Source organism: Bacillus sp. E214 (genome assembly GCF_008087365.1).
GTDB lineage: Bacteria > Bacillota > Bacilli > Bacillales > Pradoshiaceae > Pradoshia.
In genome coordinates this window covers 57,672-115,342 of sequence record NZ_VENN01000002.1, presented here as the reverse complement: position 1 = coordinate 115,342, position 57,671 = coordinate 57,672, and the positions used below count along the sequence as shown (strand labels likewise).

Here is a 57,671-nt window from a genome sequence, read left to right as displayed (position 1 = left end):
CTAGTTCCGTTTTACCTAAAATCGGAAAATCTACATAACCATACGTTTGGGAAAGAAAGGGAACACCGAACAGAAATGAACCGACACCCGTAAGAATTGCAATCAGTACACCGATCGCTGCCACTGTTTTAAAATCCACAGGAATAATCTTATTGACCGCTTCCGTCCCAAGCGTCAAATACATGAGTACAAGTGCACTGGCAATTCCCAACCCTCCGATAAATCCTCCTCCAGGGTTGTGATGCCCCGAGAAGAACAAATCAATGGAAAAGGTGAGGATAATCAATACTGCAACTTTTGTTACGGCCGTCAATAAAATATCATTAGGCTTCATTTTTTATCCCTCCCTGTAACATTGACCTTGATTAATGTAAAGACAGCCAATCCCGCAATACACAGGACCGCCACTTCGACCATCGTATCAAGTCCCCTGAAGTCAACCAAGGTCGCGTTCACTATATTTTTAGCTCCGGCAAGCGTATAGGAATCTTCGAAATACCCAGAAATCGTTTCAAACAAACGGGTTCCATTGGCGGAAAGGGCCAATAGTGTTACCGTCAACCCCACTCCAACTGAAATCAACATATTGGTGAATTTGAAACGAACTTTACTTACTTCTTTTCGAAACTCTGGCAAATGATAGAAGCACAGCAGGAATAAAGCGACTGTCACTGTTTCCACAACCAATTGCGTCAGCGCCAGATCCGGTGCCTGAAAAATAACGAAAAGAATAGACACTAGATATCCAAGGGCACCAACAGCAATAATCGATGTCAGTCGATACTGGGAAAACAGTGCGATTAAAGCGGTCACCACCATACCAATGACCATCACAGCTTCATAAATGCTCACCGGTGAATCCTTAGACATATCGAAAGCAAAACCGTTGAACAGCCACAGAGAACCACCAACAATGAAAATAAAAAACGCAAAAATATAAACTAGATAATCACGTGTATATCCAGTCATGTACTTCTTCGTTGCATAAGCAGATATCGATTCCATAAGCAGCAAAGACTCATTGTATATATTGTTAAACGTCAGGCTTTGCGGATACCAGCTGAATACCCTGATCCACTTAGGCAGCAGCTTGTATAGCAATAGGCCAACTAATACGACACCGATTGTCATCAATAATTCTGTATTAAAACCATGCCAAGCACTAATCTCCTTACCCAACCCTCCTGCTGCCTCATAATCCGGCAAGATTGATATAAGGGCAGGATCTAAAATGTATTTTGCCAAAATGTTGGGGAAGAAGAATATCAGGACTACAAACATCGCCAATATAGCAGGCGGAATCAGCATACCGACGGGCGGTTCATGAGCAGCCTTTGACAGCATCTCAGGTTTATGTTCTCCAGTGAACGTCTTAAAGACCATAATCATACAGTAGACGAACGTTAGGATACTTGCTATCCAAGCAACAACAGGGAATATCATGCCGAACTTTTCCATCCCGAAAATATCCATCCCTGAAGCATTCACCACGCCGGTAAAAAACATTTCTTTACTCAAAAAGCCATTGAATGGCGGTAATCCTGCCATAGAGAAACTTCCAATCATAGTGATCGTGAAAGAAATCGGCATGAGGCTCATTAACCCACCCAGCCTTTGCAGATTCCGGGTTCCTGTCTCATGGTCAATGATTCCGACAACCATGAACAGACTTCCCTTAAAGGTTGAATGGTTAACCAAATGGAATACAGCCGCCATAATAGCGATTGCATATACTTTCGATTCATCGCCATAGCCAAAATAAATGGCAGCAGACCCCAATCCTAGTAGACTCATGATCAAACCGAGCTGACTAATTGTCGAATAAGCGAGCAAGGCCTTTAGATCTTTCTGACGAACTGCATTCCAGGATCCGTATAATAAAGTTACAATTCCGACCAAGGATACCGTCCAGAACCAAACTGCATCACCGCCAAACAAAGGGGTTAACCTAGCCACCAAATAGATGCCGGCTTTGACCATTGTAGCCGAATGGAGGTAAGCACTGATTGGTGTCGGTGCCTCCATCGCATCAGGTAGCCAAAGACTAAACGGAAACTGAGCTGATTTAGTGAAAGCTCCCAGTAAAATTAAAATCATCGCAGGTAAAAAGAGGACATTCTCCGGCAATGATTTAGCTTGGAAGATCATTTCACGGATGCTATATGTATCGGTAATGATGGAAAGGAGCAACAACCCGGCCAACATAGATAATCCACCGAAAATGGTGATTAGCATCGACTTCCGTGCTCCTTCTCTCGATTTTTTCCGTTGGTACCAATAAGCAATCAACAAGAAAGATGAAATACTGGTCAGTTCCCAGAACACGTAAAGGACGACAACATTATCCGAGAAAACGACTCCAAGCATGGCCCCCATAAACAACATCAGATATACATAAAAGTTATGCAGCTCCTCCCGAGCCCTGGACATATAGAAAATCGAGTACAAAATGACAAGCGATCCGACACCTGTGATTAACAAACCGAATAAGAGGGACAATCCGTCGACATAAGCTGTGAAATTAATCCCGAATGATGGCAGCCATTTAAATTCACTGGTCAATGTATTCCCAGTCGTTGTAATTGGGATATACTGTAATAAGGAGATAAAGATGATGACCGGCAAAAAAAGAACAAACCAGCCTATATGTAATTTTTTATTGAACATACTATAGAGGAAAGGTATCAGAACCGCAAAGAAAAACGGTAATAAAATCATTAAATTAATCATGTCCTCGCGCTCCCTTCATCATAGAATACTGTACGCACACACAAAAGTGACGATATATCCAACGGACCCTTTTTATATTAGAAATATTTACTCTATTTTGTGTAATAATAATTGACTGAAAATCTGGCATGGGCTATATTCGTAATAGTCCAATGAACTACCATCTATTTAGAGGTGAACTTTTAATGAAAAAATGCAAAAGCCGAATGGACGAAAGCATCCTTGTGTGTGTCTATTACGGCCCCAATGGTGATCGCTTGATCCAGCGTGGCAGTAAAATCGCCAACATGTTGGATTGTCCCCTATATATCTTGACAGTGGACCCAAGTCCTTTTGATGAACTAGACGCTGAGAAATCCGAAAGTATTGAGAGATGGCGTCAGCTCGCCGAGGAATTGGAAGCAGAGGAATTCATTTTGAAAGATAATGAGAAACGACCGTTTGCAAAAGTAATAGCGGATGTCGCACGTGAAAAACAAATTTCACAGATCATCCTTGGTCAAACAGCACAAAGCCGTTGGGAACAGATTGCTAAAGGTTCGATTATAAATACTTTGTTGCGAGATATTCCATTTGTTGACATTCATATAATATCCGTCGCCCGGGCATTGAGAGATGATCCAGACGGCCTTTACGAAAAAGGCGTACGTGCCTATCTCGAAAAAGAAGACAATCATTATCGGCTGAGCTTTGAACATACAAAGAAAAGTGAATTTGAGGGTATCTTCTTTAAAGAAATCGGTACTGATTTCAATACTGGTATCTTTAAATTTATGAAAAACCAAAAAACACTGCAAGTAACCGTGACTGATAACTATGTCAAAGAAACTTTATGATGTGACACCTCCACAAAAAAATGTGGGGGTTTTTTCTTTTCTAAGGAAACTGGAGTCTGTTATACCTATAGATTCACATCAACTTTGACAGGAAGTTTTTCATTTTTGTCGATTCCCAAATACCGTAATGTTTCACCAGGACTATGATGATGATAAATGTTCATCAGGATTGAAATAGCAATCCCTTTTCGATAGGCATGATAACCGAATGTCTTCCGTAACGTATGGGTTCCGATTTTTCCCGGTATCCCCACTTCCTTAGCCGCACAATTAATAATCCTGTATGCCTGTTGCCTTGAGATAGGCTGCTGATTTTTTTTGGATTTGAATAAATAATCATCCGTAGAGAAATCAAAGGTTTCTAAATAATGTTTCGCAGCTTCTCTCACATTTTGATTGAGGTAAAAAGCCCTCTCTTCCGAAGTCTTTGCATCTTTTATATAAAGGAACTCCTTGAACTTCCCGCCTTCCCAGATATCACCCACCCGTAAAGAGAGCAGTTCACTGACACGGAGACCAGTATTAATTCCAAAAACAAATAATAGTAGATCACGCAAGGATTGCTTTTTAAGAATCCTTTTTATTGCGGTAATCTTGCGGATATCCTTTATGGGATCAACGTATTCCAAGGAAATACCCCCTAACTATAATGTTACTTAATTATGATATTATCAAAAATTAAGTAACATTACAAATATAGTGACTTGTTTGATTTTTTAATCTAAAACGCTTTATAAAGAGGCTTTATTAAAGTAAGGCAGCTCCATTTACTCCCTTTTCGCGGTTCTGGCAGTGGCCTGCAGGAGCACTCCCTGGATTTCATTAGCAATGTTATGTAGTAATATCCATCTTTTAGAATACAGGCTAACGAGGAAGTATTTAATTGCTACTTAGGAATAAAAAGAGTAAAAAAAGCGCCCCAAAATTGGGACGCACTTAAATTGCTTAGTTTTGATATTCCTTTATTAATTCATCCAGCGATAGGTAAGATGTATTGCTGTATAGGAGATCCGCTTTAGCCAGTTGTTCTTTAGAGCCTATTCCGACCGCAAACATGCCAGCACTCTTAATGGCTTCAACTCCTGCTTCTGCGTCCTCAATCCCAATGCATTCATCAGCAGGGACACCAAGCTTTTCAGCGGCTTTTAAGAAAATTTCCGGATCCGGTTTACCCCTCTTAATTGTACGCGCATCAACCATATAATCAAACTGGTCACTGAGCTGTAAGGAGTTCATCACAGCCGGCGCGTTTTTGCTAACAGAAGCAAGACCCAGCTTATAGCCGGCAGCTTTTATATCAAGCAATAGCTGTTTAATGCCAGGTAAACTATCATTTGGTGTAATTTGCTTGATTAGCTCCATATAATGCTCATTTTTCTGCGCAGCCAGTTTTTCTTTTTCTTCAACCGTATAGGAAGATTGCTTATTCCCAATTTCCAGAATGATTTCAAGGGATTCCATTCGAGAAATTCCCTTTAATCTTTCATTATCCGCTCTGGTAAACTCAATTCCCAATTCACTGGCAAGCTGTTTCCAGGCAAGATAATGATATTCTGCTGTATCCGTAATAACACCATCCAAATCAAAGATAAACGCTTTTAATTCCTTACTCACGCGACCGTGTCCTCCTTCATTAGCGGTATTTTTACAACACCATCAGCAGGCAACTCAAATTCACTGTCGTAAACCTTGAGTTTCATTACCGGGCCAGTTTGTGAAATACTCACTTCGTTTTTATTCACTTCAATAGTTAAATGATGATCTCTATAATTGATATTAAAGCTATAACGGTCCCATGCTGCCGGAATAAATGGTGCAAACGACAGCTCCTCATTAAATGTTTTCATGCCAGCAAAACCTTGTACAATCCCTAACCAGGAGCCTGTCATACTTGTAATATGAAGGCCATCCTCCGTGTCATTGTTATAGTTATCCAGATCCAGCCTTGCTGTTCTGGTATACATCTCATATGCTTTATCTTCCAGTCCAAGTTCAGCAGCAAGTATCGCATGAATGCATGGAGACAGAGAGGATTCATGTACGGTCATTGGCTCATAGAATTCAAAGTTTCGGCGTTTTTCCTCACGTGTATATTCATTATTCAGGAAATAAATCCCTTGCAGGACATCCGCCTGCTTGATAAAGCAGCTGCGCAGAATTTTATCCCAGGACCATTTTTGATTTAGCGGGCGGTCTTCTGGCTTTAATTGCGAAGCAGGCATTAAATCCTTATCCATAAATGTATCATGCTGAATAAACACTTGATTCTCCTCATCAAATGGATAGTACATTTTATCAATGATATCCTGCCATTTATTTAATTCATCGTCTGTCATATATAAATCTGAAAATCTCGCTTCATGCCCGTTCTCTTTTAAATATCCAATAACTTCAAGGGTGTAACGTAAAGTCCAGGCTGCCATTGTATTCGTATACCAGTTATTATTGACGTTATTTTCGTATTCATTTGGACCGGTTACTCCATGAATCATATATTGATCTTTCATTTTATTATAATGGACGCGGTCTGCCCAAAAGCGCGAAATCCCGACCAGCACATCTATGCCATATTCGTTAAGGTAACTCTTATCTCCTGTATAATTCACATAATTATAAATAGCATAGGCAATAGCTGCATTACGGTGGATTTCTTCAAAGGTAATTTCCCACTCATTATGGCACTCCACTCCTGTGAAAGTGACCATTGGATATAATGCTCCTTTTAATCCTTGTCTCTCAGCATTGAGATAGGCTCCTTCGAGCTGGTTATGACGATAGATTAAGAGATTGCGAGCCACTTCAGGCTGAGCTGCTGCCAAATATAATGGAATCGCATATGCTTCAGTATCCCAATACGTTGCACCACCATATTTCTCGCCTGTGAATCCCTTAGGTCCGATGTTTAATCGGGCATCTTCTCCATAATAGGTTGAAAACAGCTGAAATAAATTAAAACGGATTCCCTGTTGTGCTTCAATATCTCCATCAATTTGGACGTCTGCTAACTCCCAGCGCTCTGCCCATCGATCGCAATGTGCCTTTAAGCAAGCTTCATAGCCTTGTTGCATAGCTGTATTAACAATTTCCAGACCCTTTTCACTTAAAAATTCTGAAGCATGATCACGGTCTGTTGTAATGCCCACATATTTAGTTAACGTAACAGTCTTACCTTCTTCAGTTGGAATTTCAATTTTATTATCTACATATTCTTCGTGTTGGAACGGTTTGATATCGGCCGTGTTGCCATTGATTTCAAGACCCATCGTCGCAGAGACTGTAAATCTGTCTGTTCCGAAAGGGTTTTCATTTGTTTGCATAACCAAATTACCCATGAGCTCAGATGAGCTGGAGGAAATATAATTCCAGAAGTCTTCTTCATAGTTGGAATCTTCATTGCGAACTTCACCATCTAAATAAGGAATAAAGGTAATCACACTATCATGGTTAATTGGTGTAACCGCATACTTGATCACCGCTAGTTGCTTCTCTGCAATTGATAAATAGCGTACTACCTCAACAGCTGTTTCTTTACCAGCTTGTGAGACCGTAAAGCTTCTCGTAAGAACACCATTTTTCATATCGAGTTCACGGCGGTAATTACTCATTTCCACTTTATTAAGGTCAATTTCCTCCTCACCAATAAAAACACGAATTCCGATAAAATTAATGGTATTGATCACTTTACCAAAGTAATCGGGATAACCGTTTTTCCACCATCCAACCCTGGTTTTATCCGGAAACCAAACGCCTGCCACATATGTCCCTCTATGACTATCACCTGTATAGGTTTCTTCAAAATTACCTCTTAACCCCATATGCCCGTTTCCAAGACTTGTCATACTTTCAGCAAGTCTAAAATCCTCTTTATGTAACTCTTCTTCAATAATTTTCCACGGATCTATTGAGAACAGTCTTTTCATATAATACCCCTTTCCATCTTCCCTCAATTATTTATTTAATAGAATATATATAGGCTTCTACTGTTTGTGCAATCGGTTGCATAAAAGTACATTCTCATTATAACCGATTCATTAACTTATGAAAGCATAAAATTAAAAATTCTAAAATTTATCTAAAATTTATTACATCTACGTGAATTTGAATAGTAGGATAAAAAGCCTTTTTTAATGCCCTACTATCCTTTCTTCTATAATTACTCAAAAATAAAAATACCTCTAAAGAATTCTATTCCTTAGAGGTTATTCATGCTTTATTATTCGTTAGATTCAGTCCCAGGACTGTTTTCATGCGGCGGCTTACCAGGGTGGGTACCTCCAAAAGGATGTGGAGGAATATATCCGTTTGCCTGTATTCTTTCAAATCTTTTATCCATATGATTCTTTAACATATCAGCATTCTGCTTAGACATCACACCGAATTCAACATACTTTTCAACAATAGCCTTTTCCTTTTCCATCACTTCTTTATGCATCGCAGCAAGCTCTGCTTTCTGTTGTTCCGTTAAAGTTGGCCTTGTTTGCTTTGTTTGATTATCGCCATTTTCTGCCGCATGTACGACGGTATTGGATATACCAATTGAGGTAAAGCTCAAAACACATGCCATTATCAACAAGAGAGACATTTTTTTCATTAGTATTTTCACTCCTTCTTTATTTTCTGCCCCTAGTTTTTACCAACTTTAATTATTTATGCATGCTGTTTTCCTATAATAAAAAAGGCTGAACTCTAATTAGAGCCAGCCCATTTCATTCTTTATTTTTTATACCTTTTAGGATTCGGTTTCTTCTTTATAGACTTTGAATTTTGATTATATACAGGTCTCTGATCTACAATTTTACCTTTAAACAGTTCCTTTTTCTGAACTTCAATATGCAGTTCCCGAGCGTATTTCTTTAATTCACGTTCTTCACGAGCCGTTACAATTGAAATAACCGTTCCACTTTCTCCCTGGCGTCCAGTCCTACCTGAACGATGCACATATTGAGCAATCGTTTCAGGGAAATCCACATGGATTACAAATGGCAGCCCTTTAATGTCCAAGCCCCTTGCTGCCACATCTGTAGCAAGTAATATAGTTGACTCCTGCCTACGAAACTCACGTATAGCCGCTTCTCTTTCTATTTTCTTGGAATCGCCATGAATAACTCCTAAATCTACTCCCTTGAAACGAAGCTTTGAAGCCATCACATCCAAATTTCCGATGTCCTTTCCAAAAACCAATGCACGCATTTCAGGCATTTTAACTAATTTTTCAAGAATATTTATTTTATCACGCGCCTCAGTGACAAAATAAATATGATCCACCTTTGATTGAACGGTATCTTCCTTTTTAACCCGTACTTTAACAGGGTCATTCATCCATTGCTCGGCTTCTTCCTCTAACCCAGCCGGCAAAGTAGCTGAAAACAAAACTATCTGACGGTCTCTCATAGTACTTTTAATAATTGTCCCAATAGTTGGCAAATGCTCAGGGATCATTAGTTGGTCCCCTTCATCCAGCACAATTGTTTTCACTTCATGCATCTTTAGCTTTTTCTGCTTAATCAGTTCTTCTAGTCTGCCTGGTGTTCCGATGACAACATGCGGATGCTTTTTCAGCTTTTCCAATTGACGCTTCGGATTAGCACCGCCGATAAACGAAGCAGCCGTAATACCTGTTTCTTTTGACCATGCTTGTACAACTTCAAAAATTTGCATAACAAGCTCTCTTGAAGGAGCAAGAATAACAGCCTGTACTTTTTGTTCGTCTGCTTTTATTTTATTTAAGATTGGCAGGACATAAGCAAGTGTCTTTCCTGTTCCTGTCGGCGATTCTGCCAAAACATCTTTTCCTTCATATATAGGACCAAAGGTCTCCTTCTGAACTGTAGTTGCTTCTTTGAATCCGGATAATTCCCATTGTTTTTTTAATCCATTTATTAACTCATTGACTATTGAATCATTTGTATTCATTAATTTCTCCTAACTAAACACATACTTGTATGATTCTTATTATACATATGCCAAACGATGATTATCAATAAAGGAGAGGTTCCTCCCATAATAAAGAGGTCTCTCCGTGTAAAGCCATTTTTTATTTAATGGAATATATACCTACACACCAGGCTCCACTGGTGCCGGTGGTGTAGTCATTACCGTGCCTGCAAGGTGTCTATTTTGGCCGGTAGCCCGATTGTTTAGGAATTGTCAACTTTATTCCAACTGCCGTTAAAGATGTTGCCACATAAACAATAAGTAAAATGAATTATTATAGTCCGGATGACTTGTTCCGGGCTATATTTTTAAGCATTATGATGTATTGGCAGGAGGAAATACAGTTATACTACATATAAACAATAAAATTACTATATTAGAAGAACGCACAAATAGTGAAATGTAATTATTTTTAGGCTTCTTGCGACATGTGATTATTTCCATTAGAATGAAACTACTAGTTTATGCGAAAGAGGTTGAAGATGGTGGAGCACAATACGTCAAATTTTATTCGTAACATCGTTATTGATGATATAAAATCAGGTAAAACAGATCAAATTATTACTCGTTTCCCTCCTGAACCAAATGGTTATTTGCATATTGGACATGCAAAATCTATCGTTTTAAATTTTGAACTTGCTGATGAATTTAAAGGAAAAACAAATCTACGTTTTGATGATACAAATCCGTTAAAAGAAGATACGGAGTATGTTGAATCTATTAAAGAAGATGTCAAATGGCTTGGATTTGATTGGGACAACCTCTTCTTTGCCTCTGATTACTTTGAAGAAATGTATAATCGCGCCATCTTGTTAATTGAAAAAGGATTGGCTTATGTTGACGATTTAAGCGCAGACGAAATCCGTGAATATCGCGGTTCATTAACTGAACCAGGTAAAGAGAGTCCCTACCGTAACCGCTCTGTAGAAGAGAATTTAGAGCTATTTAAACGTATGCGTAATGGTGAATTCGGCAATGGCGAAAAGGTACTTCGTGCCAAAATTGATATGAGTTCACCAAACATCAATTTGCGCGACCCGGTTATTTACCGAATCGCTCATGCAACTCACCATAACACTGGTGATAAATGGTGTATCTATCCTATGTATGCTTTCGCCCATCCAATTGAGGATGCTATTGAGGGCGTCACTCACTCCATTTGTACGTTGGAGTTTGAAGACCAGCGTCCGCTTTACGACTGGGTTATTAAAGAATGTGAGATGGAAAGCACACCAAGACAGTATGAGTTTGGCCGTTTAAATTTAACAAATACCGTTATGAGTAAACGTAAGCTAAAACAATTGGTTGAGGAAGGCCTTGTAGATGGCTGGGACGACCCAAGAATGCCTACTATTTCCGGTCTGCGAAGAAGAGGCTATACTCCAGAAGCAATTCGTAATTTCTGCCGAGAAATTGGTGTCGCTAAAACAAGCGGAATTGTGGATGAGAAAATGCTCGAGCACTTCGTAAGAGAAGATTTGAAATTAAAAGCACCAAGAACAATGGGAATCTTAAAACCATTAAAGGTGGTTATCACCAACTATCCGGAAGGACAAGTTGAAATGCTTGATGCAGAAATCAATCCAGAAAATCCTGAGATGGGAACTCGCCAAATTCCATTCTCAAGAGAAATCTATATTGAGCAAGAGGACTTTATGGAGAATCCTCCAAAAAAATATTTCCGACTATTCCCTGGAAATGAAGTGCGTCTGAAGCATGCTTACTTCATCAAATGTGAAGAAGTTATTAAAGATGAGGAAGGCAATGTGATAGAGCTTCGTTGTACCTATGACCCTGAAACAAAGAGTGGAACTGGTTTCACTGGACGTAAAGTAAAGGGAACTATTCACTGGGTTGAAGCTACACAAGCTATTCCAGCTGAATTCCGCTTATATGAACCGCTTATTCTTGATGAAGAAGCAGAGGAAGACGGAAGCTTCCTTGATCATGTAAACCCTAACTCATTAATTATTGAAAACGGCTTTGTTGAGCCAAATATGAAAGATGTTCAACCTAATGAGAAATTCCAATTCTTCCGTCATGGGTACTTTAATGTTGACCCTAAGGATACAACAGCTGAACATTTAACCTTCAACTTAATTGTATCTCTGAAGAGTTCCTTTAAAATCTAAGGCTATAAACACTGAAGGACCGTGGTCATACACGGTCCTTTGTCATGTTGATTTGAAATGGAATCGGTTTTTATTCATAATTACTTGCTTTTAAATACTCCCTCGGTGACAGCCCAAACTCCTTTTTAAAGGCCCTTACAAAGGTTGAATAATCATTAAAACCTGCACTTTGGGAAATATGTGTCATGGATTCCCCCTTCGAGAGCATCGATTTTGCTAGATATAATCTCTTCTGCAAGATATACTGATGCAGCGTGTACCCTGTATAGGATTTAAACTTTCTCATTAAATGATACTTACTCAAAAAACATTTTGATGCTAATACCTGTATGGAAAGATCCTCATTTAAATGTTGATTAATATACGTTAAGACTTCTGTTATATTTTTATCAAAAAGGATATCCTGTGAATGCGCTGCTGCTTCATCATGAATAAAAATACGATTAATAATAATCAGCAATTGCATTAACAGAGCCGATTTTAAAATATCATCTCCAAAAGCAGCCTCCCGTTCAGTCTCTATTAATTCCTGAACAATGCTTTTGATTTTTTCAAGTGGCTTATCTGTAATCCGTATTAGATTAATTTCACGACGGGCAGCCAAATCAAAACACATCAATAAATTGCTATTTTCTCTGCTATGTTTGGAAACCATAGCTGGGTCGAACCAAATGATAAAACGCTCATATTCTTCCGTTGGGTCAATAATAGGCTTATGGATTTGTCCATGCCCTATGATGAGCAAATCCCACGGTTTCAGTTTATAAGCCTTTCCTTCTATCATATAAGTGACGTTTCCTTTAATAAAGATGATGATTTTATTAAAATCATGATAATGATATTCGAATTCATTCACAATTTGGTCTTTAATGTGAAAGACTTTTATTTCCTGATTTAGGATTCCCCTTCTCTCTGATTGCCATCTATTGAATTCATGCATGATATTCCTCCTGTTTAAGAGCACTTTTTACCATGTTTTAAGCAATATTTTCATAGAATGTGGTAAAATAGTCAAGTATGCTTATAGTACTAATTATTGAGAGGCAGTGAAAATAGTGAAACAAATCTTTTTAAATTATAAAGGTTCCATCATCTTACTGCTGGCGATCGCGATTGGTGGGGTAGCCGGTTATCTGATCGGTCCCGATATAGCAGTTATTAAGCCATTCGGGGATTTATTTCTGAACTTATTATTCATGATTATCGTTCCGCTTGTATTTTTCAGTATCACTTCCGCTATTGCAAATATGAGTGAAATGAAGCGTCTCGGAAAAATCATGGGCAGTATTGTCATCGTGTTCTTCACAACCGCTCTTATTGCGGCGGTACTCGGCTTTATCGGTACAACTTTTATGAATCCAATTGGGGATTCCGATGTATCATCCATTAAAGAATTAATGTCAAACACTGAAGTGGTTGAAACAGAAGAAATTTCTTTCCTGGGCCAGTTAGTTAACACTTTTACAGTAAGTGATTTCTCAGAGCTCTTATCCAAAAATCATATATTACAATTAATCGTATTTTCCGTATTAGTTGGATTGGCTACAGCTATGGCTGGGGAAAAAGGTCGGCCTGTTGCACAATTGATGAGCTCAGCAACTGAAGTATTAATGAAGGTTGTCAAAATTATCATGTACTATGCCCCTATCGGATTGGGCTGTTATTTTGCCACAATTATTGGGGAGCTTGGGCCGCAAATTCTTGAAGGATATGCCCGTTCATTTGCTCTGTATATGATTTTAAGTATCATCTACTTCTTTGGTTTCTTTACTTTATATGCTTATATTGCAGCAGGCAAAAATGGTATCAATGTATTTTGGAAGAATGCCCTTCCTCCATCCATAACTGCTATAGCAACATGCTCAAGCGCTGCTTGTATACCTATCAACCTGGAAGCTACCAAAAGAATCGGAGTTCCAGACGATATTGCTGAGACGGTTATTCCTCTTGGTGCCAATACACATAAAGATGGATCTGTCTTTGGAGGGGTATTGAAGATTGTCTTTCTATTCAGCCTCTTCGGCAAAGACATGACAAGCGTATCAAGCATTTTAAGTATTCTCGCTGTTTCCTTCCTTGTCGGAGCTGTCATGGGAGCGATTCCTGGCGGCGGTATGATTGGAGAAATGCTCATTCTTTCTGTATTTGGTTTCTCACCAGAGGTACTGCCAATTATCGCTGTAATCAGCACAATTATTGATATTCCTGCAACCTTATTGAACTCAACCGGAAACACAGTATGTGCAATGCTTGTAGCTCGCCTGGTTGAGGGTAAAAATTGGCTGCAAAACTCACTTAGTAAAACAGCTAAAGCATAGAACATATTATTCGTTTTTTTCCCTATAAGGATCAATTCAGACTGCAGATAAAATTCCGTTTGGAATTTTGTCTGCAGTTTTTTGTATAATAAGGCTACTATCTGCTGCTTTCTGATTGATAAGCAATGTCATATACGACTTTTAAGGAATATGGTTCTGTAGGTCACTGTTGGTTACTAAAAAGGAAAAGAATCGTTGAAATTTCGTGAGACTACTACAGGAGAAGCCAGCACAGCAAGGACAAGCGAGGAATAAAACAAGGAAATATGACCGGTTGCCTGTAGAAAAAATGGGCTGGGGCCATAAGTAACATTGTTTTTATGAAGCTTTAAATATAGATTTCATACAGCCTATAACATTTACTTTTAATACTATACATATATAAAAGCAAAAAAATGACGAAAAAGAGGTTTGAACTATAAACATTAGGGAATATATGCCGATAATAGATATAGATAGGTATCCGCTTGGGGTAGGAGGAATTAGATGCTTACAATCATCTTGACTGGAATTATTGTTACCATTTTCTTTGGCATCCTGTTAAAATATTTTTTCACGAAACGTAAACAACATAATATTTTCTATAAGGAAATTTTTTCAACTGTTTATTCACCTATTATCATTAAGGCCCAGCATATAAAAAAAACATATGGTTTCTTTGAAAATCAACCCTATGTAATAAGGGAACATCGTATAAAGCAATCAAATAAAGTGACAGATTCCATTTGCCTAGCCGATGAAATAATGAAACAGTTAGAGGGAAATGAACAGTATATGTCAAAGAAGATGCTGGAACTATATTTTGGTATACATAGTAAAAATAAAGAATATCACGAATTGGAAACCTCAAATTTGAACGCAAGCCACAAGGATTTTTTACTGGCTAAACTTGAATATGAAATCAATACCCAAAAGTTAATTTTGATGAACGCCTTTTTTAAAGAGATGGAGCAAACTGCTGAGAACGCGGATCTTCTTTACCCAGAGCTAAAGGATATGTTACAATTCTATTCCCATTTTACAAACCATATTTTGCTGAATGAATTAATCTTGGCTCTTCCAACATCCACATCTAAAAAAGGTGTTTCCATACATAACTAAAATGTGAGGCTGCTGATGAATCTTGCAGCCTCACAATAATGGTTAGTATTATCATTCGTAAGTTATTAGTTTATCGAATATATCCAGAGTTGTCCCTGGATAAACACCTCTTCTTGGTATCTCCAACATATTATCACCTGGAGAAGCCATGCCATCTTTTATAGTGAAGGCCATATCAGTATCCAGTTCTTTCAGGATTTCTAAAGTGGATTTGTTATATTCCCCATATGGGTAAGCAAATGCACTAGAATCGCCGATGGTTTCATAGCCAGACTGAATGTCAGCCTTTACATCTTCATATTCCTTTGAAATCAAATATGATACCCCATTGTCATCGAGTTTATGGAATTCATCGGCGTGCCCGTGATAACTAAAAACATCTAAGCTTTTATTAATATCTTTAACGCTTAAAAATTGCGCGTCAGCAGGATCATAATCACGAGGATTTCGGTCTATTCCTCCTGTGATCAGGAAGATTGATGCGTTGAAATTATGTTTCTTTAAGACAGGATACGCATTAATATAATTATCCTTAAAGCCATCATCAAAAGTAATCAGGACACTTTTAGTTGGTATCGCAATGTCTTCTTTCATATAGGCCTGGAATTCGGGCAATGTCAGCGTTTTGAATCCCTTATCTTTCAAATATTGCATTTGCGCTTCGAAATCATATAAAGTGACGATTGTACCATGAAGATTTCCATCTTCATCATAGTGATTTTTAACAAGATCCTTATTATCGATGACTCTGTGGTACATCAAGACAGTAATTTTTTCTGCCTTATCGTTTTCTTTAACTTTAAAATCCCTTACATTAACGGTGTTTTCAATATCTAATGGTCTATCCACCCTTAAACTGAATTTAGCATGGGCAATTGTATCGAAATTATTTGTAAAATAGCCGGCTAATAATGTGAAGTGCCCTATAAAAACAATTAGGAATATAAGATTTACATTTTTCTTCAAAACTGAAACAATCCTCCTCAGCCCGCACTCTTTTTATGTTCATTCAGATCAATTACTTTTCCGTTATCCTGTATATCTTCATCATAGGTTTGATGTTGGCCGCCTACCCGCTTCACCTTATTCCAACTGTTCTTGTTTATAAAATAACCGACAGTACCAAAAGTATTGAATAAAACGCCTAAAAAACGGTATGTGACAATTTCGAATGGAACAAAGAATACAATCCGTATTTTGTCAATCCTTGAGAATGCATATCCAAATCGATTGGTAATAATCATGGCCACTAAACTTTGGAAAACCCCGAGGCTGAAAGAAAAAGCAAATAACATAAGCGCTAATATAGCCCCCTCACCCATAATCAGCATTACGAAAGGAATAATTAAGGTCGGGAATGCTGTTAATGTTCCAAGCATTAATGCATCCACAATCAAAAACAGTGAGATGCCTGGACCGAATTTTGTAAGCAGCGAAGGTCCGTATGTAATGATGCAGTCGATAAATGCTTTTTGCCAACGAATCCGTTGTTTGAATAAGTCTCTGAATGTCTCGGGACCTTCTGTGAAACATACAGCTTCAGGTATGAAAAGGATTTTTTTATAAGGATAATTTGTCTTAATCAGACGTTGTATCCTCATCGTAATGTCCATGTCTTCTCCAACAGTAATGCGATATCCTCCCACTTCAAATAATGCGTCTCGCTTAAAGACACCAAACGCTCCTGAAATAATGGCTAAAGCTTTGAATTTTGTCTGTGTAATTTTATAAAGATAAAAATTAACTAAGTATTGCAAGAATTGAAATCGTAGTAGGTGGGATATATTAAATTTCGGCTTTGGATTTGTATAATCGCCATAGAAAGCTTGTCCAATATGAACCATTCCGCCTGCTGCAATAACACTATTATCCTTAAATGCAGAATTAATGATCTGCAATGATTTTACATCCAGTCCGCTGTCAGCATCCAAGGTAATGATTGTTTCATATCCAGCAAACTCAATTCCAGCATTTAAAGAATCAGCTTTACCGCCATTTTCTTTATCAATGATAAAGATGGACGGATATAATGTAGACTGGTAAATTCCTTTGATAGGTTTATGAGAAATCTGTGCGGCTTTCTCCTTTTCAACCCTCTTTAAGTCCAGCATGGAAATAAGCAATTCCATAGTATGATCCGTCGAACCATCATTAATGATAAATGCCTCATATTTTTTGTAATCGACATGCAGGATTGCCTGAATACAATTCTTGATAACCGTTTCCTCATTGTAAGCAGGTATAAGGATGGATATACCATCTTCCGGTTCACGCACTATTCTACTCCGTTCCCTATTTACACTAAAAAGAGGGACAATGATATAGAGAATTTGGAATGCAAAAAAGATAACATACAAAATAAGTGTAAAAATTAGTCCAATTGTTAAATCCATTTAAATCCTCCTTATCAATAGATATGTATGATAAAAGCTCATCTAAAACTATTATCTTAAAAATAAAAGTACCTATTGAAAGTAAAAATCCTTGTCTTCTAAAGGCTTGTTACACATAGGTACTCATTTTAGATGAGATGCCATAACCCTTATAGCTAATTTGAGCTATTCCTGTTTCTATAACTGTGTAAGATTATCTTTTTAGTGAATTTCATCTAAATAGGACATTGTTTCTTACTCGAGGGGAAAAAGCAGGTGTGTAGTTCGAATTACATAATTATAAAAATATAGTAATTTTCTGACAAGCTTAGGTTCCATGATAATGATTCTTGTTACCTAAAGTCAATGTGCGAAAAGACATAATATACTACCATTCGACATCACTTTTTTTAAAAAATAGGTCAAATCTGCTAAAAAGACAGGATAAAAGAATCAATTATAGTGTAGGTATTTTTTCAATCCATAGTAATATAGCTCTATATGCTTAGTTCTAAAGTATTGTTTTTATATTAATTTAAAATATTTTTTAATTTAAAAATTAAATATGTGGTTTTCACTGCTAAACTGACTAATAAAATGATATCGGCTCTACTTAAAGGGACGTCCATATTACACGATCAATAAAGTGTTTAACTGCATGTTTTTACAAAATTTTCAAAGCAAGCACCAAGCCTTACAGTGGAGGAGCTTAATGATAATCTGCTTAAAGAAAACGGGTTGCTAGTACTAACGTTAAGCTTTGGTATATTGCGACAATACGTAGTAAAAAAGATACTTAAACATAGAACAGAAAAAGATCCATATGCAATCCATTTTTGAGTAGATACATTCATTTTGTAGTTATTTCATTTAATGACTTTCATATTGCCGAACGACAAAATTGATTGAACGTATGTCAATTCGGTATTTAAACAATCCCTTGTACGCAAAATTAAGCTGGGGTGATTATGTAGATTTATTTTCATGAAATTTCCGAGGAAATGTTAAATAGATTACCACTCTTAGTAGAGATCAACTTTGAAGAAGAAGTTAATACTTTATAACCTTAGATTGATAAAATTTCTGTAAACCCCTCGGTGTTCAAGAATGAATCTAATGATTGTATCATCAACCTAACAAGTAAGAATAAAACCCCTTAATAAATATTAACTAAAGGGCTTTTCCTTGCGGATGAATAGATTTTGATTCATTCTACGGCCGCACTGTATTGCTATTTTTGCGCACGTACAATTCGGTAACTCATCGCGTCACGATATTGAAGCACAAACGTTTCATGCTGTTCCATTAAATCAAATATTGCTTCAGGAACCTCCTCTGATGGATGAAACTCTGTCAAAGGCTCATGATCATCATAAAAGGATGGCAACGTTCTAATTTGCACGTCCGCAAACCCGGCCTTTTTCATAGCGTCTCTCCATCTATCTTCGTTCCACATCTGTTGAAATCCATAAAACTGTCCAATCTGTTTTTGTTCTATTTCAGAAAGCGGTCCTTGCATGGTCAGTTCAATGGCATACAAAACACCACCAGGCTTTAATACTCTTAGCATTTCTCTAAGAACAGGCTCTATTTCAACAAAGGATAGAACGGATTCAGCCAGAACATAATGAGTGGATTGATTCTTCATTGGAATAGCTTCCAACGAGGCTTCTACTGTCTGTATAGGTAATTGCAATTGCAAAAACCTGTTCTTTGCTTTCTGAATCATGAGTGGGTGGGCATCGAGCGCTATAATGTTTGCATGATAGGCATTATATAAATAAGCACTGGTTTGTCCCGTACCACAGCCCGCATCAAGAATGACGGTGTCTTGATTAATAGGCTCATCCTTCAGCATAATTTCTGTTGCCCTTAGCCCTCCCGGATGAGCTCCTCCAATTCCAAGCTTAGATAATAAATCCATATACGTAAATGTGGTCATCATCCACCTCTGTCAGTGTTTTACACATTGTATGCCTCTTCTTTTTTTTGGTTCTTGGCTTAGCATTGGATTTTTTATTGGAATTTTAGGTAAACAAACAGTCAAGTTGTCCATCTATCAATACAATACAAAGAAGACATTATTTGAAAGGGGCATCAGGTAAATGAACTATTACAACCTATGCAATAAACATATTGGTCGAAATGTGCGCATAACTGACCGTCATAATCGTGTTCATGCCGGGACAATCACAAGAGTCACTAGAAGCCATGTATGGATTAAGCCACATGGCGGACAGAATGGCTATGGCTATTGGGGCTGGGGCGGAGGAGGCTGGGGCTATCCGGTTGGACTTGGCCTTATTACCGGCTTTGCTCTAGGAGCTTTATTTTTCTAAAAAAGAAGGCCTCGTATATTCATTACGAGGCCATTTTTATTATCTTGCTAATTGGATAAACACTACTTTTAAGTAATTACCTTCTGGGTATTCATTGATCGTTCTAAAATCATCCGGTAATGAAAATTCTTCAACAATTTTATATTTCTGATGCATTTCCTTACATGCACTGTCGATAAAAGATTTGAATTTATCCATTCCAAACAGGCTGCAATTTGTTGAAGCAACAATCAGACCACCTTTTTCAGTGATTGCGATTGATTCCTTCAGCAGATTTGTATAATCCTTTGCTGCACTGAAGGTGAATTTCTTGGACTTTGCAAAGCTTGGCGGGTCGAGAATAACCATATCAAACTTTAGCTCTTTTCTGCGTGCATATTTAAAATACTTAAATACATCCTCTACGATGATATCCTGTGCTTCATAATCAATTCCATTTACACTGAACTGTTCAATCGTTTTCGCCCGGCTTCTATTGGCAAGATCCACACTGGTCGTCTTTTTCGCTCCACCTAATGACGCAAACACAGAAAATGCTCCCGTATAAGAAAACATATTTACAACTGTCTTTCCTTTAGCATAGTGGTCCCGGATTGTTTTGCGTACATCACGCTGATCTAAGAAAACACCTACCATAGCACCATCATTCAGATTGACTGCAAAATGCACGCCATTTTCCTTTACGATGATTGGAAACTCACCTTCTTGCCCTTCAACAAAATCATCATCTTCAATGTATTTTCCTTTTGTATCGAAACGTTTTTTTTCATAGATTCCTTTAAAATCTGTTAATCTGCGTAAAGACTCTAAAACATATCTTTTAAATGAGTAGATCCCTTGGCTATACCATTGAATGACAAAATATCCATCATAAAAATCAATAATGAGACCGCCAATTCCGTCACCCTCACTATTGAACACACGGAAAGCTGTTGTATCTTCTTGTTGGAAATAGTGCGCTCGCTTATCCAGAGCCTTTCGAATTTTTTCATCAAAGAACGCTTGGTTAATAGATTCATTTTCCTGTCTTGTTAATACCCAGCCATATCCTTTATTCTGCTTTCCAAAATATCCTTTGGCAATAAAGCGACCTGAATCATCAACAAGCTTAAGAATTTGACCTTCCTCCTGCAGTTTTTGAGGAGACACAATAGCCTCCTTTAAAATAAGCGGAAATCCATTTCTTAATTTTTTGCTATCTCTTGGTTTTACTTCACAAATTATTTCCTTATTACTTGAACTCATCTATATTTCACATACTCTCTTTTAATCTTTTCTACTTACAGTATATCGAAAACTGCCTTCCTCTCAAAACTAATACTAAGTAAAATGAAGGATTTTCCGCTATCTCCATCAAATACTTTATGTTACATTCACAGGAAGGAGGGAATTACATGAAGGTTAAATTACTTACTCTTCTCATTTTAGTAATGAGTATTATCTATATTTTTTTCATTCCAGCTGAGCCGTTTGGAATCAAATTGCTATTCAAGCTCATTCCAATGTGGTTAATTATCTACTTTGCCTATCTTCAAAAACCTGCTGAAGGACACAAAAATAAAGGACTCATCCTTACCGGACTGTTTTTTTGTATGCTCGGTGATGGGCTGCTTCACTGGTTTATAATTGGGCTAAGCTTCTTTCTGATCGGACATATCATTTATATCGCAGGCTTTCTAAGGAGATGGAATTTCTCTAAAATTCGCCTTTTATCCATTTTTCCGCTCCTTGCATTTGACCTGATCATAGGCAATAAACTTATAAATGCCCTTCAAGAGACGGGAAATGATGGATTAATTATTCCTGTTGTTATCTATATTGGCGCTATTTCTTTTATGGCATGGGCAGCCTTCATGACGGGGAATTTATATGCGGTAATCGGCAGCTTGCTCTTCGTCATTTCTGACACTATATTATCATGGAATATGTTTATATCTGATGTTCCATACTCGCATTTTTTAATCATGTCAACTTATTATGCTGCTCAATACACAATAGCCTCCAGTATTAGCAAGACATCTGGTCTGACCACTCCTTTACGTATAAAGCCGTTAAGGGGATAATTTCTGCGCAATACTGTAACTTTCAAACCTATTAAAAAAAGCAGATTCGCACGAATCTGCTTTTTTCTAATTTATATTTATATAACTAGAGAACCAAGCCTACAATAATACCGGATAATACACTTACAAGCGTAGCTCCAAAGAGTAATTTTAAGCCAAAACGCGCTACCACATTTCCTTGCTTTTCATGTAGACCTTTCACTGCACCGGATATAATTCCGATTGAGGAGAAGTTTGCAAAGGAAACAAGGAATACAGAGATAATTCCCAGTGTACGTTCACTAAATGTATCTGCTATTTCTGTCAGGCTAATCATCGCAACAAACTCATTAGTTACTAGTTTAGTAGCCATAATTCCACCTGCGGATACTGCTTCCGACCATGGTACACCCATTATGAAGGCAAATGGTGCAAAGATATATCCAAGTATTTGTTGGAAGGATACACCAATAGTCATATCAAACAAGGCATCTATACACGCCATTAACGCCACGAAACCAATTAGCATGGCTCCTACGGTAACTGCGACTTTAAAGCCATCCATGATATATTCACCAATCATCTCGAAAAAGGTTTGTTTTTCTTCCTCTTCTGCTACAACGAGAATATCTTCTTTATCATCAACTTCATAAGGATTGATCAGTGAAGCAATAATAAATCCACCAAATAGATTGACCACTAAAGCGGTTACGACATATTTAGGATCGATCATTGTCATATATGCGCCGACAATCGACATTGAAACTGTAGACATAGCCGATGCACATAAAGTATATAAACGGTGAGGCGGTAATTGCCCCAATTGTTTTTTCACCGTTATGAATACCTCTGATTGTCCGACCATAGCTGAGGCAACTGCATTGTATGATTCAAGTTTACCCATTCCGTTCACTTTACTTAACAGAAGGCCAATTCCCTTCATAATAAAAGGAAGTATTTTAAAGTGCTGTAATATTCCGATTAATACCGATATAAAAACAATTGGCAATAGTACTGTAAGGAAAAATGGTGCTTCTCCTTCATTTGCCATTCCGCCAAACACAAATGATACCCCTGCTTCTGCAAATTTCAGTAAATATCCAAATACGGTGGCAATCCCTTGGATTAAAACAAAGCCGAATTTAGTATTTAATAATAAAGCTGCTAACGCAATTTGAATAACAACCATTATCCCAATATATTTATACTTGATTTGTTTCCTGTTTGAACTCACTAACAAAGCCAACCCTACCACTGCAAGTAACCCGATGATTGAAATTAAATATTTCATAATTCCTCCACTAAGATGTTTAGATTATTTTACGTGTACACCTTAACTAAAAAACCCATTCTACTTTACAGAATCCGGCTCCAATACTACCTGTTTAGAGATTGGAGCCGGAAACGCTCTTGGTTAATGATTTAAATTATCCCGTTCAACTATTGGCCGGCGGTACCCCACCGAAGCATTAGTTTCACTTTATTTCCCCATGTCCGTCGATTTAAAAAATCCTGGCAGTAATTCTGCAATTGAAGTCTCCAACAGATCACCCTTCAAGTTGGATAGATAGACTTTTGTATTGTTATCACTAAACTCAGCTATTACTTGTCGGCAAGCTCCACATGGTGAAACCGGACCTTCCGTATCGGCAACAATAGCAATTGCCTCTACTTTTGGTTCACCTTCTGAAACAGCTTTAAATATGGCTGTGCGTTCAGCGCAATTTGTCAGGCCGTATGATGCATTTTCGATATTACATCCACGGAAAACATGTCCACTTGTAGTTAAGACAGCTGCTCCCACCTTAAATTTAGAATAAGGTGTATATGCCTGTTTACGTGCTTCGATTGCTTCTTGAATTAAACTGTTTTTATCCATTAGGGGGCCTCCCACAAACTTCTTCAATTAATTAATAGTCTGAATTTGCTGTTTCGCCTTTTGCAATAGAGACTCCAGAGCTTGCACCAATACGTGTAGCACCAGCTTCTGTCATCGCTTTTGCATCCTCAAGACTTCTAACGCCGCCGGAAGCTTTAACGCCGATTTCTGCTCCAACTGTTTTTCTCATTAGAGCGATGTCTTCCACTGTTGCTCCGCCTGTAGAGAATCCAGTTGATGTTTTAACAAAGTCTGTACCAGCAGAAACAGCCAGCTGACATGCTTTCTCAATTTCTTCTTTTGTTAATAGGCATGTTTCGATGATCACTTTTACTAATGCTTTACCTTTTGCTGCATCAACTACTGCTTTAATATCAGCTTCAACCTCATCATAACGGCCATCCTTCATAGCACCGATATTGATTACCATATCGACTTCGTCTGCACCATTTTCGATTGCATTAGTAGTTTCAAATGCTTTTACTTCAGGAGTATTCGCTCCAAGAGGGAAACCAATGACTGTACATACTTTTACTTCGGGTGTATCTTTTAGCATTTCTGCACATTTTTTTACCCATGTTGGATTCACACATACAGATGCAAATTTATATTCCTTTGCCTCTTCAACAATTGTCTTTACTTGTTCTTCTCTAGCATCCGCTTTTAATAACGTATGGTCGATTAAAGATGTTAATTTTGTAGTCATGTCTTAATTCCTGCCTTCCAAAAGCTTATATTAATGAATTTCTGTGTAAATTAATGTTGGAGCCTGTACTTTTTCAGTACTGATGTTGTATGCTCCGTAAATTTTTTCCAATACATTGGCAATTTCTTCTGAGTTGGAATGTACAGTTACAAGTGATTCGCCTTCCGCAACTTCATCGCCAACTTTTTTATTCAAAACAATTCCAACAGCCAAGTCAATTACAGATTCTTTCGTAGCACGGCCTGCTCCAAGCATCATGGCAGCAACACCAATTTCCTCCGCCTGAATACCAGCAACATATCCAGAAGACTTTGCAGGGACTTCAATAAGGTATTTAGCCGTTGGAAGTTTGGATGGATCATCTATCACAGATGCATCCCCGCCCTGTGAAGCAAGGAATGTTTTGAATACTTCAAGCGCTTTTCCATTATGCATAACTTCCTCAAGCATGCCACGTGCCTCTTCAGTTGTTTCAGCTTTACCAGCTAGTATGACCATATGGCTTCCCAAAGTTAAGCATAGTTCATGTAAATCAGCCGGACCTTTACCTACTAATGTGTCGATAGCTTCTTTAATTTCCAATGCATTACCAACTGCAAATCCAAGTGGCTGACTCATATCTGAAATGATAGCTTTTGTATTTCTGCCAACTCCATTCCCGATATCAACCATTGCTCTTGCTAATTCTTTTGCATCATCAAGGTTTTTCATGAATGCCCCATCGCCTGTTTTAACATCCAGGACAATAGCATCTGCTCCAGCTGCAATTTTCTTGCTCATGATGGAGCTTGCAATTAGAGGAATAGAATCAACTGTTGCTGTTACATCACGTAATGCGTATAGTTTTTTATCAGCTGGTGTTAAGTCACCGCTTTGTCCAATAACAGCAATTTTATTTTTATTTACAAGATTAATAAAATCCTCATTTGAAATTTCTACATGAAATCCTGGAACAGCTTCCAGCTTATCAATGGTTCCGCCTGTATGACCTAGACCACGTCCGGACATTTTTGCAACCGGTACTCCAAGTGCTGCTACTAAAGGTGCCAACACAAGTGTAGTTGTGTCACCAACACCACCAGTACTATGCTTGTCTACTTTTACGCCCTTTATTTGTGAAAGATCAATTTGATCTCCTGATTCAACCATTAGCTCAGTTAGGTTAACTCTTTCTTCCTGAGTCATACCTTGAAAATAAATCGCCATAGCAAATGCTGACATTTGATAATCGGGTATACTTCCATTCGTAAATCCTTCAATAACAAACTGGATTTCACTTTTATTCAACTCATGACCGTTACGTTTCTTTTCAATAACGTCAACCATTCTCATGATTTTACACCTCATTTTTGAATTATCGTAAAATAGCCACCATTACTTGGAATAACCATGTAAGTGAAAATATTGGTAGCACTTACAAAACTAACTATACCATATTAATTGAACAAAAGTAACATTAAAGTGTGAACAAATGTAAAACATTTTGTAGGTGTATCCTTATTGACCCCTTTATCCATTTTTTAACACTAAAAACCTCCTATTAGGATAAACAGGAGGTTAGAACCATATTCATATATAGGTGATATATTTATTTATCCAAAATAAACCTTGCCGTATATTGATCGGTGATTAATACATTGGCGAATTGTCCCTTTAGAGCCGCGTGAATGGAATCTACCTTTTGAGTACCGCCGGCAACCAATATCGAATATTCTTTTTCCTTCAGCTCTTCAAGGTCAATTCCCAAAGTACGTTCGTTCAATGAGTTGTTACATATATTTCCCTTTGAATCGAAAAAGCGTGAACAAATATCACCCACAGCCTTAGAATAAAGCATCTCCAAGTCTTCTTCCGTAAAATAACCAAGCTTAAAGAGCAGAGATTCTGGTTTAACCGGCCCACATGTGAATAATGCAATATTAGCTTCTTTTCCAGTTTCAATAATTCCTTTAATATGTCTGTCTGCCATCATTGCTTGTTTAACAACTACCTGGTCGACAATCGCCGGTAAAGGTAAATGCAATGGAGTAGTACGGAAAGCCTTCCCGAATAAATATAGAATTTCTGATACATAGGTATGCGTCTCGGAATGGCTGATTCCACCTTTAAGCTGCACAATCTTCACATTATTTACTGCCTTTTTCTTCAACTCCACTGCCACATGATAGAGAGTCGTTCCCCATGTCACTCCTATAATGTCATCATCCTTAACAATTGTATCAAGATATTCTGCAGCCTTTAATCCAATAGAAGTTTTGATAGTGTGATCCTCATATTGTGGTACAGGTGTTACTACTGCCTTTTTTAACTTATATTTTTCTTCAAGTTTAACCTCAAGATTCTCCAAATTTTCTTCCATATCATCTATTTTAATTTGGACAATCCCTTCTCTTTTAGCCGTTTGCAGCATACGTGACACCGTAGGCCTTGAAACACCGAGTTTTTTTGCAATTTCATTCTGTGTATAATCCAGTAAATAATAAAGTTTAGCAGCTTCTATCACTTTACTTTTTTTATCCGCTTCCATTTTGGTCCCCTAGTTTTCCACTAATTTTCACTCTTTTATTTTATTGACCTAAAAAACAATTGTCTTATTCCCCTGAACAATAATCCTGTCCTGTAAGTGCCATTTCACAGCTTTGCTCAGCACATTTCTTTCAATGGATTGTCCTATTTTCTTCAATTGCTGAATATTATCCTGATGATTAACCCGCATAATATCCTGTTCAATGATGGGCCCTTCATCTAAATCATCTGTTACATAATGACTGGTTGCTCCAATTAATTTAACCCCACGTGCAAACGCTCTTTCATACGGTCGTGCTCCCATAAACGCCGGCAAAAAGGAGTGATGAATATTAATGATTTTATTCTCATACATTTCAACAAAGCTTGGCGAAAGAATTTGCATGTAGCGCGCTAACACGATTAGATCGATTTGATGTTTATCGAGCAGCTCCTTCTGCCTTAACTCCGCATCTTCCTTTGTTTCCTTCGACACAGGTATATAGTAAAAAGGGATGTGCAGCGATTCTACCAGCTCTTTAGCAGCCAGATGATTACTGATTACGATCGGAATCTCTGTCATTAAATCTCCTGATTGCCACTCCCATAGCAGCTCTCTTAAACAATGGAGCTCCTTTGAAACAAATATAGCCGTTTTCTTTATGTGATAGTTAAAAATTATATCCCACTTCATCTTAAACTTATTCGCTATTGAAAGGAATTCTTCTTTTAGTTTCTTCTCGTTTTTAGCCAAATCAGGGCATTCGAATTCGATCCTCATAAAAAACGTACCGCCATTACTGTCTGTTGAATATTGATTTGATTCCAGGATGTTAGCGCCTTGTTTAAACAAGACATCAGATACTGCTGCCACAATTCCTTTTTTGTCCGGACAGCTAATTAGCAGGCGCCCTTTATCTCGCTGACTCTCTTTATACAGATTTACATGCTTTTCAGCGATCGTTTCCATTCCCTCACCATCCTGATCTGCACAGATATGTATTTATCCGCTTACATTCCTTACATTTTATCACAAATATTCCATCCTACCTGCTGAAATATTTTTATACTAATAATTTAATTGTTTCGGTAAAAGAGCAAAATGTAGCACTTCCTCATCAAGCCTTTATAATCGTTGATTTGCCAGCATTATAATTTTATTCACCAACGTTCTTATTCACCGTGTGAATGTTGATTCTTATTCATTTTGACTATTTGTTTTCCCATCTTAAGAGACGTACTTCTCGCAACAAATACGATTTATTAATTATATTTTCATTTCATGTTTCTAAAGGTATGCTTAGCGGGTAAATAGGTAAATATTGTTTTATAGTTGAAGCTGCTAATAGAGAGATGCGAGGTGGTACAAATGGGGCATAACCATACAATGATGCAATTTTTTGAGTGGCATATTTTACCTGATGGTACTCATTGGAAACGGTTGAAGGAATTAGCACCAGTATTAAAAAACTGCGGAATAGATTCTGTTTGGATCCCACCCCCAACGAAAGGACAAACACCTGAAGATACAGGTTATGGTATATATGATTTATATGATTTAGGGGAATTTGATCAAAATGGTTCTGTACGCACGAAATATGGTACGAAGGATGAGTTGATAGAAGCAGTTGAAGCATGCAAAGAAAATGATATTTGTGTGTATGCAGACATCGTTATGAACCATAAAGCAGGTGCGGATGAAACAGAGAGATTTAAGGTTGTAGAAGTTGATCAGAATGACCGTACACAAGAGATATCGGAACCATTTGATATCGATGGCTGGACGAAGTTCACGTTTCCCGGGCGCGGTAATACGTATTCTGATTTCAAATGGAATATGGAGCATTTCAATGGAACTGATTATGATGAAGGAACCATTCGAACAGGTGTATTTAAAATTCTCGGTGAAAATAAAGGCTGGAATGAACATGTTGATAAAGAGTTTGGAAACTATGACTATTTAATGTTTGCCAATATTGATTATCGCCTTCCAGATGTACGAAATGAAATGAAAAATTGGGGAAGATGGCTCGCTGAAACCATTAAATGTGAGGGGTATCGCTTAGATGCCATTAAGCATATTGATTATACCTTTATTAAAGAATTTGCCATTGAAATGAGAGAAGCTCATGGTGATGACTTTTATATGGTGGGAGAATACTGGAATCCCGATTTACGGGCATGCCAGGAGTATTTAGAAAAAGTTGATCATACACTTGATTTATTTGATGTGCCTCTCCACTATAAATTACATCAAGCTTCTCAAATGGGACGAGATTTTGACCTTACAACCATTTTTCATAATACTCTAGTAGAATCTAATCCTTTAAATGCGGTAACCTTCGTAGACAACCATGACTCACAGCCGGAAGAATCTCTGGAATCATGGATCGAAGATTGGTTTAAACCATCTGCTTATGCACTCATCTTACTTCGCCATGACGGTTACCCGTGTGTTTTTTACGGGGATTATTATGGAGTTGGCGGCGAAAACCCAGTTGGGAGAAAAAACAAACTGATTGATCCGCTTCTTTATGCAAGGGTCCATAAAGCCTATGGAGGACAGGTCGATTACTTTGACCATCCAAATACCATTGGGTGGGTAAGATTAGGAACCGAAGAAAAGGAGAACTCTGGCTGCGCTGTTGTTATTTCAAACGGTGACGAGGGCGAAAAAAGAATGTGTGTAGGAGCTGAACGTGCCGGAGAAATATGGACTGATTGTACAAGCAACCGACCAGATAAGATTGAGATTGACGAGGAAGGCTGGGCAACATTCCCTGTAAATGGTGGCAGTGTTTCTGTGTGGACCAAGCCTGACCCAGAAGATTAAAAAGCTTAAGCTAGAGTAGCATCCAGAATTTATATAAACAGGGGGCTTTTGAGTGATGAAACACTGTTTACTGCAGTGTTTCATCACTCATAGCCCCCTCATATTTTTCATCATTTCACTAAATCATACGAAATGATTGCCGGTTTACCGGTTCTGGGATCCTCTACAATAGAAGCATCAATCTGGAATACTTCTTTTAATACTTCCGAACTCATAACTTCATTAGAACTCCCCTGTAAAATTAACTGACCCATTTTAATCGCAACCAATTCATCTGCAAACCGGCTAGCATGATTCAAATCATGGATCACCATCACAATGGTTCGGCCATCCTCGTGATTCAGTTTTTTTAAAAGCTCAAGAACCTCCAGCTGGTGAGCCATATCCAAATACGTGGTTGGTTCATCCAGTAACAATAACCCCGTCTCCTGGGCAATTGCCATTGCAATCCATGCACGCTGACGTTGCCCGCCGGATAAGGAGTCCACTGCATGATCTTTAAAATCACTTAATCCAGTAACACGAATCGACCAATCGACCATTTCTCTGTCATGTTCATTTAAGCGTGAGAAACCGCCCTGATATGGAGTTCTTCCATAAGAGACCAAGTCGGTTACAGAAAGACCGGCAGGAGCTTCCGGTGACTGGGGCAGGATAGCCATTTTTCTGGCAATCTCCTTTGTAGGTGTATTCTTAATATCTTTTCCATCTAAAATAACTGATCCATACATAGCTGGATGTAATCTTGCCATTGTCTTCAAAATAGTCGATTTTCCACAGCCATTTGGACCAATAATGGCTGTAATCGCTCCTTTTTTTATATCTAAATTCAGTGAAGGAACAATTACATTTCCGTCGTAGCCTATTTTTAAATTCCGAGCTGACAATTCCAAAAGGTTTACCCCTCCTCTACTTTGATTTCATTAAGAGATAAATAAAATATGGAGCACTGATAATAGAGACGATTACCCCTGAAGGAATATCGACACGGAACATATTTTTACCCAGCATATCTGCCAACAGCAAAATAAGGGCTCCAATCATAGCTGAAGCTGGTAAAAATGCCCCATGTTTAGGACCAACAAGCTTCCTTGCAATATGGGGTGCTATTAGTCCAAGAAAAGCAATCCCCCCGCCAACTGTCACACCTAACCCAGCCAATGCAACTGCGGCACCAATTAAAACTAAGCGCTCTTTTTCTGTACGAATTCCCAGTCCTGACGATACAAGACTCCCAAGATTTAATACATTTAGTGTGTGTGATTTATATAAAATAAATGGAATTAAGATTAAAAACCACGGCAGCAAGGCCCACACATATTTCCACTGTGTAGCCCAAAGATCTCCGGATAACCAAACTATCGCTTTCATGAAATCATGCGGATTCAATCTGAGCTGCATGGCAGTTAAGACAGCTGAAAATCCAGCATTAATACCGATTCCAACTAAAAGAAGGCGAATCGTGTGCAGCCCTTTCTTCCATGATAATGCCAATATCAATACGGCTGTAAGCATGGCTCCGGCAAATGCAAAGAAAGGCATAATAAATGTACCTATCTGGCTCTGACTGCCAAGCGTAGATTGAAATACAGTAATATAAATTAATACAGCAAGACCAGCACCTGCATTAATCCCTAATATCCCAGGCTCCGCTAATTCATTCTGAGCAACTGTTTGCAATACTGCTCCCGATATAGCCATTCCTGCTCCTACCAAAATAGCCAGTAAGATAGCCGGCAACCGGATCTCAAATAAAACAAGCTCCTGCTTAGCTGTTCCATTTCCCACAATCGTCTGCCACACCTCTGCTGGTGAAATACTGACCTTTCCTATATTCAGACTGATTAAACTGACCGTAATAATTAGTATGAACAAAGCAATCCATACTCTTGGCAAATTAGCAATCTTCTTCAAAACAATTGCCTCCCTTCACTGCGAACAAGGTACAGGAAGAAAGGAACTCCAATAAGTGCTGTCATAACACCAACCGGAGTTTCATATGGGGGATTAATCACTCTTGAGGCAACATCGGCCAACAATAACAAGGCACTTCCGAGAACAGCTGCGAGAGGCAGTAACTTTCTATAGTCCGTTCCAATCAACATCCTGGTTATATGAGGAATGACAAGACCGATAAAACCAATCGTCCCAGAGACCGCAACCGAGCTGCCAGTCAGTAATAAAATAATGATAATTCCTAAAGCTCGGACTAGCTTGATGTTAACCCCAAGCCCCTTCGTTACATCCGTACCAAGCGATAATAACGTAAGCGAATGTGCAATACTAAGTAAAATAGGCAATCCTATTAAGCCAACCGCTGTAATTATTTTTACCTCAACCCAATGACTATTCGCCAATTCACCTGCATACCAGAAGCTAATATTTTTCGTGACATCAAAATATAAAGCCATGCTGGTTGTCAAAGAACTTAAAAACATCCCAGTTGCCATACCCGCCAAAGCCAATTTAACTGGTGTTACCCCTCCTCTGGATAAGGCAGATAAAGAAAATACCAATAGGACAGCCAATCCTGCTCCAATCATGGATGCACTAATAGAACCCATTATGGATAATCCAGAGAAAACCGTTAATGATAAAACTAAAGCAAATGCAGCCCCATTGGATACTCCCAAAAGAGATGGTTCAGCAAGTGGATTTCTAGTCAATGCCTGCATAACAGCACCAGAAATGGCTAAGTATGCCCCAACAAGGCCTGCCATCAGTGCCCGCGGCAATCTGATTTCCCAAATAATCTGATGTGTCACATTATCAGGATTTCTATGGAGCAAAGCCTCCCATACTGTTGAAAGGTCTATCATTTTTGTTCCAATTATTAATGAAGTAATAAAAATAACTAGTAGTAGTAAAAAAGACAGCGGGAGAACAATGCCAATCCGTTCCCTGCGAGATGGAATATTTCTATCCTCGTTCTTCTGCACGTACGTTCAGTCCTTCAAAATTATAATATGTAGTCCAAAGGAATCCACCTTTCTAGTGTTACCTTAAAATGAATAGGTATGAATTTCCTTTGACCCTTCAAATGAGAATGATTATCATTAATAGTAACGAATTTATTTTACATACTAAAGGAGGATATAGCAATGGTAATAAATAATAAATACACACGTCTTCTGGTATTCATGCTGTGTGCAGTATTATTGCTTGCAGCCTGTGGCTCAAATGATGACAATGATACTTCTAACAAGGAGCAGTCTGACAAGAAGGTTACAGATGCAATCGGTGAAATGAGCTTCCCTAAAGACCCTAAAAGAATACTGGCACCAAATTTAGAGGATTATTTAGTCACTTTAGGCATTAAACCTGCTGCTCAATGGTCAATCGGTACAACTGTTCATAATTATTTACAGGATGAACTTAAGGATGTTCCTTTGATTTCATGGGATATGCCGATAGAAGATGTGATCGAAGCGGAACCAGACTTAATTATGTTCGAATCTGAAGCTGCTATTCAGGAAGGCCAGTATGAGGAATACAAAAAAGTAGCTCCAACCTATGTATTTAAGGAAGAAGATGCTGCTGACTGGAGAACTTTACTGACAAAAATGGGCGAGTTGTTCGGTAAAGAAGATCAGGCAAAAAAAGCAATTCAAGACTATGAGGATAAAGCTGCGGAAGCTAAAACAGCAGTTAAAGAGAAAATCGGAGATGAGTCTGCCGCTCTGATTTGGGTAACAGGCGGTCAGTACTTTGTTTTCGAGGGTGATCGTTACGCTTCAAATGTACTCTATAATGATTTAGGAATTAAGATGCCAACTTATATTAGTAAACTTGGTGAAGCACAGGCAACATGGCAGGGCACTTCACTTGAGGCATTAGCGGATTTGGATGCAGACCACCTCTTTATTGCTGCAGCGAGCGGCGAACCAGGAATGGAAACATTGGAAAACAGCTCTATTTATAGATCCATTCCGGCTGTCCAAAAAGGAAATGTTTATACATTTGAAGATTCCAGCAACTGGACAACCAATGCTAAAACGGCCAATGCTAAAACAATCGATTTGGTACTAGATTCCTTAACTAAATAATAAACAAAGGAGGCTCTTTTTTAAGAGTCTCCTTTTTATTGTATGTCTGAAGCTTACTTTTTTCTATTATATAAATCCTCTCTTCGGTCCTCAAAAACGGAGATGCGAGTTCGTACCTGATCGACTTCCTGTATGTTTAAGTCAGCATAAAGGATAGATTCTGCTGTAGAACCAATTGCAATTGTATCGCCCCATGGATTGATAACCATGGAAAACCCGCCGAATGTGTTATTAGGATCTTTTCCGACTCGGTTGACAGCTATAATAAATAGCTGGTTTTCTATGGCTCGTGCCTTCAAGAGCGTTACCCAATGATCCACTCTTGCTTCCGGCCATTCTGCCACTACGAATATAAGCTTTGCTCCCGCCAAAGCATGTTTTCTTACCCATTCGGGAAAGCGGATATCATAGCAAATCAGGCCTCCGCTCATGTTCCCATCTATCTTAAATAAATTCTCTTTTTGTCCCGCTATAAGATATTGATGTTCATCCATTACGTTAAAAAGATGAGCTTTATCATACTCAGATATGACCTCTCCAAAGCGATTGAATACATACATTCTATTAAAATACCCTTTTGAGGTTTTCACAGAAACAGAGCCGCCAACAATATTGACATTGTACTTTAAGGCCAGTGAGGAAAGTAGCTTAATCGTTTCCTTTCCTTCAAGATCAGCAAGATCCCCCAGCTGTTGCAGTGCATAGCCTGTATTCCACATTTCAGGTAGCACAATACAATCCGCACCATTCTGGGCCGCCTCAGATATAGACTCTGTTACATGCTTAAAATTTTCATTTGGCTTTCCATACTCGATATCCATTTGTACACAGGCGATTTTCAGGTGGCTTCCCCCTCTCTCTTCTATTAAATAGGTTATTTCAATACATGGCTGATAGCAACTTTGATGCTATCTGTTTACCCAATATGTAAATGAAAATGGAATCGGGCTTAATCATCAACTCCATCATCCAATTCTCCACTAAGAATTTATAATTGTCTGATCATAACCATTCGGATTTTGCCTTTGCCATTTCCATGAATCTGCGCACATATCCTTCAGACTCTTTTCTGCTTTCCAGACCAGTACCTTTGCGGCCTTTACGGAATCAGCGTAACTAACAGCCACATCACCGGGCCTCCGTTCCACTAATTCGTAAGGGATTTTCCTTCCGCTAACACTTGCGAAAGCATACACCAGGTCCAGGACACTATATCCGTTTCCTGTTCCAAGATTAAATGCTTCTACTCCAGATCTACCCTGCAGATATTCCAATGCCTTCAAATGGCCCTTCACTAAATCGACTACATGGATATAGTCGCGAACACCGGTACCATCATGAGTTTCATAATCGCTGCCAAAAACGGATAATTTATCTCTTTTTCCAATGGCAACCTGTGTGATATATGGCATTAAATTATTGGGAATACCACTTGGATTCTCACCGATTCTTCCTGATTCATGAGCTCCTATAGGATTGAAGTACCTCAGCAAGGCGATACTCCATTCTGGATCGGAAACATGCAAGTCACACAGGATTTCCTCTATCATTAATTTTGAACGGCCATATGGATTGGTTGCTGATAATGGAAAGGACTCATCAATCGGTACCCGATCCGGCATACCATATACAGTGGCAGAAGAGCTGAATACCAGCTTCTTCACCTGATGCTTCGCCATAACTTCACATAGTCTGATGGTACCCGTCACATTATTTTCATAATATTTCAGAGGCATCGAAATGGACTCACCAACTGCTTTTAAACCGGCAAAATGGACAACTGAATCAAAATCATATTTTGCAAACAATTGGTCAACAGCTTCCTTATCTACTAAATCTATATTATAGAAAGGAAAGTTCCTACCAGCTAACTCTTTCACTCTTTCAATTGCTTCCACATGACTGTTAGAGAAATTATCCAGCACCACAATATCATAATTCGCTTTTAAGAATTCAACTGCCGCATGGCTGCCTATATAACCAGCACCACCTGTAATGAGTATCGCCATCCATGATCCACTCCCCTGTTTCTCACGATTGGTAATTAGAAATACACATACACTAATTTTACCTTATTTAGAATTATGTGGTACTTAATTTCTTTATGAGTTAAAAATACTAAAAGAAGAACAGGGCAGTGGATACTCAATTTATATTGTCGCAAGTCGATATTTAGGCTTGTTTAAATATCACTTGTTTTAGCTTTAAGGAATTCATCCTTAATCCTCTGCAGTAACGACTGATTTGTCAGAAGGCGATAACCTGTATTGGCCAAGGCTTTTGCACCAGTAATGACGGCTTGGTCTCCAAGTTCTGATATAGCACACTCTCTAAATTCTTTTGTGTGGGCGATTAGATCATTCGGACCAATTTTGATATAAGGATGCGCTGTCGGAACAACATGGCTTACATTTCCTGCATCTGTTGAACCGGATGCATTCCGCGTACCCTGTACAACCTCCTCACCTAGAGCTGCCAGTTCTTCTCGAAGTACCTCATCAAGAGCCGTGTTCAGAACGAAATCATGAACTTCATTTTGAAATCTTTCTATTTTTACATCGGCTCCGGTTGCCAACGCCGCACCTTTGGCAATCTGAATAATCCTTTCCGATATTTCCTCACAACTTTTCCAAGTTGAAGCTCTAATATAGAATCTTGCAGAGGCATAATCAGGAATGATATTAGGTGCATCTCCTCCATTTGGAATAATGCCATGAACCCTTATATCTGTCGGCAGCTGCTGTCTCAATGCGCCAATCCCATTAAATAACTGGATGACCGCATCAAGTGCATTAATCCCTTCCTCTGGTGCTGCCGCAGCATGCGCCGGTTTCCCATAAAAATGAAAGTCAAGGGGATTAACAGCCAAGAAAGGCTGAGTTGTTCTCGTTTGACCAGAAGGATGAATGATAATAGCTGCATCCACACCGTCAAACAATTGATGCTTTACATAACTGCCCTTCGCACTTCCATTTTGACCCCCTTCTTCTGCCGGGGTACCGTAAACAAGTACCGTTCCCCCTATTTCCTCGAGTACTAAACCAAGCGAAATTCCAGCCGCTACGCTGGTGATGCCAATGATATTATGGCCGCATGCATGGCCAAGGCCAAGAAGCGCATCATACTCGGCAAGAAAAGCTATCGTAGGCCCCGGCTTTGAGGATGATTTCCTCGCTAAAAATCCAGTTTTATGGCCAGCAATATCATTTGTTACCTCAAAGCCAGCATCGATTAATACCTTGGTCAGTGTTTCAGATGCAAAGAATTCTTCATTCCCTATTTCTGGATTTTCATGAATTTGGTGGCTTATATTTATATATTTGTTTTTCTGCTGATCTATATATTCATTGATAATATCTTTATGAAAAATGCGACCTTCGTTTTTAATCATTGCTCTGCCTCCAATCTCTCTAATAATCTTATACCTATGTTAGTATCCGAAGTAATTCATTGATCGACTGCCGGGCTGGTCCAGGCATCCTGATAATTAACCAATTCTTCTATTGAAACAAAAGCCGGAATGGTATTTCCTTTAAATGTTTTAAGGATAAAATCCTCCACTTCCTCGGAATGATAGATGTCTGCCAGTTTTTTTAGCTCAGCGCGGTCTTTATCCCCTTTTTTTATAGCGATAATATTAATGTATGGTTTGGCCGTTGCACTTTCATGGAACAAGGCATCCTTTAATGTCAATCCTGCCTCAACCGCAAAGTTATTGTTTATAATAGATGCATCTACATCTTCAAGAAAACGCGGTGTATTCCCGGCAGCTACCAGTTCGAGTTTAATATTTTTTTGATTTGATTTAATTTTTTCCAAAGAGCCTATTCCATCAAAATTATCTGTTAGTGTAATGAAGCCAGCCTCCTGCAAAAGAAGTAGCGCCCGGCCAAGATTTGTACCTTCATTAGGGACAGCAATTTTAGCCCCATCAGGCAATTCCTTTAAATCCTTATGCTTATTTGAGTAGATTCCCATTGGTGCAATAACAGTAGAGCTTAGTGGCTCAAGATCTAATTTTCTTTCTTCCACTTGTTCTTCAAAGTAAGAAATGGTCTGGAATGCGTTAGCATCCACTTCGCCATCATTTAGAGCTGTATTCGGCAAAATATAATCACTGAACTTTACAAGCTCTATATTGAGCCCCTTCTCCTTAGCGAGTTCAGCAATATAATCCCATATTCTTGTGTCTCCGCTGCTTACTCCAACCTTAATGGTAGAGCTGCCCTCTTTTGCACTGCCTTTCGAATCGCTTCCACATGCTGCTGTTACGACAGTACATGCAATTATTAAAATAGTAAGAAAAAGTTTTTTCATTTTTTCCATCTCCTTCTTTATCGTCTTCTTATTTTTCTAGCCAGCGTATTACCTATGGATTGTAAAAGCTGTACAATGATTACCAGTGCCGCAACGGTTACAATCATGGTGTTAGTGTCAAACCTCTGATAACCATAGGTGAGGGCAAGATCTCCAACTCCTCCAGCTCCTACTGCCCCTGCCATTGCTGAGGCTCCAACCAGCCCAATAGTTGCTGTTGTAAAGGTTAAAACAAGAGAGCTAAGTCCCTCTGGTATTAAAAACCGAAAAATGATCTGCCATTCAGTAGCGCCCATTGACTGAGCTGCTTCAATAATTCCCTTATCAACTTCCAATAATGAATTTTCAACCAATCTGGCAATATAAGGACCTGCATAAAATACAAGCGGTACAATGGCGGCATTCGTTCCAATCGCCGATCCAACAACCAATCGTGTAAATGGAATCAAAGCCACCAATAAAATAATGAAGGGAACCGAGCGTAAAATATTAATGATTGGGTTCAATATATTAAACACCCACTTATTCTCCAGAATGTGACCCTTTCTCGTTATGACGAGTAAAATCCCTAAAGGCAATCCAATCACGGCCGCGAATAGTAAGGAGAAGAAAACCATATAGAGTGTGTCACTGAATCCAATCAGTAACTGTTCAAGTGTAATTTCCATTCCTAAAAACTGTTCATTCATGATAGCTTAACCTCCTGCAAGAGCACATCCTCACTCTCTATGTATTGGATCGCCTTCTTTATTTCTTCTGTTTCACCGATGACCTCAACGATTAAATTCCCAAAAGGGGTTTCCTGTATTTCAGAAATATTGGCAGAAAGAACACTTAAATGGACATCAAAACTTTTCGCCACTGTTGAAAGTAGATGCTTGCCAGACGAAGATCCCAAAAAATTAAGTTTCCAAACTGCTGGTTTATTCTCCTTTAAGGATTTCAAAAAGCTCTGCGGAATCTCGTCGTGAATGACTGTTCTAACAAACCGCTTGGCAACCTCAGTGGTTGGCTTGGAAAAAATATCAAGAACAGGACCCTGCTCAACAACCCTCCCATTTTCCATGACAGCGACCTTATTGCATATCTCTTTAATCACCGACATTTCATGTGTAATAAGCAAAATTGTTATATTGTATTCTCGGTTTATTTTTTTCAATAGCTCTAAAACATCCCTGGTCGTCTGCGGATCCAATGCCGATGTAGCTTCGTCACATAGCAGGATAGATGGATTCGTGGCCAGAGCTCTCGCAATTCCAACCCTCTGCTTCTGTCCCCCTGACAATTCATCCGGGTAACTTCGACCCTTAGCTGATAACCCCACGAACTCCAGTAATTCTCGAACTCTATTTTGAATCGTTTCTTTACGAACGCCGGATAGTATCAATGGAATCGCTACATTATCAAATACCGTCTTAGATTGAAGTAAATTGAAATGTTGAAAGATCATCCCGATTTTCTTTTTCTCTGCCCTTAATTCCTTTGCTTTGAGACTGGCAAACGATTTACCATTCACAAGGACCTCCCCCTCAGTAGGCCGTTCAAGCATATTAACTAAACGCAAAAGTGTACTTTTCCCGGCCCCGCTGTATCCTACCACTCCAAAAATATCCCCTTTTTCAACCGTTAAATGAACGCCTCTCAGAGCATCTACGCTTTGACCATTTGCTTGATATGACTTTTTTATGTTTCGAAACTCAATCATGTTCTCTCCTCCAGGCCTAAAAAATTCGAAATGCAAAAAGCCCCTTCTGTCATTAGACAGAAGAGGCTTTGTATGAACATATACATAAAAAGACAAGTAGAAATATGTTCGCTTAAAGCTTCCTCTTATCTCTCAAACAGATGTTTGTTGGAATTAGCACAGTATTTTTACCATAGTAAAAATCCGCTGCCGAAGTATCACAGGGCCAAATCCCTCCACTTCTCTCGATAAGAATCGCTTGCTATTCAATTAAATTTGATGTTTCCAACTATATCCTATCTTGTTTAGCAATGTCAATAATAATTTATAATATTTAAAATATTTTTGATTTATAATAAAGAATATCCTAAATCAAGTTACAGCAACTAAAATTCATGAATATTTCCAATTTATGAATCATTTTGGTCAGTTATTCGTATAGGATATTAAGGTAAATTATAGAAAAAATAAGGAGGGGTACTTTGTGGGAAATATCTTCATCTATTCCATTATCATTGGGATTATATCGGCACTTATTCTTGTGCCATTCAAAAATAATGAAAAATTACGTATCCATATGAAGGGGAAAACAAAACTGCTTGTTTTTGTCAGCTTAGCTGCATTAATCACGATTGGAGCATTTTTATTTTATTACTTCACCCTATTGGATCAAACTATCTCTTCTCTTTGGATTTTTGTCATCATACTAACCTTGCTGGGTTCAATGCTTGCTACGGGTATGGAGAGAACCATTAAGGGTATTTTATTTGCAGGTAGTTTGCTTGTCGGTCTCTATTTTTTAACGGCATTTCTGTTCAATGCCGATGAAAAGTATACTATAGCTAAAATGGACATCAAAGAAGAAATTCAAACATTTGATGAAAATAAAAAGCCGGCCAGCGTGCCTCCTCAATACGCGCGCAATAAAATGAAAAAAGCATTTGGCCAGGTACCAAATACGAGCTACTACGAATTAGGGAATTTACAAATCCAAAAAGTAGATGGTGAGTATGTTTATATTGCTCCAGTCGAATTTTCAGGATTCTTCAAATGGCTGAAAGGGAAAGAAACTCCTGGTTACTTTATATTGAGTGCTACAGATTCATCAGCCAACCCAAAATTTGTTGATGCAGAAATGATCTACACTCCTTCTGCATTCTTCAATAAAGAAACAGAGCGCCGTATTCGTCTACAGTATCCATCCTACATATTCTATGGGGATTCACAGCTTGAAGTAGATGATAATGGCACGCCATTTTATATTCGCTCTTATGGTGATTTTGTCTCTGCCAGAAATGGCTTTAAGGTAAAAGGTGTTGTGGTGATGGATGCCAAAACTGGGAAGTCCAACTCTTATTCCCTTTCTGAAGCGCCCGAATTTATTGATGGTGCCGTTGCACCAGAAGTTGTCAGTACACAAAACAGCTACTTCGGAAATTATATTCATGGCTATTGGAACAGCCTATTTGGAAAATCAGATGTTAAACTGCCTTCTGATGAGGGTACCGAAGCGAATGTAAGTCCGATCTTTGATGAAAATGGAGATATGTATTATTTCACTGATTTCACGAGTCCTAAAGAAGGCGTCGATTCTATGCTCGGCTATGCGCTCACAAATTCCAGGACAGGTAAAGCTGTCTATTATACAGGTAATATGGAGGAATCCTACATGGATTCACAGGGTGCCCTGCAAATTATCGAGAAGAAGTTTATAGAAAAGAAATGGGAAGGAGAAATGCCCATCATCTATAATTTTTACGGTGAAGCCAGTTGGTTAACAGGAGTCCTGGATTCAAATGGATTCCTACAAAATTATTTCATTGTATCTGCTGCCAATCCTGAAATAACAGCATATGGGTCAACGCCAAATGAAGCCTTAAAGCTATACAAAACAGCACTTCAAAAAGGCGGCGGAACGGTTAACGGCACCTCCACAAGTGTTGAGAAGAAAATCGATGGGAAAGTTATCAGAGTCTATAAAGAAAAATCAGGTGAATATACCGTCGTTTCGTTCCTTCTGGATAATGGACAAAGCTACAATATGTCCTCTGAAAAGGATCCTTTGATCATATATCTGCAGGAAAACGATGAGGTATCTGTAACGTACCTGGATACCGGGGAAAACTTTTTACCTGTTAACGGTATTACAATTAAGAATTTACAATAATATATACTGAAGAAAATAGATCATCCTCACTCGAGGATTGATCTATTTTTTAACAACTGGACTAATTTTATTACCCATATTTAAATTATTGTTAAATATATAGTTAGAATCGTGTTGAATAGGGTAAATAAAATTAGTCATAAATACTCATAATAGGTAGTGTTTACATTATTAAGAGGAGGGCTTTGGAGTTAAATTCTATAGATCAATACCCATACTGGATGTAGTTCCAAAAGAATTAGAGCACAAATGGAAATATACTTTAGAATTCATTCTTCAGAACTAAAATTTGCTTAAGATACACTTACATGGTTAAAGCATTCTCAGCTGTTTTCCATACATAATCAGTATTAATATGTGAGTTAGATTATTTTCACATAACATTTAGGAAGTACTTTCCATTTACAAATCTCTATATATTTTATTAGATTAAATACGTATAATACTGCTCTTTTTTTATTTCTCCACCCTTTATTACATCTTTTTCTTCACAACAAATAAATGGAAATCTTATAGTAATCTAATATTATTTGGTAAGTATTGATTGCCAAAAAACCGTATCTTTATATATACTCATAGAGATACATACATTCTGTTATAAGATTAAAACATCCCTTTTAACCCGCCCCAATTGGATATAGAGGGTTTTTAAACGTTACTTATATGAAGGAGGTTCACAATGAAGAAATTTTCAAAATTCACATTCCTAATAGCAATGGCTATTGTCATGATTGCTTCATTTATATTCCCGGCTTTAAACACGAAAGCAGAAGGAAAAAAATATGAGATTGCAACAGATATTACATTTGCCCCATTTGAATTCCAGGAAACGAATGGCGAATTTGTAGGTATAGATATCGATTTACTCAATGCTATAGCTGAAAATCAAGGGTTTGAAGTAGAAATTAAGCCGCTTGGATTTAATGCAGCCGTACAAGCACTAGAGTCCAATCAAGTAGACGGCGTTATTGCCGGAATGAGTATAACAGATGAAAGACAACTGAAATTTGATTTCTCCGATCCCTATTTTGAATCTGGTGTCGTAATGGCGGTTGCCGAGGGAAATGAAGAGATTAAATCCTATGAAGATTTAAAAGGAAAAAAGGTAGCCATTAAAACAGGTACAGAAGGTGCCAGCTTTGCAGAAAGCATAAAAGATAAATATGGCTTTAAAACGGTAACCTTTGATGATTCCGCCAATATGTATGACGATGTTAAAACAGGTAACTCTGCAGCTGTTTTTGATGATTACCCAGTTCTGGCATATGGGATTACGCAAGGCAACGGATTAGAAATCGTTACTGAAAAAGAAAAAGGCGGCTCCTATGGATTTGCTGTCGCTAAAGGGCAAAATGCGGAATTGATTGAGCAGTTCAATACAGGTCTAGCCAATCTAAAAGAATCCGGTGAATATCAGGATATTATGGATAAGTACTTGAAGGCAGAAAAAAGCACCGATACTAATAACGGTTTCTTCGGCTTATTAGAATCAAGTATGCCAAGTCTGTTAAAAGGTCTTCAAATGACCCTGATATTGACTGTCGTATCTCTCGTTATAGCATGTATCCTAGGTATTATATTTGGTCTGATGCGTGTGTCCCATCTCAAAATCTTAAGGGCAATCGGCGTCATTTACGTAGATATCTTTAGAGGAACTCCACTGATTGTTCAAGCTTTCTTTATCTATTTCGGTATTCCAGCAGCACTTGACTTCCGTATATCTGCAGTTGCTGCCGGTATCATAACATTAAGCTTAAATGCTGGTGCATATATGGCTGAAATTGTACGCGGTGGTATCGAATCCGTTGATAAGGGACAAATGGAAGCTGCCCGAAGCCTTGGTCTTCCATATAAAAAGGCAATGGCAAAGGTTATCCTTCCACAGGCAATCCGTCTGATGATTCCATCTATCATTAACCAATTTATCATTACATTAAAAGATACCTCTATCCTATCCATCATTGGTATTAATGAATTGACTCAAAGCGGAAAAATCATTATTGCCAGAAACCTTGAGTCCTTCCAAATGTGGCTGATTGTAGGGTTTATATACTTTATCATTATTATGATTTTAACTAAGGTATCAAACCGTATGGAAAGGAAGATCCAAAATGGGAAAGCTTAAAGTAAAAGGATTAAAAAAATCATACGGGAAGCTGGAAGTACTAAAGGATATCAGTCTTGAGGTTAAAGAAGGCGAAGTTGTCTGCTTAATCGGCCCTTCTGGATCCGGTAAAAGTACACTTCTGCGCTGCCTCAATTTACTTGAAGAAGTAAATGAAGGTGACGTAACAGTTGATGATAAACATTTAACTGATAAAAACACAGACATTAATAAAGTTAGGGAAAATATCGGAATGGTATTCCAGCATTTCAATCTCTTCCCGCATATGACAGTACTAGATAATATTACTTTGGCTCCTGTTGAGCTGAATAAAGCTACAAAAGAAGAAGCAAAAAAAATCGGCTTAAAGCTATTGGCTCGTGTGGGTCTTGAAGATAAGGCCAATGCCATGCCAGCTCAACTGTCCGGCGGACAAAAACAACGTGTGGCGATTGCACGAGCTCTTGCCATGAACCCTGACATTATGTTGTTTGATGAGCCTACGAGTGCACTTGATCCCGAAATGGTCGGTGAGGTTCTGAATGTTATTAAACAGCTTGCACAAGAGGGTATGACCATGGTAATTGTGACTCATGAAATGGGCTTTGCCCGTGAAGTAGCTGATCAGGTCATCTTTATGGATGGCGGTTATGTTGTGGAAAGAGGAACACCTGAAGAAATCTTCTCCAATCCGCAAAATGAACGAACTAAGGATTTTCTTGATAAAGTTTTATAAGGATAAGTTAGGGCACAGTGCTTAAGCACTGTGCCCTTTAGTATTTCTATTTTGATAACCTCCTTCTTGCTGATGTAATGACTATCCATATATGCAGTTACTAAAAGGCCTGATATATATGAATCCTGCCTTTACTCTGATATAAACTTCTATTTCCTGGTTACATGCAACCCTTCATGCAAACACTCCAATATTTTCATAAAAACCTTTATTACGCGCAAAATAAGCTTTAGTATTAATCCAGTTCCCTTACTTTCTGAATTTTCCAGTTTCGAACCGTTCTCTCCAAATGATATTATTATTTTAGTATAATAAATAAAAGTAAAAGCTATAAAATAGGAGTGTTAAAATGGATTCAATTAGCTTTATTGAAATAATACAATTTGTTTTTTTAGGATTACTGCAAGGTCTTACTGAACCTATCCCTGTATCTTCAAGTGGCCACTTGGTCATCTTTCAGCATTTTTTCGGACTTAACATTCCGGGATTAAGCTTTGAGTTGTTTGTAAACTTTGCGTCCCTACTGGCCGTTATCTTTATTTATCGAGCAGATTTAATGAAGTTGATTAAAAATGGATTTTCCTATTTAACAGGTTCTGATAAATCTACCGCCACGAAAAAGGATTTTTATTTTATTCTTTACTTAATTGTTGCTACAATTCCAGCTGCATTTATCGGTCTTTTCTTTGAGGATCAAATCGCATCTATTTTTAAGGGTGTACGTGTCATTGGCTTTGCGCTGATTATCACAGGTATTGCTTTATGGCTTATCCGTAATTTAGAGGGCAGGAAAGCTGAGGGAGAACTAACATTTAAGGATGCCATTATTGTGGGATTATCACAGGCTGTTGCTTTAATACCTGGAATCAGCCGTTCCGGTGCAACGATCGTATCCTCTATGGCTATGGGAATGAACCGTGAAACTGCGTTGAAATTCTCGTTTTTTCTATATATCCCAATCAGTCTTGGCGGCATGGTATTTTCAGTATCCGATATGGTGAACGATCCTGATTTAGGAAGACTGCTGATTCCGTATGCATTGGCATTTATAGCTTCCCTCATCGCCTCCTATTTTTCACTGCGTTGGTTTATGGATATTATGAAAAAAGGGAAATTAGGTTATTTTTCTATTTACTGTTTTATCGTAGGAATCCTCGTTATTATCTTCGGTTAACTTATAAAAAGGAGAACAAGCATTGGTGCTTGTTCTCCTTTTTATATTTGCGAGTCGTTTTTATAGTACACTATATTTATATATACTATACATTTTGAGCTTTACATGACAAAACAACTAATACCCTAAAATAGTTCGAGCTACTTTACCACTATTCGTAATCCTAATAAATAAAGAACGGGTGATGGTTATGTTTAAAATTTTATTAATTGAAGATGACACCAGCCTTTTTAAAGAAATTAAAGAGAGGTTAACCCAATGGTCTTATGAAGTATATGGCGTTCAAGATTTCGGAGAGGTACTTAATGAATTTACGGATATTCAGCCTGACTTAGTCCTTATTGATATTCAGTTGCCTAAATTTGACGGTTTCCATTGGTGCCGGCTGATACGGACGCACTCCAATGTACCCATTTTATTTTTATCATCGAGAGACCACCCTACTGACATGGTGATGTCTATGCAACTTGGTGCTGATGATTTTATACAGAAGCCCTTTAACTTTGATGTTTTAGTTGCAAAGATTCAAGCCATTTTACGAAGAGTTTATAATTATAATGCTGATCAAACACAGCTGAAAATCTGGTGCGGAGCGACCATTAATTACGAAAAAAATACGGTTGAAAATGAACTTGGATCAATAGAGCTTTCAAGGAATGAAATTTACATTTTAAAGCAGTTAATCGATCATAAGAATAAGATTATCAGCAGAGATACTTTAATTCGCAGTTTATGGGATGATGAGCGGTTTGTCAGCGATAATACATTAACGGTCAATGTGAATCGGTTGCGAAAAAGGCTGGATGAACTTGGACTCGGACATTTTATAGAAACAAAAGTAGGTCAAGGTTACATGGCAAAAGAGACGGCTGATTCTTTATGATAAAGAGCTATTTAATTGAAAGACGAAGCTGGATTATCTTATTCCTATCAATTCATCTATTTATACTCTTTGTGGCTTATATTGACCAGTCTATCCCTTTTCAATCAATTGCTTATATCGTCTTTTTATCTGTAATTTTATTTACCATCTTCATTATCATACGCTATAAAACTGAAACGCAATTTTATAGAAGTTTAGATAAGCGGGAAACTGATTTAGACATCTCCACTTTGCCGGATGCAAGGAGCCCTATTGAACGAATTGTTCTAAATAGTATCCTGAATCAAACAGAGCAGCTGAAACATGCAACTGCACATAGCCAAACCTTAATTGAACAAGAAAAAGATGACTTACTCTCCTGGATTCACGAGGTTAAAACTCCGCTAACAGCCATGAATTTAATCATTGATCGCCTTGAGGATGAACGAACAAAATCTGAGCTAACCTATGAATGGATGAGAATTCAACATCTTCTTGATTCTCAACTTTTCCAAAAGCGACTTCAATTTATTGAAAACGACCTTTTAATAGAGAATTTAGATTTACGTAAAATTGTCTATAAAGAAATAAGAGAATTGCAGAGTTGGTGTATCCAGAAAAGAATCGGCTTTGACCTCCAGCTGGATATTACCGAGGTTGTAAGTGATGCCAAGTGGTTGAGCTTTATTATTAGACAGTTATTAACGAATGCAGTCAAATATAGTCATGACTCAGATATTATTATTTCAAGCCGCCCCCTGCCAAATGAACATATCATTTTAACCATACAGGATTTTGGCCGCGGCATTGATCAGAGGGATTTGCCGCGTATCTTTGATAAAGGCTACACTTCTGCTGTGGAACATACCGATAATGCTGCGACAGGTATGGGCTTATATCTAGCTAAAAAAGCAGCAAATCCTCTTATGATTGATATTGGAGTAGATTCAAAACTAGACGAAGGCACCCGATTTACGCTTACCTTTCCAAAGAAGAATGATTTTGTTGAGGTCATTAGCATGTGACAGGAATGTCACATGCTTTTCTATTTTGTTCGGAGAATAGAAGGATTTGAATAGAACGTCCTCTATATAATGAAGGTATCAATTAAAGGGAGACGATTCCATATGAATATATTAGAGGCACATAAAATCCATAAATCATTTGGTAGCAAATTTAATCAGCAAGAGGTTCTAAAAGGCATTGATATTACTATTAAAACAGGAGAATTTGTTGGAATAATGGGCGCCTCCGGTTCAGGAAAAACGACTTTACTTAATGTATTATCTTCGATTGATAAAGTCAGCACAGGGACCATCATGATTAATAATACAGAGATGACAGCAATGAAGGAAAAGCAATTAGCTGAATTCCGCAAGCATCATCTTGGCTTCATCTTTCAGGAGTACAATTTATTAGATACCTTAACTGTTAAGGAAAATATACTTTTACCATTATCTATTAGCGGCTTATCCAAAAAAGAAGCTATAAAGAAGTTTGATGAGGTAGCTAAGGATCTTAGCATCCTGGACCTGAAGGATAAATACCCAAATGAACTCTCAGGCGGTCAAAAGCAGCGAACATCTGCAGCAAGAGCGTTTATCCATGAACCAAGTATTATTTTTGCCGATGAACCTACAGGTGCCCTTGATTCTAAATCAGCATCCGATCTGTTAAATAAACTAAGTGAATTAAACCAAAAGAGGAATGCAACGATTGTATTGGTTACACATGACCCTATAGCAGCCAGTTATTGCAATCGCGTTATTTTTATTAAGGATGGACAAATCTATACACAGCTAACTAAGGGCCAAGAAGATCGTGAATCCTTTTTCAGAGGAATTATTAAAACACAAGGAATCTTGGGTGGTGTTATGGATGAGCGTTAAAACACTCATATGGAGAAACCTCAAAAAAAATATAAACAACTATTATCTCTATGTATTTGCTTTAGTTTTCAGCGTTGCCCTTTACTTTTCATTTGTTACTCTGCAGTATGACCCCGCAATGGATGCTGCTAAAGGTTCGATAAAAGGAGGGGCTGCACTTCAAGTAGGATCTATTTTGCTCATTAGCATCGTACTTGTATTCCTGCTCTTTGCCAATAGTATTTTTATTAAAAGGCGGGGCAAAGAAATTGGTCTATTCCAGTTAATCGGTATGACGAAATCGAAAATATTCCGTATTTTAAATATGGAGAATGCGATTCTCTACTTTGGTTCATTGGTGGTAGGTATTTTTATTGGATTCTCCATTTCAAAGCTTATTATGCTTATACTAATTAAATTAACTGGTGTCGAGGATATAGCTGCTCTACGTTTTTCAGGAGAAGCGCTAATCCAAACTATTATTGTGTTCAGTGTGATCTATCTACTAATCATGTTATCAAATTATCTCTTCATTAAAAGACAAACTATATTATCATTATTTAGAGTAACTTCTTCCACTGAAGTAAAAGTCAAAAAAATATCTAAATTTGAAATCACAATTGGTATACTTGGTCTTTTTTTAATAGGATCTGGATACTATATTTCAACTAAACTTTTCGGTGAAGATTTATCTACTGGCGATGAGTTAATAGCAGCAATGTTATATATTCTTGGGGCTGTGATAGTTGGGACCTATTTGTTTTATAAAGGCTCTGTGACCTTTATTTTAAATAGTATTCGTAAAAAGAAAGATGGTTATTTAAATGTGTATGAGGTTCTCTCTCTCTCATCTATCATGTTTCGCTTGAAATCGAATGCTATGTTATTAACAATCATCACAACTGTTTCAGCACTTGCAATCGGTTTACTCTCCTTAAGCTATATTTCCTTCTATTCAGTAGAGAAAACAGCGAAGAATGATGTTCCAGCTAACTTCTCCTTTATGAATGAAAAAGATGCTGATCATTTTACAAGTGTCCTTCGTGAAAATGGCATTGCTTTTAAGGAGAAGAAAGTTGACGTTATTCAATCGAGAGTTAATATTGAGCAAATTATAGAAACCAGCCTTAATGTACTTGATCTTCGACTGAATTCTATGCCAATGCCTGTTATCAGTGAAAAGGCAATTGACGATGTTGAGTTATCTGCCCATGAGGCTTATTTCACCGGGTATAGCGACATGCTGAAAAATACGTTGGATTTTAAAGACACAGGTAACATCCAAATAACAGGTAACAACATAACGATTGACCAAAAATATACAGGCCTAAATAGGGATTATGTGATTTCCTGGAACTTTACCATCAGCGGTATACCTGCTGTAGTTGTGGATGAATCTACTTTTCAAAGATTAAAGGATGATATAGATCCAGCTATCCAGGATGCTGACTCACTCTATATTGGGATTGATATCACAGATAATGAACAGCTTCCAGAAGCAAATAGTCTATTCAACCAATTAGCTACTCAGGATGATACACATGAATCTCGTATTAACATGATCCAAGATAACAAAAAAAGAATGGGATTAACGATGTTTATTGTCGGATTTCTCGGTTTAACATTCCTTATTACATCGGGCTGCATTCTTTACTTTAAACAAATGGGTGAAAGTGAGGACGAAAAGTTAAACTTCTCTATCTTAAGAAAACTTGGATTTACCCAACAGGATCTTTTGAAGGGTGTTAAGCTAAAACAATTATTTAATTTTGGAATACCACTCATATTAGGTCTTTGTCATAGCTATTTTGCAGTTAAGTCAGGTTGGTTCCTATTTGGAATAGAGATTTGGACACCGATGTTACTAGTAATGGTGTTGTATACAGTATTCTATTCTATATTTGGAGTATTATCTGTTTCATATTATAAGAAAATCATAAAAGAATCGTTATAAAATTATTTATGGAGCTCTTGCTTTAAATAGCGGGAGCCTTCTTTTCATTTTGAAGAAAATAATTCGAGGAAAATTCTATAAATAGCGTGTTTTAATGATGGGAATTTAAATTTATGGTGCATACTCTAATTGCCTTTGTCTATTCATTTTAGATAAAGGCATTTAATGAAGTATACACCATTCCTAAAGTAGCAACTTTAGAGACAAATGTTATCACAATTGCTTTCATATTAGATCCTCCCTTGTTTCAATATTAGCCCAATATCGCATATGATTAATTACATTAAACAAATAATACAAGAGCCATTGTTACAAATTTAAGTCCAAATACAATTCCTAATCCTTTCATTCTGCCTTTCCTCCTATCTTTTTTTCTTTACGTTTGCATTCCTACAAAGAGCAAATATTACTACATACAATGTTCATTACATAAATAACATTAACGCCATTGTTACAGCTTTAAATCCAAATACAATCGCTAATGGTTTCATTCCTTCTCCTCCTATCTTTTTAATTACATATTGTCCTATTACATAAAAATTTGCATTGCTGTATAAACTAACAATAATGATCCCGCTTTAAGCGCAAAAGTTGATACTACATTTTTCAATTTCACAATCTCCTTTTCAAAAATAAGTGATCTTTCAAGTTGATTTCTCAACCTTACAGATACAGTATAGTCCAAAATGACTATAACAGTCCAGTGAAATTTTCAAAAAAAGTTTGTGAAATTATTCACTTATATTTTGTTAAGCACACCGTTTAATCTATTGGTATACATAGTTGTATACAAGTATTCATAGAAAAATATGATTGTGAAAGCAATGAAAACACTTCCAAAATCATGTGATTTATTTCACAAACTGTATTACTCTATAAAAATATAGACTATAACAGTTTTGTTATCTTGATAATTTTTTTCTAGATTTTATTCACAAACTTTTGTCTGTCTGCACCCAATTAATTCGACCTTCAATCTTCAATAAAAAAACCTAACCGAATGTTAGGTTTAAATGAATGAGGAATTTAATCCTTTAACATAATAAAGATCAACTCGAACAACTCGAATATTTGTTTAGGATCTTTACTTGTTATCTCCTTAATTTTATCCAGACGATATTGCAGCGTATTTCTATGAATATGTAACTCTTTTGATGTTAATGTCATATTGCCATTCTTATTAATATAGATCTGCAAGGTCTCCAGCAATTCCGGCGAAGAGATAAGAGAACCTTTAATATAGGAGTGATTAATAAACGAATCTATACCTATCTCGCTGATTCTGGATAAAAAGGATACATCCATATAATGAATAACTCTCTTTTGAAGATTTAATTTTTCACTAATTTGCATAGCACTGATTGCTTGATGATAGCTCTCAGAAATAGTGTCTACATGACTTCCAACACTGATCTTTATAGTCGAATTTTCATTAGTTAACAGGTCAGCCAAGGGTTTGACTCCGCTATTATCCTGTAGCAGGATGATGGAATGCTCATCTTCCTCAAAAACAGGATAATTGATTCTTTTAGGACTTGGCTTTGGCTTTGCAATCAGGACAGATGTTTTTCTTGTCAGATCAAGCTGATAATTCAGGGCTTCCCTTTTTATTTCATCTGAGTATTGGTACTTCGTTTCTACTAATAACTTAAGAAACGCGGACTTCTTTTTACTAATCTCCTCCATACTCTTCAACGCGATTTCTTGTTCAATTAACAGAGAGACTGTGGTTTTGACTAGTTTGCAAAAAGGGATTACCTCACCCGGCTCGCCACTAATCCCAATAACACCTACCATCTTTTGATTAATGACAATCGGTTCATTTGTACCCTTTTTTTCGTACCTATTATCCTCTGTTATTGTAATCATCCTGCCTAAACGTAGGGCTTGGACTGCTCCAGTATGAAAGGTTCCGATTCTGTCCTTACTCCCGCTGCCGATAATGATGCCCTTTTCGTTCATAATATTGATATTATATGGAATATCCGCCATCATTTTATCGACAATATGTTGCGCCTGTTTATTAGTTAACTGATACATGGTGAACAAAACCTTTCTTTATTTCTGTACCGCCTTATCTTATGATCCGTAAATCTTCTCCTATATTTCCATTATAAACTAACAAACCTCTCATCACTTTCTTTGTGCGTTTGCACAAAGAAAATCATCTATCCATCAATAGAATTGTAACCGCTACCAAACTATAATAAGACGTATTCCACACTACTTAGGAGGTTACAAGATGGACGGGATTATGATTAGTTGGATTGGGGCTTTAGCTGGTCTGGCAATAGCCATTATCTTAATCTTAAAAAAGCTGAACCCGCTGTATGCTCTATTTTTAGGAGCCATACTCGGATGTTTAATAGGTGGAGCTAACCTTGAGGAAACAATCAATATACTTGTTGGCGGCACTCAAAGTGTTATGGGGACTGTTATTCGTGTTCTTGCCGCTGGAGTTTTGGCTGGTGTCATGATGGAATCCGGGGCTGCAGAAACAATCGCCCAATCTATTGTTTCTAAATTAGGGGAAAAGAAGGCTCTCATTGCATTAGCTCTTGCCACCATGATTATTACAGCGGTTGGGGTATTTATCCCTGTAGCTGTCCTGATTGTAGCGCCTATCGCTTTATCAATTGGTAATAAAATGGGCATTTCAAAAATTGCTCTATTATTAGCACTATCCGGAGGAGGAAAAGCGGGTAACATCATCTCGCCAAACCCGAATACAATTGCAGCAGCCCGAGGGTTTGATTTAGAACTTAGCGATGTAATGATTGCAGGTCTTATCCCAGCAATTTTCGGCTTAATCGCAACTGTTCTCATCGCCACTTTAATCAAAAATAAAGGCGAAAAAGTTTCAGATAATGAGGTTGTGGATCTTGATCATGGTTCAGCTAACTATCCTCCACTGAATAAAGCAATCGTAGCTCCATTAGTAGCCATTATCTTATTAATGATTAATCCAATCGGTTCAATTTTAAATATAGAGGCCTTATCCAGCTTTAAAGTAGATGCTATGTACATTCTCCCCCTTGCAGGTATCATTGGAACAATAGCTATGGGGAAATCAAAAAATTTATTGAAATATACAGCATCAGGCTTGGATAGAATGACAGTAACTGTGTTAATTCTAATTGGTGCAGGTGCCATCGGAGGATTAATTTCTCAATCCAATCTATCCGCACAGGTTGTTTCATTAATTGAAGCTACCGGTATCTCTGGTACATTCCTGGCACCTATAGCAGGTATTTTAATGGCAGCAGCCACTGCCTCTACATCTACTGGCGTTATTATTGCCACAGGATCATTCAGCGAAGCTATTTTAGACATGGGAGTTGCACCACTTGCCGCTTCAGTTATGGTTCACTCAGGTGCAACAGTAATTGATTCATTACCGCACGGAAATTATTTTCATGTTACAGCGCAAAGCATGAACATGTCCATTAAACAAAGGATGTCCGTAGTCGGCTACGAAGCAATTGTCGGTGCAACCATGACGATTGTAGCCACCATTTTATTCGGATTTATTTTATAACAGGAGGGGTTACAATGAGCAAAACGTTTGTACTTGCACCAGATTCTTTTAAGGAAAGCATGACAGCAAAAGAGGTATGCATTGCAATGGAAGCAGGTATTAAAAAGGTCTATCCAGATGCAGATTTTATCCATGTTCCGATGGCAGATGGCGGAGAAGGTACTGTCCAGTCACTCATTGATGCAACAGGCGGCACTCTCTATTCATTAGACGTTACAGGTCCACTCGGCAACCCCGTAACTGCTCGATATGGAATTATGGGGGATCATGAAACCGCAGTTATTGAAATGGCAGAAGCCAGCGGTATTCACTATGTCACCCAAGAAAGAAAAAATCCACTCATTACTACTACATATGGTACAGGTGAATTGATTCGCGCCTGTTTAGATAAAGGGATTAAAAAAATCATCATTGGAATTGGCGGCAGTGCTACTAATGACGGAGGAACAGGTATGGCTGAGGCGCTGGGTGTTCAGTTTCTTGATAAAGAAGGAAACCATATCCCTAGAGGAGGTGGCTACTTAAATCAATTGCATACAATTGATACGTCTAAAATAGATACACGTCTAGCTGATGTAACCATGATAGTTGCCTGTGATGTAACGAACCCTTTATGCGGCGAAACTGGAGCATCTCATGTTTTCGGGCCTCAAAAAGGCGCCACACCTGAAATGGTTAAACAGCTAGATCAGAATCTAGCGCATTATGCTGACATGGTAGAGCAGCAATTAGGACAAGCTGTTCGGAACACCCCAGGCTCTGGAGCTGCTGGTGGCCTGGGTGCTGGCTTACTCCTGTTTACAAATGCCACTCTTCAAAAAGGGATTGACATTGTAATCGAATTCAGTGGGTTACGAGAAAAACTTAAGAACGCTGACTACGTGTTCACAGGCGAGGGCGGCATTGACTATCAAACGCAATTTGGCAAAACACCTTATGGGGTCGCGCAAGCTGCAAAAGAACTTGACAAAAAAGTAATAGCAGTTGCCGGATACATTGGGGAAGGTATTGAAGAGCTTTACGACAAAGGAATCGATGCCATCTTCGGAATCATCCCAGAACTCGCACCCCTAGACCAAACCCTAAAAAACGGCCCTAAAAACATAGAAAGAACCTGTGAGAATATTGCAAGAGTGCTGAAGGGCCTTGATCAGGAGTAAGGAGCATAAGACAGAGGCTCGGAGGGGATGTTCTTCCCCCGCAGAGGCTATGCTTATGTCCCGAACTCCTAGGCCCTGAAGCCAGACTACTTAGAGTGCTGAAGGGCCTCTAAGTACGGAACGAAGACTAAAAACGCCACGTCCTGTGGCAACGTCTTCATGACCTACATCCTGTAGGCCCGCGAAAAGCATAAGACGAATACTCGAAGGGAGGGTTCTTCTCCCGTAGATTTTTGCTTATGACTCGAGCTCCTAGGCCCTGAAGCCGGACTACTTAGAGTGCTGAAGGGCCTCTAATAAAGGAACAAAGACTAAAAACGCCACGTCCTAATACACCTTCAAAAGACCTTTAGAACCCTCATCTCGGAAGCCTCCGACAACCATTTCTATGCGGTTAGGAACCTATGTCAAATCTGAAAGACTTTAGTGTATTTCCTAACATTACAAATAATAAAAGAGGCTGGGACATAAGTATTTCAGTCAATGATAAATCCGAACTATTAGGTGATATTTTAATAAATATTTCGCCTAATAGTTCGGATTTTTATTTGTTTTCAATAGATTAGTTAGTTCTATATACCATTATTAAACTTAGTGGAATGGAGCGGAAGCCACCGACTCCTGCGGGAAGTAGAGGAAAGACTGAGACCTGAGCAAGGCGCAGCCTAGGAGGCTAAAGCCCTCCTCCCCGCGGAAAGCGAGTGGAGTAAGCGCGCAATGAAACGAACTTTTCTTCCAACTTAACTCTTTAATAAGTAACAAAGTCGATAAATTAGATATCGTTCGTCTTTTCAGGAACGTTTATAAGTTATTGTTCCAATCTTCTTTTTTAGTCCTTATAATCCTCTTATCCCTTTTGATAGTCTCCGCATATTCTATTTTATGAAATACCAAACCAAATTCTCATGTCTTCTCCAAAATAACCGATTACTTTGACATCCATTATACCTATATTTAATTATGCACTGAGTAATGATAACTAGTTTTTTAACCTGAACCAATATAATTAATAGTAGTATTTAACTGTTATCCTAGATACCTATCCATATACCACTTTAAATTTGATATATTTGTAAGCGGAGCCTAAAACTCTCAAAAAAATACAAAGGATAGGTGCCTCGTATGAAACTATGGAGTAGTATTAAAGGTCGGATCTTTTTAACAAGTACAATGGCAATCAGCTTGGCAGCAACATCATTTATGACAAGTGAAGCAGAAGCCACCAATCACAAGCATCATAAGCCTAAGGGACAATCACAAGTAGAACTCCGTATTATGGAAACGACAGATATTCATACTAATCTTTTAAGCTATGATTATTATAAAGATAGCTCCGCCCCTAACATAGGTTTAGCTAAAACAGCTACTCTCGTAAAAAAGGCACGTTCAGAAGTAAAAAATTCTGTATTAGTTGATAATGGCGATTTAATTCAAGGGACACCTCTTGGCACATATAAAGCTAAAATCGATCCGTTAGAAAGAAGAGAAACACATCCAGCCATAAAGGCTATGAATATCATGGATTATGATATAGCGACTCTTGGAAACCACGAGTTTAACTATGGGTTGAAATATCTGAACGAAGTATATAATGACGCTGATTTTCCTGTCATTAATGCAAACGTATACATTGATGATCAGGATAACAATCCACGCAATGATGTACATAAATTCCAGCCCTATAAAATCGTCAATAAAAAAGTTAAAGACCAATCCGGAAAAACCAAAATCATCAAGATTGGCTATATCGGGTTTGTTCCACCACAAATCAACGAATGGGACAAGGCCCATCTTGATGGAAAGGTCATTACAAAGGATGTTGTAGCAACTGCTAAAAAATACATTCCTGTCCTAGAGAAAAAAGGTGCGGATGTAATTGTTGCTATGGCTCACTCCGGTTTTAATGGGAATCTCGATAATACAGAGGATACCGTATATGCTTTAAGCAAAGTACCTGGTATTGATGCTCTCACTTTTTCACACACACATAAAGTATTCCCAGCTAAAACCGTTACTGAATTAGATGCTTTATTCAAAGATTCTGCAGGAAATCCTCTTCCTGGTGTTGATAATACTAAAGGAACCATTAATGGCGTACCTGCTGTTCAGGCAGGGTATGGTGGCGCTGCACTTGGAATTATTGATTTGACATTAAAACAAGTAAAAGGTGAGTGGGAAGTATCCAAATCTCAATCCTCCACAAGGAGTGTTGACGAGTCTGTACAACCTGATAAATCGATTGTTCGTGCTGTTCAAAAGGATCACGAAGGTACGTTGAAATATATTGATACTCCTATCGGTACTACAACTGATGATATTTACAGCTACTTCGCA

The 57,671-nt window shown here is 38.0% G+C and carries 47 protein-coding genes and 1 riboswitch (2 of these 48 cut by a window edge); of the genes, 19 read left to right on the top strand and 28 right to left on the bottom strand.

Annotated elements, in window-relative coordinates:
* Both FHY47_RS09840 and FHY47_RS09835 read right to left on the bottom strand, forming a co-directional pair.
* Positions 1-334 carry the 5' portion of a Na(+)/H(+) antiporter subunit B gene (locus FHY47_RS09840; RefSeq protein WP_066109486.1) on the bottom strand. The gene continues 89 nt to the left of window position 1, outside the view, so 334 of the gene's 423 nt are visible here — the first part of the coding sequence; it begins with the start codon at positions 332-334; its stop codon lies beyond the left edge, outside the window.
* Entirely contained in the window at positions 331-2,730 is a 2,400-nt protein-coding gene (locus tag FHY47_RS09835) for a Na+/H+ antiporter subunit A (protein ID WP_148630365.1), read from the bottom strand. The genes FHY47_RS09840 and FHY47_RS09835 overlap by 4 nt, the downstream gene beginning before the upstream one ends.
* A 185-nt stretch (positions 2,731-2,915) precedes the next feature.
* Here FHY47_RS09835 and FHY47_RS09830 point away from each other — a divergent pair, with 185 nt between their 5' ends.
* The gene (locus tag FHY47_RS09830; protein ID WP_066109492.1) at positions 2,916-3,566 is read left to right on the top strand and encodes a universal stress protein; all 651 of its coding nucleotides are present in this window, start codon (positions 2,916-2,918) and stop codon (positions 3,564-3,566) included.
* A gap of 65 nt (positions 3,567-3,631) precedes the next feature.
* Here FHY47_RS09830 and FHY47_RS09825 read toward each other — a convergent pair whose 3' ends face one another.
* The 5 genes from FHY47_RS09825 to FHY47_RS09805 form a co-directional block, all read right to left on the bottom strand.
* Positions 3,632-4,195 (bottom strand): site-specific integrase, encoded by a 564-nt coding sequence (locus FHY47_RS09825; protein WP_066109497.1) that lies wholly within the window; start codon positions 4,193-4,195, stop codon positions 3,632-3,634.
* Positions 4,196-4,511: 316 nt separating this feature from the next.
* Complete coding sequence (gene pgmB, locus FHY47_RS09820; RefSeq protein ID WP_066109500.1) at positions 4,512-5,180, bottom strand: beta-phosphoglucomutase; 669 nt, start codon at positions 5,178-5,180, stop codon at positions 4,512-4,514.
* Positions 5,177-7,486, bottom strand: a complete 2,310-nt coding sequence (locus tag FHY47_RS09815) for a glycoside hydrolase family 65 protein (RefSeq protein ID WP_066109503.1) — start codon at positions 7,484-7,486, stop codon at positions 5,177-5,179. Before FHY47_RS09815 ends, pgmB begins: the two co-directional genes overlap by 4 nt.
* A 293-nt stretch (positions 7,487-7,779) precedes the next feature.
* Complete coding sequence (locus FHY47_RS09810) at positions 7,780-8,157, bottom strand: YckD family protein (protein ID WP_066109504.1); 378 nt, start codon at positions 8,155-8,157, stop codon at positions 7,780-7,782.
* 122 nt (positions 8,158-8,279) lie between these two features.
* Complete coding sequence (locus tag FHY47_RS09805; RefSeq protein ID WP_066109507.1) at positions 8,280-9,479, bottom strand: DEAD/DEAH box helicase; 1,200 nt, start codon at positions 9,477-9,479, stop codon at positions 8,280-8,282.
* Between the two features lie 503 nt (positions 9,480-9,982).
* On the opposite strand from FHY47_RS09805, the gene FHY47_RS09800 reads away from it, so the two are divergent.
* Positions 9,983-11,632: a glutamine--tRNA ligase/YqeY domain fusion protein gene (locus tag FHY47_RS09800; protein WP_148630766.1), complete on the top strand. Its 1,650-nt coding sequence runs from the start codon at positions 9,983-9,985 to the stop codon at positions 11,630-11,632.
* A 70-nt stretch (positions 11,633-11,702) separates the two neighbouring features.
* Here the strand turns inward: FHY47_RS09800 and FHY47_RS09795 are convergent, their stop codons facing one another.
* Positions 11,703-12,572 (bottom strand): AraC family transcriptional regulator, encoded by an 870-nt coding sequence (locus FHY47_RS09795; protein WP_139892056.1) that lies wholly within the window; start codon positions 12,570-12,572, stop codon positions 11,703-11,705.
* 112 nt (positions 12,573-12,684) lie between these two features.
* Here FHY47_RS09795 and FHY47_RS09790 point away from each other — a divergent pair, with 112 nt between their 5' ends.
* Both FHY47_RS09790 and FHY47_RS09785 read left to right on the top strand, forming a co-directional pair.
* A complete protein-coding gene (locus tag FHY47_RS09790; protein WP_395940471.1) occupies positions 12,685-13,950 on the top strand; it encodes a dicarboxylate/amino acid:cation symporter in 1,266 nt (421 codons plus the stop codon).
* 486 nt (positions 13,951-14,436) lie between these two features.
* Positions 14,437-15,051 (top strand): hypothetical protein, encoded by a 615-nt coding sequence (locus FHY47_RS09785; RefSeq protein ID WP_066109515.1) that lies wholly within the window; start codon positions 14,437-14,439, stop codon positions 15,049-15,051.
* 51 nt (positions 15,052-15,102) lie between these two features.
* Here the strand turns inward: FHY47_RS09785 and FHY47_RS09780 are convergent, their stop codons facing one another.
* The 3 genes from FHY47_RS09780 to FHY47_RS09770 form a co-directional block, all read right to left on the bottom strand.
* On the bottom strand, positions 15,103-16,017 hold the full coding sequence (locus FHY47_RS09780) for a polysaccharide deacetylase family protein (protein WP_066109516.1): 915 nt from the start codon (positions 16,015-16,017) through the stop codon (positions 15,103-15,105).
* 17 nt (positions 16,018-16,034) lie between these two features.
* Positions 16,035-17,444 carry a glycosyltransferase family 2 protein gene (locus FHY47_RS09775; protein ID WP_066109521.1) on the bottom strand — a complete coding sequence of 470 codons (1,410 nt, stop codon included), beginning with the start codon at positions 17,442-17,444 and terminating at the stop codon, positions 16,035-16,037.
* Between the two features lie 1,210 nt (positions 17,445-18,654).
* Positions 18,655-19,368, bottom strand: a complete 714-nt coding sequence (locus FHY47_RS09770) for a class I SAM-dependent methyltransferase (RefSeq protein WP_148630361.1) — start codon at positions 19,366-19,368, stop codon at positions 18,655-18,657.
* Between the two features lie 160 nt (positions 19,369-19,528).
* On the opposite strand from FHY47_RS09770, the gene FHY47_RS09765 reads away from it, so the two are divergent.
* Positions 19,529-19,762 carry a hypothetical protein gene (locus tag FHY47_RS09765; RefSeq protein WP_066109526.1) on the top strand — a complete coding sequence of 78 codons (234 nt, stop codon included), beginning with the start codon at positions 19,529-19,531 and terminating at the stop codon, positions 19,760-19,762.
* A 39-nt stretch (positions 19,763-19,801) separates the two neighbouring features.
* On the opposite strand, the gene FHY47_RS09760 is transcribed toward FHY47_RS09765, so the two are convergent.
* A complete protein-coding gene (locus tag FHY47_RS09760; protein ID WP_148630359.1) occupies positions 19,802-21,007 on the bottom strand; it encodes a class I SAM-dependent rRNA methyltransferase in 1,206 nt (401 codons plus the stop codon).
* 149 nt (positions 21,008-21,156) lie between these two features.
* Here FHY47_RS09760 and FHY47_RS09755 point away from each other — a divergent pair, with 149 nt between their 5' ends.
* Positions 21,157-21,825 (top strand): lysoplasmalogenase, encoded by a 669-nt coding sequence (locus tag FHY47_RS09755; protein ID WP_148630357.1) that lies wholly within the window; start codon positions 21,157-21,159, stop codon positions 21,823-21,825.
* Positions 21,826-21,910: 85 nt separating this feature from the next.
* On the opposite strand, the gene FHY47_RS09750 is transcribed toward FHY47_RS09755, so the two are convergent.
* The 6 genes from FHY47_RS09750 to purU all read right to left on the bottom strand — a co-directional run bounded on the left by FHY47_RS09750 (position 21,911) and on the right by purU (position 27,864).
* Positions 21,911-23,095 (bottom strand): NupC/NupG family nucleoside CNT transporter, encoded by a 1,185-nt coding sequence (locus FHY47_RS09750; protein ID WP_139892053.1) that lies wholly within the window; start codon positions 23,093-23,095, stop codon positions 21,911-21,913.
* Between the two features lie 189 nt (positions 23,096-23,284).
* Positions 23,285-23,683, bottom strand: a complete 399-nt coding sequence (locus FHY47_RS09745) for a cytidine deaminase (protein WP_066109535.1) — start codon at positions 23,681-23,683, stop codon at positions 23,285-23,287.
* 31 nt (positions 23,684-23,714) lie between these two features.
* Complete coding sequence (gene deoC, locus FHY47_RS09740) at positions 23,715-24,389, bottom strand: deoxyribose-phosphate aldolase (protein ID WP_139892052.1); 675 nt, start codon at positions 24,387-24,389, stop codon at positions 23,715-23,717.
* A 30-nt stretch (positions 24,390-24,419) separates the two neighbouring features.
* Positions 24,420-25,721, bottom strand: coding sequence for a pyrimidine-nucleoside phosphorylase (locus FHY47_RS09735; RefSeq protein ID WP_139892051.1), 1,302 nt, complete (start codon positions 25,719-25,721; stop codon positions 24,420-24,422).
* A gap of 256 nt (positions 25,722-25,977) precedes the next feature.
* Complete coding sequence (locus tag FHY47_RS09730; protein ID WP_148630355.1) at positions 25,978-26,916, bottom strand: DNA-binding transcriptional repressor DeoR; 939 nt, start codon at positions 26,914-26,916, stop codon at positions 25,978-25,980.
* Positions 26,917-26,964: 48 nt separating this feature from the next.
* A complete protein-coding gene (purU, locus tag FHY47_RS09725) occupies positions 26,965-27,864 on the bottom strand; it encodes a formyltetrahydrofolate deformylase (protein WP_139892049.1) in 900 nt (299 codons plus the stop codon).
* Between the two features lie 399 nt (positions 27,865-28,263).
* On the opposite strand from purU, the gene FHY47_RS09720 reads away from it, so the two are divergent.
* On the top strand, positions 28,264-29,727 hold the full coding sequence (locus FHY47_RS09720) for an alpha-amylase (RefSeq protein ID WP_139892048.1): 1,464 nt from the start codon (positions 28,264-28,266) through the stop codon (positions 29,725-29,727).
* Positions 29,728-29,837: 110 nt separating this feature from the next.
* Here the strand turns inward: FHY47_RS09720 and FHY47_RS09715 are convergent, their stop codons facing one another.
* From FHY47_RS09715 to FHY47_RS09705, 3 genes are read right to left on the bottom strand one after another with little or no spacing between them, the layout of a single operon-like run.
* Positions 29,838-30,620 carry an ABC transporter ATP-binding protein gene (locus tag FHY47_RS09715; RefSeq protein WP_148630352.1) on the bottom strand — a complete coding sequence of 261 codons (783 nt, stop codon included), beginning with the start codon at positions 30,618-30,620 and terminating at the stop codon, positions 29,838-29,840.
* Positions 30,621-30,636: 16 nt separating this feature from the next.
* The gene (locus tag FHY47_RS09710) at positions 30,637-31,641 is read right to left on the bottom strand and encodes a FecCD family ABC transporter permease (protein ID WP_066109556.1); all 1,005 of its coding nucleotides are present in this window, start codon (positions 31,639-31,641) and stop codon (positions 30,637-30,639) included.
* The gene (locus FHY47_RS09705; RefSeq protein WP_139892046.1) at positions 31,638-32,666 is read right to left on the bottom strand and encodes a FecCD family ABC transporter permease; all 1,029 of its coding nucleotides are present in this window, start codon (positions 32,664-32,666) and stop codon (positions 31,638-31,640) included. Before FHY47_RS09705 ends, FHY47_RS09710 begins: the two co-directional genes overlap by 4 nt.
* A 162-nt stretch (positions 32,667-32,828) precedes the next feature.
* Here FHY47_RS09705 and FHY47_RS09700 point away from each other — a divergent pair, with 162 nt between their 5' ends.
* Positions 32,829-33,773 carry an ABC transporter substrate-binding protein gene (locus tag FHY47_RS09700; RefSeq protein WP_066109564.1) on the top strand — a complete coding sequence of 315 codons (945 nt, stop codon included), beginning with the start codon at positions 32,829-32,831 and terminating at the stop codon, positions 33,771-33,773.
* A 53-nt stretch (positions 33,774-33,826) separates the two neighbouring features.
* Here FHY47_RS09700 and FHY47_RS09695 read toward each other — a convergent pair whose 3' ends face one another.
* The 6 genes from FHY47_RS09695 to FHY47_RS09670 form a co-directional block, all read right to left on the bottom strand.
* The gene (locus tag FHY47_RS09695) at positions 33,827-34,615 is read right to left on the bottom strand and encodes a carbon-nitrogen family hydrolase (protein ID WP_139892045.1); all 789 of its coding nucleotides are present in this window, start codon (positions 34,613-34,615) and stop codon (positions 33,827-33,829) included.
* 138 nt (positions 34,616-34,753) lie between these two features.
* The gene (galE, locus tag FHY47_RS09690) at positions 34,754-35,782 is read right to left on the bottom strand and encodes a UDP-glucose 4-epimerase GalE (protein ID WP_139892044.1); all 1,029 of its coding nucleotides are present in this window, start codon (positions 35,780-35,782) and stop codon (positions 34,754-34,756) included.
* A 173-nt stretch (positions 35,783-35,955) separates the two neighbouring features.
* A complete protein-coding gene (locus tag FHY47_RS09685; protein WP_148630350.1) occupies positions 35,956-37,164 on the bottom strand; it encodes a M20 family metallopeptidase in 1,209 nt (402 codons plus the stop codon).
* A gap of 56 nt (positions 37,165-37,220) precedes the next feature.
* Positions 37,221-38,090, bottom strand: a complete 870-nt coding sequence (locus tag FHY47_RS09680; protein WP_066109571.1) for a MetQ/NlpA family ABC transporter substrate-binding protein — start codon at positions 38,088-38,090, stop codon at positions 37,221-37,223.
* A gap of 17 nt (positions 38,091-38,107) precedes the next feature.
* The gene (locus tag FHY47_RS09675; protein ID WP_066109774.1) at positions 38,108-38,758 is read right to left on the bottom strand and encodes a methionine ABC transporter permease; all 651 of its coding nucleotides are present in this window, start codon (positions 38,756-38,758) and stop codon (positions 38,108-38,110) included.
* Positions 38,759-38,775: 17 nt separating this feature from the next.
* Positions 38,776-39,795: a methionine ABC transporter ATP-binding protein gene (locus tag FHY47_RS09670; RefSeq protein ID WP_066109575.1), complete on the bottom strand. Its 1,020-nt coding sequence runs from the start codon at positions 39,793-39,795 to the stop codon at positions 38,776-38,778.
* Between the two features lie 122 nt (positions 39,796-39,917).
* A riboswitch (SAM riboswitch) is annotated at positions 39,918-40,029 on the bottom strand.
* A gap of 229 nt (positions 40,030-40,258) precedes the next feature.
* Between FHY47_RS09670 and FHY47_RS09665 the strand changes: the two genes are divergently transcribed.
* The 8 genes from FHY47_RS09665 to FHY47_RS09630 all read left to right on the top strand — a co-directional run bounded on the left by FHY47_RS09665 (position 40,259) and on the right by FHY47_RS09630 (position 50,639).
* Positions 40,259-41,941 carry a YrzE family protein gene (locus FHY47_RS09665; RefSeq protein WP_066109578.1) on the top strand — a complete coding sequence of 561 codons (1,683 nt, stop codon included), beginning with the start codon at positions 40,259-40,261 and terminating at the stop codon, positions 41,939-41,941.
* Positions 41,942-42,620: 679 nt separating this feature from the next.
* Positions 42,621-44,066 (top strand): amino acid ABC transporter substrate-binding protein/permease, encoded by a 1,446-nt coding sequence (locus tag FHY47_RS09660; protein ID WP_066109582.1) that lies wholly within the window; start codon positions 42,621-42,623, stop codon positions 44,064-44,066.
* Complete coding sequence (locus tag FHY47_RS09655; protein ID WP_066109585.1) at positions 44,053-44,781, top strand: amino acid ABC transporter ATP-binding protein; 729 nt, start codon at positions 44,053-44,055, stop codon at positions 44,779-44,781. Before FHY47_RS09660 ends, FHY47_RS09655 begins: the two co-directional genes overlap by 14 nt.
* A 349-nt stretch (positions 44,782-45,130) precedes the next feature.
* Entirely contained in the window at positions 45,131-45,955 is an 825-nt protein-coding gene (locus FHY47_RS09650) for an undecaprenyl-diphosphate phosphatase (RefSeq protein WP_066109587.1), read from the top strand.
* Positions 45,956-46,145: 190 nt separating this feature from the next.
* Complete coding sequence (locus FHY47_RS09645) at positions 46,146-46,838, top strand: response regulator transcription factor (protein WP_066109590.1); 693 nt, start codon at positions 46,146-46,148, stop codon at positions 46,836-46,838.
* Positions 46,835-47,842 (top strand): sensor histidine kinase, encoded by a 1,008-nt coding sequence (locus FHY47_RS09640; RefSeq protein ID WP_066109593.1) that lies wholly within the window; start codon positions 46,835-46,837, stop codon positions 47,840-47,842. Before FHY47_RS09645 ends, FHY47_RS09640 begins: the two co-directional genes overlap by 4 nt.
* A 102-nt stretch (positions 47,843-47,944) precedes the next feature.
* The gene (locus FHY47_RS09635; protein ID WP_148630348.1) at positions 47,945-48,706 is read left to right on the top strand and encodes an ABC transporter ATP-binding protein; all 762 of its coding nucleotides are present in this window, start codon (positions 47,945-47,947) and stop codon (positions 48,704-48,706) included.
* On the top strand, positions 48,696-50,639 hold the full coding sequence (locus FHY47_RS09630) for an ABC transporter permease (RefSeq protein WP_066109599.1): 1,944 nt from the start codon (positions 48,696-48,698) through the stop codon (positions 50,637-50,639). The genes FHY47_RS09635 and FHY47_RS09630 overlap by 11 nt, the downstream gene beginning before the upstream one ends.
* A 1,026-nt stretch (positions 50,640-51,665) precedes the next feature.
* Here the strand turns inward: FHY47_RS09630 and FHY47_RS09625 are convergent.
* Entirely contained in the window at positions 51,666-52,679 is a 1,014-nt protein-coding gene (locus FHY47_RS09625) for a CdaR family transcriptional regulator (protein ID WP_066109602.1), read from the bottom strand.
* 202 nt (positions 52,680-52,881) lie between these two features.
* Between FHY47_RS09625 and FHY47_RS09620 the strand changes: the two genes are divergently transcribed.
* From FHY47_RS09620 to FHY47_RS09610, 3 genes are all read left to right on the top strand, one after another.
* Positions 52,882-54,177 carry a GntP family permease gene (locus FHY47_RS09620; RefSeq protein WP_066109605.1) on the top strand — a complete coding sequence of 432 codons (1,296 nt, stop codon included), beginning with the start codon at positions 52,882-52,884 and terminating at the stop codon, positions 54,175-54,177.
* Positions 54,178-54,191: 14 nt separating this feature from the next.
* Entirely contained in the window at positions 54,192-55,337 is a 1,146-nt protein-coding gene (locus FHY47_RS09615; RefSeq protein ID WP_148630346.1) for a glycerate kinase, read from the top strand.
* A gap of 1,122 nt (positions 55,338-56,459) precedes the next feature.
* A protein-coding gene (locus tag FHY47_RS09610; RefSeq protein ID WP_148630344.1) for a bifunctional 2',3'-cyclic-nucleotide 2'-phosphodiesterase/3'-nucleotidase crosses the window boundary here: on the top strand, positions 56,460-57,671 show its start. It continues 2,304 nt past the right edge of the window; 1,212 of the gene's 3,516 nt are visible here — the first part of the coding sequence; it begins with the start codon at positions 56,460-56,462; the stop codon falls past the right edge of the window.

Excerpts from the sequence above, each read along its gene's own strand:
- FHY47_RS09835 (WP_148630365.1), bottom strand. The coding sequence starts at position 2,730 with ATGATTAATTTAATGATTTTATTACCGTTTTTCTTTGCGGTTCTGATA.
- FHY47_RS09830 (WP_066109492.1), top strand. The coding sequence starts at position 2,916 with ATGAAAAAATGCAAAAGCCGAATGGACGAAAGCATCCTTGTGTGTGTC.
- FHY47_RS09815 (WP_066109503.1), bottom strand. The coding sequence starts at position 7,486 with ATGAAAAGACTGTTCTCAATAGATCCGTGGAAAATTATTGAAGAAGAG.
- FHY47_RS09810 (WP_066109504.1), bottom strand. The coding sequence starts at position 8,157 with ATGAAAAAAATGTCTCTCTTGTTGATAATGGCATGTGTTTTGAGCTTT.
- FHY47_RS09805 (WP_066109507.1), bottom strand. The coding sequence starts at position 9,479 with ATGAATACAAATGATTCAATAGTCAATGAGTTAATAAATGGATTAAAA.
- FHY47_RS09800 (WP_148630766.1), top strand. The coding sequence starts at position 9,983 with ATGGTGGAGCACAATACGTCAAATTTTATTCGTAACATCGTTATTGAT.
- FHY47_RS09795 (WP_139892056.1), bottom strand. The coding sequence starts at position 12,572 with ATGCATGAATTCAATAGATGGCAATCAGAGAGAAGGGGAATCCTAAAT.
- FHY47_RS09785 (WP_066109515.1), top strand. The coding sequence starts at position 14,437 with ATGCTTACAATCATCTTGACTGGAATTATTGTTACCATTTTCTTTGGC.
- FHY47_RS09775 (WP_066109521.1), bottom strand. The coding sequence starts at position 17,444 with ATGGATTTAACAATTGGACTAATTTTTACACTTATTTTGTATGTTATC.
- FHY47_RS09770 (WP_148630361.1), bottom strand. The coding sequence starts at position 19,368 with ATGATGACCACATTTACGTATATGGATTTATTATCTAAGCTTGGAATT.
- FHY47_RS09765 (WP_066109526.1), top strand. The coding sequence starts at position 19,529 with ATGAACTATTACAACCTATGCAATAAACATATTGGTCGAAATGTGCGC.
- FHY47_RS09760 (WP_148630359.1), bottom strand. The coding sequence starts at position 21,007 with ATGAGTTCAAGTAATAAGGAAATAATTTGTGAAGTAAAACCAAGAGAT.
- FHY47_RS09755 (WP_148630357.1), top strand. The coding sequence starts at position 21,157 with ATGAAGGTTAAATTACTTACTCTTCTCATTTTAGTAATGAGTATTATC.
- FHY47_RS09750 (WP_139892053.1), bottom strand. The coding sequence starts at position 23,095 with ATGAAATATTTAATTTCAATCATCGGGTTACTTGCAGTGGTAGGGTTG.
- FHY47_RS09745 (WP_066109535.1), bottom strand. The coding sequence starts at position 23,683 with ATGGATAAAAACAGTTTAATTCAAGAAGCAATCGAAGCACGTAAACAG.
- deoC (WP_139892052.1), bottom strand. The coding sequence starts at position 24,389 with ATGACTACAAAATTAACATCTTTAATCGACCATACGTTATTAAAAGCG.
- FHY47_RS09735 (WP_139892051.1), bottom strand. The coding sequence starts at position 25,721 with ATGAGAATGGTTGACGTTATTGAAAAGAAACGTAACGGTCATGAGTTG.
- FHY47_RS09730 (WP_148630355.1), bottom strand. The coding sequence starts at position 26,916 with ATGGAAGCGGATAAAAAAAGTAAAGTGATAGAAGCTGCTAAACTTTAT.
- purU (WP_139892049.1), bottom strand. The coding sequence starts at position 27,864 with ATGGAAACGATCGCTGAAAAGCATGTAAATCTGTATAAAGAGAGTCAG.
- FHY47_RS09720 (WP_139892048.1), top strand. The coding sequence starts at position 28,264 with ATGGGGCATAACCATACAATGATGCAATTTTTTGAGTGGCATATTTTA.
- FHY47_RS09700 (WP_066109564.1), top strand. The coding sequence starts at position 32,829 with ATGGTAATAAATAATAAATACACACGTCTTCTGGTATTCATGCTGTGT.
- galE (WP_139892044.1), bottom strand. The coding sequence starts at position 35,782 with ATGGCGATACTCATTACAGGTGGTGCTGGTTATATAGGCAGCCATGCG.
- FHY47_RS09685 (WP_148630350.1), bottom strand. The coding sequence starts at position 37,164 with ATGATTAAAAACGAAGGTCGCATTTTTCATAAAGATATTATCAATGAA.
- FHY47_RS09680 (WP_066109571.1), bottom strand. The coding sequence starts at position 38,090 with ATGAAAAAACTTTTTCTTACTATTTTAATAATTGCATGTACTGTCGTA.
- FHY47_RS09675 (WP_066109774.1), bottom strand. The coding sequence starts at position 38,758 with ATGGAAATTACACTTGAACAGTTACTGATTGGATTCAGTGACACACTC.
- FHY47_RS09670 (WP_066109575.1), bottom strand. The coding sequence starts at position 39,795 with ATGATTGAGTTTCGAAACATAAAAAAGTCATATCAAGCAAATGGTCAA.
- FHY47_RS09660 (WP_066109582.1), top strand. The coding sequence starts at position 42,621 with ATGAAGAAATTTTCAAAATTCACATTCCTAATAGCAATGGCTATTGTC.
- FHY47_RS09655 (WP_066109585.1), top strand. The coding sequence starts at position 44,053 with ATGGGAAAGCTTAAAGTAAAAGGATTAAAAAAATCATACGGGAAGCTG.
- FHY47_RS09650 (WP_066109587.1), top strand. The coding sequence starts at position 45,131 with ATGGATTCAATTAGCTTTATTGAAATAATACAATTTGTTTTTTTAGGA.
- FHY47_RS09645 (WP_066109590.1), top strand. The coding sequence starts at position 46,146 with ATGTTTAAAATTTTATTAATTGAAGATGACACCAGCCTTTTTAAAGAA.
- FHY47_RS09640 (WP_066109593.1), top strand. The coding sequence starts at position 46,835 with ATGATAAAGAGCTATTTAATTGAAAGACGAAGCTGGATTATCTTATTC.
- FHY47_RS09635 (WP_148630348.1), top strand. The coding sequence starts at position 47,945 with ATGAATATATTAGAGGCACATAAAATCCATAAATCATTTGGTAGCAAA.
- FHY47_RS09630 (WP_066109599.1), top strand. The coding sequence starts at position 48,696 with ATGAGCGTTAAAACACTCATATGGAGAAACCTCAAAAAAAATATAAAC.
- FHY47_RS09625 (WP_066109602.1), bottom strand. The coding sequence starts at position 52,679 with ATGTATCAGTTAACTAATAAACAGGCGCAACATATTGTCGATAAAATG.
- FHY47_RS09620 (WP_066109605.1), top strand. The coding sequence starts at position 52,882 with ATGGACGGGATTATGATTAGTTGGATTGGGGCTTTAGCTGGTCTGGCA.
- FHY47_RS09615 (WP_148630346.1), top strand. The coding sequence starts at position 54,192 with ATGAGCAAAACGTTTGTACTTGCACCAGATTCTTTTAAGGAAAGCATG.